Source organism: Roseateles sp. P2_H4 (assembly GCF_056403315.1).
Genome location: NZ_JBFUFR010000013.1, coordinates 57672 through 111085, shown reverse-complemented (window position 1 = coordinate 111085; position 53414 = coordinate 57672). Strand labels below are relative to the sequence as shown.

64 protein-coding genes, 2 tRNA genes and 1 riboswitch (2 of these 67 cut by a window edge) are annotated in these 53414 nt (G+C 66.7%); of the genes, 25 read left to right on the top strand and 41 right to left on the bottom strand.

The window, feature by feature from the left end; translation table 11 throughout:
- From AC1DW3_RS12100 to ygfZ, 3 genes are all read right to left on the bottom strand, one after another.
- Nucleotides 1–1169 carry the 5' portion of a CHAT domain-containing protein gene (locus tag AC1DW3_RS12100; protein WP_477931554.1) on the bottom strand. Its footprint begins 985 nt before the window's first position, so 1169 of the gene's 2154 nt are visible here — the first part of the coding sequence; it begins with the start codon at nt 1167–1169; the stop codon falls past the left edge of the window.
- Between the two features lie 95 nt (nt 1170–1264).
- Nucleotides 1265–1513 (bottom strand): DUF4936 family protein, encoded by a 249-nt coding sequence (locus AC1DW3_RS12095; protein WP_477931553.1) that lies wholly within the window; start codon nt 1511–1513, stop codon nt 1265–1267.
- 2 nt (nt 1514–1515) lie between these two features.
- Nucleotides 1516–2403, bottom strand: a complete 888-nt coding sequence (gene ygfZ / locus AC1DW3_RS12090) for a CAF17-like 4Fe-4S cluster assembly/insertion protein YgfZ (protein ID WP_477931552.1) — start codon at nt 2401–2403, stop codon at nt 1516–1518.
- 57 nt (nt 2404–2460) lie between these two features.
- Here ygfZ and mltG point away from each other — a divergent pair, with 57 nt between their 5' ends.
- From mltG to AC1DW3_RS12055, 7 genes are all read left to right on the top strand, one after another.
- On the top strand, nt 2461–3456 hold the full coding sequence (gene mltG, locus AC1DW3_RS12085; protein ID WP_477931551.1) for an endolytic transglycosylase MltG: 996 nt from the start codon (nt 2461–2463) through the stop codon (nt 3454–3456).
- Nucleotides 3457–3562: 106 nt separating this feature from the next.
- Nucleotides 3563–4180: a dTMP kinase gene (gene tmk, locus AC1DW3_RS12080; protein ID WP_477931550.1), complete on the top strand. Its 618-nt coding sequence runs from the start codon at nt 3563–3565 to the stop codon at nt 4178–4180.
- Nucleotides 4174–5181, top strand: a complete 1008-nt coding sequence (locus AC1DW3_RS12075; RefSeq protein WP_477931549.1) for a DNA polymerase III subunit delta' — start codon at nt 4174–4176, stop codon at nt 5179–5181. Before tmk ends, AC1DW3_RS12075 begins: the two co-directional genes overlap by 7 nt.
- Before the next feature lie 60 nt (nt 5182–5241).
- Entirely contained in the window at nt 5242–5634 is a 393-nt protein-coding gene (locus AC1DW3_RS12070) for a PilZ domain-containing protein (protein WP_477931578.1), read from the top strand.
- Nucleotides 5634–6419 (top strand): TatD family hydrolase, encoded by a 786-nt coding sequence (locus AC1DW3_RS12065; RefSeq protein WP_477931548.1) that lies wholly within the window; start codon nt 5634–5636, stop codon nt 6417–6419. Before AC1DW3_RS12070 ends, AC1DW3_RS12065 begins: the two co-directional genes overlap by 1 nt.
- Complete coding sequence (locus tag AC1DW3_RS12060; protein ID WP_477931547.1) at nt 6416–7117, top strand: ankyrin repeat domain-containing protein; 702 nt, start codon at nt 6416–6418, stop codon at nt 7115–7117. The genes AC1DW3_RS12065 and AC1DW3_RS12060 overlap by 4 nt, the downstream gene beginning before the upstream one ends.
- Nucleotides 7118–7233: 116 nt before the next feature.
- Nucleotides 7234–7458 (top strand): hypothetical protein, encoded by a 225-nt coding sequence (locus AC1DW3_RS12055; protein WP_477931546.1) that lies wholly within the window; start codon nt 7234–7236, stop codon nt 7456–7458.
- A 53-nt stretch (nt 7459–7511) separates the two neighbouring features.
- Here AC1DW3_RS12055 and efp read toward each other — a convergent pair whose 3' ends face one another.
- Together efp and earP are read right to left on the bottom strand one after the other, a co-directional pair.
- Nucleotides 7512–8066 (bottom strand): elongation factor P, encoded by a 555-nt coding sequence (gene efp, locus AC1DW3_RS12050; protein ID WP_477931545.1) that lies wholly within the window; start codon nt 8064–8066, stop codon nt 7512–7514.
- A 96-nt stretch (nt 8067–8162) separates the two neighbouring features.
- Nucleotides 8163–9194: an elongation factor P maturation arginine rhamnosyltransferase EarP gene (gene earP, locus AC1DW3_RS12045; RefSeq protein ID WP_477931544.1), complete on the bottom strand. Its 1032-nt coding sequence runs from the start codon at nt 9192–9194 to the stop codon at nt 8163–8165.
- Nucleotides 9195–9345: 151 nt separating this feature from the next.
- On the opposite strand from earP, the gene uvrC reads away from it, so the two are divergent.
- The 13 genes from uvrC (at nt 9346) to AC1DW3_RS11980 (ending at nt 20129) form a co-directional block, all read left to right on the top strand.
- The gene (gene uvrC, locus AC1DW3_RS12040) at nt 9346–11238 is read left to right on the top strand and encodes an excinuclease ABC subunit UvrC (protein ID WP_477931577.1); all 1893 of its coding nucleotides are present in this window, start codon (nt 9346–9348) and stop codon (nt 11236–11238) included.
- A gap of 117 nt (nt 11239–11355) precedes the next feature.
- Nucleotides 11356–11883 carry a hypothetical protein gene (locus tag AC1DW3_RS12035; protein ID WP_477931543.1) on the top strand — a complete coding sequence of 176 codons (528 nt, stop codon included), beginning with the start codon at nt 11356–11358 and terminating at the stop codon, nt 11881–11883.
- 67 nt (nt 11884–11950) lie between these two features.
- Nucleotides 11951–12517 carry a CDP-diacylglycerol--glycerol-3-phosphate 3-phosphatidyltransferase gene (gene pgsA, locus AC1DW3_RS12030; RefSeq protein WP_439462939.1) on the top strand — a complete coding sequence of 189 codons (567 nt, stop codon included), beginning with the start codon at nt 11951–11953 and terminating at the stop codon, nt 12515–12517.
- A 225-nt stretch (nt 12518–12742) separates the two neighbouring features.
- A complete protein-coding gene (locus AC1DW3_RS12025; protein WP_056201680.1) occupies nt 12743–13015 on the top strand; it encodes an HU family DNA-binding protein in 273 nt (90 codons plus the stop codon).
- Between the two features lie 36 nt (nt 13016–13051).
- Nucleotides 13052–13127: transfer RNA gene (locus AC1DW3_RS12020), tRNA-Val, on the top strand.
- Nucleotides 13128–13231: 104 nt separating this feature from the next.
- Nucleotides 13232–15145 (top strand): SurA N-terminal domain-containing protein, encoded by a 1914-nt coding sequence (locus tag AC1DW3_RS12015; protein ID WP_477931542.1) that lies wholly within the window; start codon nt 13232–13234, stop codon nt 15143–15145.
- A 28-nt stretch (nt 15146–15173) separates the two neighbouring features.
- Nucleotides 15174–15249: transfer RNA gene (locus AC1DW3_RS12010), tRNA-His, on the top strand.
- Between the two features lie 158 nt (nt 15250–15407).
- Entirely contained in the window at nt 15408–15806 is a 399-nt protein-coding gene (locus AC1DW3_RS12005; RefSeq protein WP_477931541.1) for a hypothetical protein, read from the top strand.
- Nucleotides 15807–15833: 27 nt separating this feature from the next.
- Nucleotides 15834–16397, top strand: coding sequence for a hypothetical protein (locus tag AC1DW3_RS12000; RefSeq protein ID WP_477931540.1), 564 nt, complete (start codon nt 15834–15836; stop codon nt 16395–16397).
- 94 nt (nt 16398–16491) lie between these two features.
- A complete protein-coding gene (locus tag AC1DW3_RS11995; RefSeq protein ID WP_477931539.1) occupies nt 16492–16698 on the top strand; it encodes a hypothetical protein in 207 nt (68 codons plus the stop codon).
- 275 nt (nt 16699–16973) lie between these two features.
- On the top strand, nt 16974–17189 hold the full coding sequence (locus AC1DW3_RS11990; RefSeq protein WP_477931538.1) for a hypothetical protein: 216 nt from the start codon (nt 16974–16976) through the stop codon (nt 17187–17189).
- Between the two features lie 235 nt (nt 17190–17424).
- On the top strand, nt 17425–18522 hold the full coding sequence (locus AC1DW3_RS11985; protein ID WP_477931537.1) for an IS110 family RNA-guided transposase: 1098 nt from the start codon (nt 17425–17427) through the stop codon (nt 18520–18522).
- An 881-nt stretch (nt 18523–19403) separates the two neighbouring features.
- Nucleotides 19404–20129 carry an SOS response-associated peptidase gene (locus tag AC1DW3_RS11980; protein WP_477931536.1) on the top strand — a complete coding sequence of 242 codons (726 nt, stop codon included), beginning with the start codon at nt 19404–19406 and terminating at the stop codon, nt 20127–20129.
- A 3-nt stretch (nt 20130–20132) separates the two neighbouring features.
- Here the strand turns inward: AC1DW3_RS11980 and AC1DW3_RS11975 are convergent, their stop codons facing one another.
- From AC1DW3_RS11975 to AC1DW3_RS11855, 25 genes are all read right to left on the bottom strand, one after another.
- Nucleotides 20133–20954 carry a hypothetical protein gene (locus AC1DW3_RS11975; protein WP_477931535.1) on the bottom strand — a complete coding sequence of 274 codons (822 nt, stop codon included), beginning with the start codon at nt 20952–20954 and terminating at the stop codon, nt 20133–20135.
- A gap of 94 nt (nt 20955–21048) precedes the next feature.
- Nucleotides 21049–21384: an HNH endonuclease signature motif containing protein gene (locus AC1DW3_RS11970; RefSeq protein WP_477931534.1), complete on the bottom strand. Its 336-nt coding sequence runs from the start codon at nt 21382–21384 to the stop codon at nt 21049–21051.
- Between the two features lie 1241 nt (nt 21385–22625).
- Entirely contained in the window at nt 22626–22820 is a 195-nt protein-coding gene (locus AC1DW3_RS11965; RefSeq protein WP_477931533.1) for a hypothetical protein, read from the bottom strand.
- Between the two features lie 25 nt (nt 22821–22845).
- Nucleotides 22846–23145 (bottom strand): hypothetical protein, encoded by a 300-nt coding sequence (locus AC1DW3_RS11960; RefSeq protein WP_477931532.1) that lies wholly within the window; start codon nt 23143–23145, stop codon nt 22846–22848.
- Between the two features lie 129 nt (nt 23146–23274).
- Nucleotides 23275–25041, bottom strand: a complete 1767-nt coding sequence (locus AC1DW3_RS11955) for a hypothetical protein (protein ID WP_477931531.1) — start codon at nt 25039–25041, stop codon at nt 23275–23277.
- Nucleotides 25042–25064: 23 nt separating this feature from the next.
- Nucleotides 25065–25292 carry a hypothetical protein gene (locus AC1DW3_RS11950; protein WP_477931530.1) on the bottom strand — a complete coding sequence of 76 codons (228 nt, stop codon included), beginning with the start codon at nt 25290–25292 and terminating at the stop codon, nt 25065–25067.
- Nucleotides 25289–25486, bottom strand: a complete 198-nt coding sequence (locus tag AC1DW3_RS11945; protein WP_477931529.1) for a hypothetical protein — start codon at nt 25484–25486, stop codon at nt 25289–25291. Before AC1DW3_RS11945 ends, AC1DW3_RS11950 begins: the two co-directional genes overlap by 4 nt.
- 446 nt (nt 25487–25932) lie before the next feature.
- Nucleotides 25933–26562, bottom strand: coding sequence for a hypothetical protein (locus AC1DW3_RS11940; RefSeq protein ID WP_477931528.1), 630 nt, complete (start codon nt 26560–26562; stop codon nt 25933–25935).
- A gap of 107 nt (nt 26563–26669) precedes the next feature.
- A complete protein-coding gene (locus AC1DW3_RS11935; protein WP_477931527.1) occupies nt 26670–27080 on the bottom strand; it encodes a hypothetical protein in 411 nt (136 codons plus the stop codon).
- Nucleotides 27081–27881: 801 nt separating this feature from the next.
- Nucleotides 27882–28283 (bottom strand): hypothetical protein, encoded by a 402-nt coding sequence (locus tag AC1DW3_RS11930; RefSeq protein WP_477931526.1) that lies wholly within the window; start codon nt 28281–28283, stop codon nt 27882–27884.
- Nucleotides 28280–28492: a DNA-binding protein gene (locus tag AC1DW3_RS11925; RefSeq protein ID WP_477931525.1), complete on the bottom strand. Its 213-nt coding sequence runs from the start codon at nt 28490–28492 to the stop codon at nt 28280–28282. Before AC1DW3_RS11925 ends, AC1DW3_RS11930 begins: the two co-directional genes overlap by 4 nt.
- Before the next feature lie 98 nt (nt 28493–28590).
- The gene (locus AC1DW3_RS11920) at nt 28591–30300 is read right to left on the bottom strand and encodes a hypothetical protein (RefSeq protein ID WP_477931524.1); all 1710 of its coding nucleotides are present in this window, start codon (nt 30298–30300) and stop codon (nt 28591–28593) included.
- 191 nt (nt 30301–30491) lie between these two features.
- Entirely contained in the window at nt 30492–31010 is a 519-nt protein-coding gene (locus AC1DW3_RS11915) for an HNH endonuclease (RefSeq protein WP_477931523.1), read from the bottom strand.
- Nucleotides 30997–31290: a hypothetical protein gene (locus tag AC1DW3_RS11910; protein ID WP_477931522.1), complete on the bottom strand. Its 294-nt coding sequence runs from the start codon at nt 31288–31290 to the stop codon at nt 30997–30999. Before AC1DW3_RS11910 ends, AC1DW3_RS11915 begins: the two co-directional genes overlap by 14 nt.
- Nucleotides 31291–31578: 288 nt before the next feature.
- Nucleotides 31579–32223: a hypothetical protein gene (locus tag AC1DW3_RS11905; protein WP_477931521.1), complete on the bottom strand. Its 645-nt coding sequence runs from the start codon at nt 32221–32223 to the stop codon at nt 31579–31581.
- Nucleotides 32220–32591, bottom strand: coding sequence for a hypothetical protein (locus AC1DW3_RS11900; protein WP_477931520.1), 372 nt, complete (start codon nt 32589–32591; stop codon nt 32220–32222). The genes AC1DW3_RS11905 and AC1DW3_RS11900 overlap by 4 nt, the downstream gene beginning before the upstream one ends.
- A gap of 118 nt (nt 32592–32709) precedes the next feature.
- A complete protein-coding gene (locus tag AC1DW3_RS11895; RefSeq protein ID WP_477931519.1) occupies nt 32710–33204 on the bottom strand; it encodes a hypothetical protein in 495 nt (164 codons plus the stop codon).
- Nucleotides 33201–34559, bottom strand: coding sequence for a tyrosine-type recombinase/integrase (locus tag AC1DW3_RS11890; protein WP_477931518.1), 1359 nt, complete (start codon nt 34557–34559; stop codon nt 33201–33203). Before AC1DW3_RS11890 ends, AC1DW3_RS11895 begins: the two co-directional genes overlap by 4 nt.
- 337 nt (nt 34560–34896) lie before the next feature.
- On the bottom strand, nt 34897–35115 hold the full coding sequence (locus AC1DW3_RS11885) for a hypothetical protein (protein WP_477931517.1): 219 nt from the start codon (nt 35113–35115) through the stop codon (nt 34897–34899).
- Between the two features lie 69 nt (nt 35116–35184).
- Nucleotides 35185–35364, bottom strand: a complete 180-nt coding sequence (locus tag AC1DW3_RS11880; protein WP_477931516.1) for a hypothetical protein — start codon at nt 35362–35364, stop codon at nt 35185–35187.
- A 41-nt stretch (nt 35365–35405) separates the two neighbouring features.
- Nucleotides 35406–35672 (bottom strand): hypothetical protein, encoded by a 267-nt coding sequence (locus AC1DW3_RS11875; protein ID WP_477931515.1) that lies wholly within the window; start codon nt 35670–35672, stop codon nt 35406–35408.
- Nucleotides 35659–35895 (bottom strand): hypothetical protein, encoded by a 237-nt coding sequence (locus AC1DW3_RS11870; RefSeq protein ID WP_477931514.1) that lies wholly within the window; start codon nt 35893–35895, stop codon nt 35659–35661. The genes AC1DW3_RS11875 and AC1DW3_RS11870 overlap by 14 nt, the downstream gene beginning before the upstream one ends.
- A complete protein-coding gene (locus AC1DW3_RS11865) occupies nt 35892–36074 on the bottom strand; it encodes a hypothetical protein (RefSeq protein WP_477931513.1) in 183 nt (60 codons plus the stop codon). Before AC1DW3_RS11865 ends, AC1DW3_RS11870 begins: the two co-directional genes overlap by 4 nt.
- A gap of 215 nt (nt 36075–36289) precedes the next feature.
- Nucleotides 36290–36727 (bottom strand): hypothetical protein, encoded by a 438-nt coding sequence (locus tag AC1DW3_RS11860; RefSeq protein ID WP_477931512.1) that lies wholly within the window; start codon nt 36725–36727, stop codon nt 36290–36292.
- Nucleotides 36728–36830: 103 nt separating this feature from the next.
- Nucleotides 36831–37298: an Lrp/AsnC family transcriptional regulator gene (locus tag AC1DW3_RS11855; protein ID WP_477931511.1), complete on the bottom strand. Its 468-nt coding sequence runs from the start codon at nt 37296–37298 to the stop codon at nt 36831–36833.
- A gap of 96 nt (nt 37299–37394) precedes the next feature.
- On the opposite strand from AC1DW3_RS11855, the gene AC1DW3_RS11850 reads away from it, so the two are divergent.
- Nucleotides 37395–39638, top strand: coding sequence for an aminotransferase class V-fold PLP-dependent enzyme (locus tag AC1DW3_RS11850; protein WP_477931510.1), 2244 nt, complete (start codon nt 37395–37397; stop codon nt 39636–39638).
- 168 nt (nt 39639–39806) lie between these two features.
- A complete protein-coding gene (xopAW, locus tag AC1DW3_RS11845) occupies nt 39807–40544 on the top strand; it encodes a XopAW family type III secretion system calcium-binding effector (RefSeq protein ID WP_477931509.1) in 738 nt (245 codons plus the stop codon).
- On the opposite strand, the gene AC1DW3_RS11840 is transcribed toward xopAW, so the two are convergent.
- Complete coding sequence (locus AC1DW3_RS11840; RefSeq protein WP_477931508.1) at nt 40541–41623, bottom strand: NAD(P)/FAD-dependent oxidoreductase; 1083 nt, start codon at nt 41621–41623, stop codon at nt 40541–40543. The two genes, xopAW and AC1DW3_RS11840, sit on opposite strands and share 4 nt — an antisense overlap.
- Nucleotides 41624–41682: 59 nt before the next feature.
- Nucleotides 41683–41763, top strand: a riboswitch (S-adenosyl-L-homocysteine riboswitch).
- Between the two features lie 15 nt (nt 41764–41778).
- On the opposite strand from AC1DW3_RS11840, the gene AC1DW3_RS11835 reads away from it, so the two are divergent.
- From AC1DW3_RS11835 to AC1DW3_RS11825, 3 genes are all read left to right on the top strand, one after another.
- Nucleotides 41779–42978: an MFS transporter gene (locus tag AC1DW3_RS11835; RefSeq protein ID WP_477931507.1), complete on the top strand. Its 1200-nt coding sequence runs from the start codon at nt 41779–41781 to the stop codon at nt 42976–42978.
- A 70-nt stretch (nt 42979–43048) separates the two neighbouring features.
- Complete coding sequence (locus tag AC1DW3_RS11830) at nt 43049–44776, top strand: hypothetical protein (RefSeq protein WP_477931506.1); 1728 nt, start codon at nt 43049–43051, stop codon at nt 44774–44776.
- A 139-nt stretch (nt 44777–44915) separates the two neighbouring features.
- On the top strand, nt 44916–45470 hold the full coding sequence (locus AC1DW3_RS11825) for a PEP-CTERM sorting domain-containing protein (protein WP_477931505.1): 555 nt from the start codon (nt 44916–44918) through the stop codon (nt 45468–45470).
- Here AC1DW3_RS11825 and AC1DW3_RS11820 read toward each other — a convergent pair.
- From AC1DW3_RS11820 to AC1DW3_RS11775, 10 genes are all read right to left on the bottom strand, one after another.
- Nucleotides 45460–46383, bottom strand: a complete 924-nt coding sequence (locus AC1DW3_RS11820; protein WP_477931504.1) for a DUF3616 domain-containing protein — start codon at nt 46381–46383, stop codon at nt 45460–45462. The genes AC1DW3_RS11825 and AC1DW3_RS11820 overlap by 11 nt on opposite strands.
- Nucleotides 46383–48200: an aminopeptidase P family protein gene (locus AC1DW3_RS11815; RefSeq protein WP_477931503.1), complete on the bottom strand. Its 1818-nt coding sequence runs from the start codon at nt 48198–48200 to the stop codon at nt 46383–46385. Before AC1DW3_RS11815 ends, AC1DW3_RS11820 begins: the two co-directional genes overlap by 1 nt.
- A 36-nt stretch (nt 48201–48236) precedes the next feature.
- A complete protein-coding gene (locus AC1DW3_RS11810) occupies nt 48237–48974 on the bottom strand; it encodes an anti-sigma factor (RefSeq protein ID WP_477931502.1) in 738 nt (245 codons plus the stop codon).
- Nucleotides 48971–49546, bottom strand: a complete 576-nt coding sequence (locus tag AC1DW3_RS11805) for a sigma-70 family RNA polymerase sigma factor (protein WP_477931501.1) — start codon at nt 49544–49546, stop codon at nt 48971–48973. Before AC1DW3_RS11805 ends, AC1DW3_RS11810 begins: the two co-directional genes overlap by 4 nt.
- Before the next feature lie 14 nt (nt 49547–49560).
- Nucleotides 49561–50202, bottom strand: a complete 642-nt coding sequence (locus AC1DW3_RS11800; RefSeq protein WP_477931500.1) for a PEP-CTERM sorting domain-containing protein — start codon at nt 50200–50202, stop codon at nt 49561–49563.
- A gap of 103 nt (nt 50203–50305) precedes the next feature.
- Nucleotides 50306–51133: a tryptophan 2,3-dioxygenase gene (kynA, locus tag AC1DW3_RS11795; RefSeq protein WP_477931499.1), complete on the bottom strand. Its 828-nt coding sequence runs from the start codon at nt 51131–51133 to the stop codon at nt 50306–50308.
- 2 nt (nt 51134–51135) lie between these two features.
- Nucleotides 51136–52389: a kynureninase gene (kynU, locus tag AC1DW3_RS11790; RefSeq protein WP_477931498.1), complete on the bottom strand. Its 1254-nt coding sequence runs from the start codon at nt 52387–52389 to the stop codon at nt 51136–51138.
- A complete protein-coding gene (gene kynB / locus AC1DW3_RS11785; protein WP_477931497.1) occupies nt 52386–53039 on the bottom strand; it encodes an arylformamidase in 654 nt (217 codons plus the stop codon). The genes kynU and kynB overlap by 4 nt, the downstream gene beginning before the upstream one ends.
- 59 nt (nt 53040–53098) lie before the next feature.
- Complete coding sequence (locus AC1DW3_RS11780) at nt 53099–53371, bottom strand: hypothetical protein (protein WP_477931496.1); 273 nt, start codon at nt 53369–53371, stop codon at nt 53099–53101.
- Nucleotides 53368–53414, bottom strand: the 3' end of a protein-coding gene (locus tag AC1DW3_RS11775; protein WP_477931495.1) for a LysR family transcriptional regulator. Its footprint extends 892 nt past the window's final position; the window shows 47 of its 939 coding nt (coding positions 893–939); the start codon falls outside the window, past its right edge; it ends in the stop codon at nt 53368–53370. Before AC1DW3_RS11775 ends, AC1DW3_RS11780 begins: the two co-directional genes overlap by 4 nt.

Here is a 53414-nt window from a genome sequence, read left to right as displayed (position 1 = left end):
CGCAGGCCCTGGGCGGTCTCGACGAGCAGCTCCAGCCGCCGCGGCAGCAGCACGGCATGGATCACCGCCGTGCCCGCCGGGATGACGGTGGCGCTGCCGCCCTTGACCGCGTCGACGGCGCAGCGGTCGCCGAGGAAGTCCTGCATCTCGGTCTGGCGCAGCAGCTCCACCGCGTCGCGTGCCCGGCGCAGCAGCGCGCCCGCGCGGTCGGGCGGCAGGCCCTCGGAGGCGTCCAGCAGGCTCTCGGCCAGGCCCAGGTAGATGGGCTCGAACCAGCGGCCGTAGGAGGAACTGCCGTCGTCCAGTTCGATGGGGATGTCGGCGCGCAGGGCCTCCAGCCGGTCGGCGGCGCGCTGGAAGGCAGCCAGCGCGGCGCCGCCCTGGCCCTGGGCCTTGTGGAGGCGCGCATTGCGCCATTCGAGCTCGATGGCCAGTTCACCCACGCTGGCGACGGGTTGGCCGGCCAGCGCCGCCAGGCCGGCGTCATCCAGGCTCAGCGCCTCGGCGAAGCGGCCCTGGGATTCATAGAGGCCGGCCAAGCCGTCCAGCGCGTCGAGCTGGGCGCGGCTGCCCGGCGCGGCGGCGCGGCGGGCCTGCTCCAGGCTGCGCCAGGCCAGCTCGGTGGCCCCGAGAGCCTGGGCCTGGCGACCGACGCCGACGAGCAGCGCGGCTTCGCCCTGGGCCGCGACCGCGGGGGCCAGGGCCTGCAGGGCCGGCAGGCGTTGGGCTTCGGGCGCGATGAGGGCCAGGTTCAGTGCCGCGGCCAGGCGCACGCGCGCGTCGCCCGAGCGTGCAGCCTCGGCCAGATAGCTTGTTGCGGCGGCGTCACGATCGCGGGCGGCCAGCCGGCCCAGTTCCAGCGCATAGGCCGCGCGGGGCTCGCCTTGCGCCAGTAGGTAGGCCTCGGTCAGGGCCGCCCGGGCTTCGTCGAAGCGGCGCTCCTGGGCCAGCGTCAGGCCCAGTTCCGCCGCGGCCCGCATGCGCTGCTGCGGGTTTGCGGCGGCCTTGGCGGCGGCYGTCAGCAGGGCCAGGGCTTGGTGGGTCTGCCCGGCGCGGCGCCACTGCGCGCCCTGGGCGATGCGGGCCTCGAAGTCATCCGCAGCGGCGCAGGCGCAGGCCGACGCAACGAGTGCGAGGAGGACCCACAACCCACGGAGCATCTCCCTCATGCCGCCCGACCCCCAGAAGTCCGGGCGAGGGTAGCCGTTTGCGGGACCTCAGGCCAGGGCCTGGTGGACCTGTGAAACCCCCGCAACGGGGGGCTTCAGCCCAGCATCTCGAAACGTTCGACCTTGCGCTCGCTGGCCAGCCAGGGCGTCATCGCCGCGGCGACCTGCGGCTCGCGGTGCCCCCAGCCCTCGGGATAGATCTCCATCCACGTCCATTGGCCGTCCGCGTTCGGCTCGGGCCGCTGCAGCAGTTCGATGGGCGCCTCGACGCGCGCCTTGCGGAAAGCGATCAGGGCCGACTCGACGTTGTCGTCGGCGACGCGGTAGTAGACGTAGAGCTGCACGGTCAGTCTTGGGGCGGAATCTCGTAGGGCAGGGTGCGTGGGCGCAACTGGGCTCCCGTGGCGCTGCCCAGATGCAGGCTGCCGCCCTCCAGTGCCGCCAGCTTGATCTCCGCGGCGATGGCCGTGCGGCCGTCCTTGGCACCACTGCTGGCGACGATGCCGGCCGGCTGCTCGGGGTCGGCGCTGTGGAAGATCTCCTGGCCGATGCTGGCCGCCGCATCGGTCTCGAAGACCTGCAGCCGGCGCTTCAGCGTGCCGCGGTACTGGCTGCGCGCGACGATTTCCTGGCCGGGGTAGCAGCCCTTCTTGAAGTTCACGCCGCCCAGCACCTCGAAATTGATCATCTGCGGCACAAAGGCCTCGACGGTGGCGCCGCGCACCCAGGCCACGCCGGCCTCGGCTTCGGCAAACGCCCAGTCATCGGCCGTCATCGCTGCACCCGCCGGCGCGGGCGCATCGGCCGGCTGCACACGAAGCGCGCGACCAAGCTCCGGTGCAGCGGGCAGGGCGATCTGCACCGCATCGCCATCGCGGGCCAGCGTCCAGGCCTCGGTGGCCGGCGTGCCGAGCAGCCCGTAGACCGCGAACTCGGCGCTGGCGTCGCTGAGCTTGCACTTGGCACGCATGACGAACATGGACAGGCGCTTCAGCGTGGCCGCCAGCGTCTCGGCCGGCAGGGCCAGCAGGATCTCTTCCTCGCCGCCACGCCAGCCCACCAGCGTCGCCAGCAGCCGGCCCTTGGCCGTGCAGAAGCCGGCCAGGCGGGCGTGCTCGCGGTCGAGCAGGGCGAAGTCCTGGGTCAGCTGGCTGTGCAGGAAGCTGGCGGCGTCGGCGCCCTGGGCGCGGATGACGCCCCAGTCAGCGAGGCGGAGTTGGGAGGCTTGGGACATGGCGGGAATTATCATCGGCCCCCTTTTCACCGGGCCATTCACAGGTCATCACAGGGCATGAAGTGGTTGTTGCGAGCGCTGCTCGTCTTGTTGTTGATCGCCGGCCTGGCCGCAGGCGCCGCCTGGCAGTGGCTGCGCAGCCCGCTGAGCCTGGCCACGCCGTCGGTGGAACTGTCCGTCGAGCCGGGCACCAACCCGGCCGAAGTGGCCCGCGCCTGGGTGGGCGCCGGTGTGCAGACCGATGCCCGTTTCCTCTACCAGTGGTTCAGATGGTCGGGCCAGGCCAAGCAGATCCGCGCCGGCAGCTATGAGGTCCACGCCGGCGTCACGCCGCGTGAGCTGCTGGACAAGATGGTGCGCGGTGACCAGATCCTGGAGCAGCTGCGCCTCATCGAAGGCTGGAACTGGCGCCAGGTGAGGGCGGCCCTGGCCGCCGCGCCGCAGCTGAGGCCCAAGACGGCGCAGATGAGCGATGCCGACATCATGGCGGCGCTGGGCGAGCCCGGCGTGGCGCCGGAGGGCCGCTTCTTCCCCGACACCTATGCCTACAGCCGCGGTGTCAGCGACCTGACCGTGCTCAGGCGCGCCCATGCGGCCATGCGGGGGCGCCTGGCGGCAGCCTGGAGCAAGCGATCGAGCGACCTGCCGCTGAAGTCGGCCGACGAGGCGCTGATCCTGGCTTCCATTGTCGAGAAGGAAACCGGTGTGTCCTCCGACCGCTCCAAGGTCGCGGCCGTCTTCGTGAACCGGCTGCGCGTCGGCATGCCGCTGCAGACCGACCCCACCGTCATCTACGGCCTGGGCGAGGCCTTCGACGGCAATCTGCGCAAGCGCGACCTGCTGGCCGACACCCCCTACAACAGCTACACCCGCGGCGGCCTGCCGCCCACGCCCATCGCCATGCCGGGCGCGGCCTCGCTGCAAGCGGCGCTGAACCCGGCGCCCATCAAGGCGGTCTACTTCGTTGCCCGCGGCGACGGCAGCAGCRAATTCAGCGATGACCTCGCCGCGCACAATCGCGCGGTCAACAAATACCAACGTGGCGGCAAGTGAAACAGATGCGATCAGCGTACCGGCGGGCCGAGCGCCGGGCCGCCCCTAGCCGGCCCGCCATCCCCTCGGGGGATCGGCCGGCGTACTCGACGGACGAGGGGTGGACATGACTGCTGGTCGGTTCATTTCATTCGAGGGCATCGACGGTGCCGGCAAATCCACCCACATCCAGGCGGTGGCCGACTGGTTCCGCACCCGCGGCGCCGATGTGCAACTGAGCCGCGAGCCGGGTGGCACGCCGCTGGCCGAGACGCTGCGCGACATCGTGCTGAAGGAGCCCATGGGCTCGCTGACCGAGCTGCTGCTGATGTTTGCCGGCCGGCGTGACCATGTCGAAACCGTCATCAAGCCGGCGCTGGCCGCCGGCAAGACGCTGCTCTGCGACCGCTTCACCGATGCCAGCTTTGCCTACCAGGGCGGCGGCCGCGGCCTGCCGCAGTCCGTGCTGGACCCGCTGGCCGATTGGGTGCAGGAAGGCACCGAGCCCGAGCTGACGCTGTGGTTCGACCTGCCGGCCGAACAGGCTGCGGCTCGTCGCGCCAGTGCCCGTGAGGCCGACCGCATCGAGCAGCAGGACCTGGCGTTTTTCGAGCGCGTGCGTGCCGGCTATGCGGCCCGCGCGGCCAAGGCGCCGGGCCGTATCGTGCGTATCGACGCCAGCGGCTCCGTCGAGCAGGTGGGCGCGAAGGTGCTCGCCGTGCTGGCCGAGCGCTATCCATGCTGAACGCCGATCTCCCCTGGCTGCAGGCCCCGCTGGCAGACGCCCTGGCGCGGGCGCGTTCGCACGCGCTGCTGGTGCAGGGGCCGGCCGGCGTCGGCCAGCTCGAACTGGCCGTCAAGCTGGCGCAAAGCTGGCTGTGCGAAGCCCGCGCCGAGGGCCAAGTGGCCTGCGGCCACTGCGCGAGCTGCAAGCTGTTTGCCAGCGGCACCCACCCGGACTTCCAGCTTTTGATGCCGGAAGCCCTGGATGCCGCGGCGCGCGAGTCTCTCGGCCTGCCTTTCGAGGAACCCGACGCGCCCAAGGCCGGCAAGGCCAAGCCCAGCAAGGAAATCAAGGTTGAGGCGGTGCGCAACCTGCTCGCCTTCGCGCAGGCGACGTCGGCGCGCGGCCGGGCCAAGGTGGTCGTGATCTTCCCGGCCGAAGCGCTGAACGGCATCGCGGCCAATGCCTTGCTGAAGACGCTGGAGGAGCCCTCCGGTCTGCTGCGCTTCGCGCTGGCCAGCCATGACAGCGCCGCGCTGCTGCCCACCATCCGCAGCCGCTGCCAGCCGCTGCCGTTGCCGCTGCCCGAGCGCGCAGCCGCGCTGGCCTGGCTGGCGTCCAAAGGTGTCGACGGCGCCGAGGGCCTGCTCGACGCCACCGGCGGCCGGCCGCAGCAGGCGCTGGCCTGGCACGAGGCCGGCCTGACCGACGCCGCCTGGCAGGCCCTGCCCAAGCGGGTCGCGCGGGGCGAAGTGGCCGCCCTGTCGGATTGGGCGCCGCCGCGCGCCATCGACGCGCTGCAGCGCCTGTGCCACGACCTGGTGCGCCGCAGTCATGGCCGGCCGGGCCAGTTTTTTGCCGCGACCTCCCTGCCATCGCCCAAGCGCCCGGCGCCGCTGCTGGCCTGGGATGCCGAACTGCGCCGCGCGTCCCGCCATGCCGAGCACCCGCTGAACGCCGGGCTGTGGATAGAGGCTCTCGTCGCACAAGCCCAGACTGCCATCTCGGCCGCGGCGCGCTGACTACACTCGGACCTCATGAGCGACGACACCTCCAAGCCCGCGCAGTTCCAGCCCAGCAAGATGAGCGGCAACCTGCCTTTGCCCACGGTGGGCGGCGTGGGGGCATCGTCCGGTGCGCGGCCCAGCGTCATCCAGCTCGTCTTCCGCGAGAAGTCGGCGCTGTATGCCGCCTACATCCCGGCCTTCGCCGAGGGCGGCCTGTTCGTGCCGACGACGCGCGACTACAAGCTCGGCGAGGACGTCTATCTGCTGCTGGCCCTGCCCGAGGACAACCAGCGCTACCCCGTCGCTGGCAAGGTGGCCTGGCTGACGCCGGCCAATGCTTCGGGCGGCCGCACCCAGGGCGTGGGTGTGCGCTTCCCCGGCGACGAGAAGACGCGGCTGATCCGCGTGCGCATCGAGGAAATCCTGGGCACGGCGATCTCGTCGAGCAAGCCCACGCAAACGCTCTGATGTTCATTGACTCGCATTGCCATCTCAGCTTCCCTGAGCTGAAGCAAAATCTCCCGGCCATCCTGGCCGACATGCAAACGGCCCAGGTCGAGCAGGCCATCTGCATCTGCACACAGATGGAGGAGTTCGAGGCCGTGCATGCGCTGGCCCTCGAACACGCTCAGCTCTGGGCGACCGTCGGCGTGCATCCCGACACCGAGGACATGCGTGAACCCGACGTGGCCGAGCTGGTGGGCCTGGCGGCGCTGCCACGTGTCGTCGCCATCGGCGAGACGGGGCTGGACTACTACCGCCTGAACGGCCGCAGCATCGACGACATGGAATGGCAGCGCGAGCGCTTCCGCACCCATATCCGCGCCGCGAAGCAGGCCGCCAAGCCCCTGGTCATCCATACCCGCTCCAGCGCGGCCGACACGCTGCGCGTGCTGGACGAGGAGGGCGGCGAACAGGCCGGGGGTGTCTTCCATTGCTTCACCGAGACGGCCGAGGTGGCCCTGGCGGCCGTCGAGCGCGGCTACTACATCTCGTTTTCGGGCATCGTCAGCTTCAAGAACGCCCAGGACCTGCGCGACCTGCTGAAGCTGCTGCCGCTGGACCGGCTGCTGATCGAGACCGACAGCCCCTATCTGGCCCCCGTGCCCTACCGTGGCAAGACCAATTCGCCAGCCTATGTGCCCCACGTCGCGAAGGCGGTGGCCGATGCGCTGGGCCTGCCGGTGGCGGAACTGGCGGCGCGCACGACGGCCAACACGCGGCGGCTGTTCGGTCTGCCGGAGGGCGCATGAACCGCATGAACCGCATGAAGCGGGGGCTGACCGCGCTGGCCTTGCTGGCCTCCATGGCCGTGCAGGCGGCGCCCATCGACGACTTCGTCACCGCTGCCGAGCTGAATGACCCGCGGACCGTGCTGGGCCTGCTGCTCAAGGGCGTGGACCCCAACCAGGCCGACTCGCGCGGCCGCAAGGCCATCTTCATTGCCGTGCGCGAGGAATCGCTGCGCGCGCTGGACAGCCTGCTGGCCTCGCCGTTGACGCAGGTGGACGAGGCCAATGCCCAGGGTGAGACGCCGTTGATGATTGCCGCCGTGCGCGGCTCGCTGCCGGCCGTGCAGGCCCTGGTGAAGCGCGGCGCGGCCGTCAACCGCAAGGGCTGGACGCCGCTGCATTACGCCTGCAGCGGGCCGGACAACGGCGTCGCGGCCTTCCTCATCGCCCAGGGCGCCGAACTCAATGCGCGCTCCGAGAACGGCACGACGCCGCTGATGATGGCGGCGCGCTACGGCAACAGCGATCTCGTGCCCCTGCTCATCAAGGCGGGCGCCGAACCGCGCGCGGCCAACGAACAGGAGCTGACGGTGGCCGACTTTGCCGAGCGCGGTGGCCGTGACGTGATGGCCAAGGAGCTGCGCCGCCTGATCAAGGAGCGCCAGCAGCGCGCGGCCGCAGCGGCCGCTTCGGCTCAAAGCGCCAGCAGCGCCAACTAGTTCTCGCCCTGAGGGCCGTGTAGGGAAAAGTCTTACAGCGCCTAGGGCGCTGAGCCGACTGTTGCGCCGAGGCGGCGCTGCCTACAGTGGAGTCATCGTCAAACACGAGGCCCACCATGCTGTCCACCACCCCGAATCTGGCTGACCCTTTCGCGATGCTGATCGCCCCCGAGGCGGTGATGAACGCCATCGAGCGCTCCGACCGCCTGGCCCGCCTGCAAAGCCGCGTCTATCGTCCGCTGGACCGGCCCTGGATTCCCGTCAAGGGCAGCGCCGCCGATTTCGACAGCGAGATCGACGCCGAATTGGAAGTTCCCGACCTTTCTGACGACGCCGAATAAAGCAAAACGCCCGCTTGAAGCGGGCGTTTTGTCGTGAGGCCGCGGCCGTCGCGTCAGACGCGCTTGCGGTACTCGTGGGTGCGGGTGTCGATTTCGATCTTGTCGCCGTTTTCGACGAAAGCCGGCACGGAGATTTCGAAACCAGTGCCCTTCAGGCGAGCAGGCTTCATGACCTTGCCCGAGGTGTCGCSCTTGGCGGCCGGCTCGGTCTCGATCTCGCGAACGACGCTGGTGGGCAGTTCGATGGAGATGGCCTTGCCGTCGTAGAAGGTCACTTCGACGGCCATGCTGTCTTCCAGGTAGGACAGCGCGTCGCCCATGTTCTCGGACTCGACTTCGTACTGGTTGTACTCGGTGTCCATGAAGACATACATCGGGTCGGCGAAGTAGGTGTAGGTGCAGTCCTTCTTGTCGAGGATGATCTGCTCCATCTTGTCATCGGCCTTGAAGACCAGCTCGGCGCCGGCGCCGTTCAGCAGGTTCTTCATCTTGATGCGCACGGTGGCGGCACCGCGACCACCACGGCTGTATTCGGTCTTCAGGACGACCATCGGGTCCTTGCCCTGCATGATCACATTGCCGGCGCGGATTTCTTGAGCGAGTTTCATGGTGAATTGCGGTGTGAGGCGCCGGATATTCCGGCTGGACGGCGCACCAGACTCCAGGAGAACCCGTCTCGGGTTGGCGCGGCAAAGCCCGACATTCTAGCTGGAAACCCCTAAGAAGCCCTGCAATTGCGCCAGCAGATCGGGCTGAGCCGCCAATTGCGCACGCCACTTCGGGGCGTGGCTGGCCGCCATTTCCAGCCCGCGGAGCGAGTCGGGCAGGGCGGCCAGGCCGTTCCAGCCGCGCCAGACCTCACGCCAGCCCGAAGGCAGTTCGGCGCGCGCCATGAAGGCCTCGAGTTTGGCGTGGTGGGCGTTGTCGTCTTGAGGGTAGATATGCCAGACGAAGGGCTTGCCGGCCCACTGCGCGCGGACGAATGAATCCTCGCCGCGCACGAAGTTCAGGTCGCAGGCCCACAGCAGACGGTCGTAGTCGTCCTGGGGCAGATACGGCAGGGCGATGGTGCGCAGGCCGGGGCGATCGCGGATCTGCGCCTGCAGCGGCCCGGGGCAGGCGAGCAGCAGCGTCGGCTGGGTAGCCAGCGTGTCCAGCAGCGCTGGCAGGGCCGGGTTGGCGTAGGCGAACAGGCTGACGACGCGCTCGCCCGGCCGAGCCGCCCAGCCGCGCTCGGCCAGCCAGGCGGGGCCGTCGAAAGCCGCCTGGCGATCGAGCAGGTCCGGCTCGCGCAACAAGCCGCCGGTGCGCGGCGTGAAGCCCGGGTAGAAGAAATGCTTGGTCAGCCCGACACCCGGGCCGCTGAACTGCGGCGAGGCGAGGCCGTGGCTGCGCTCCACATAGTCCTCGGCGCTGAGGTATTCGAGGTTGATCCAGCGCGGTGCCGGTTGGCGCGCGGCCATGCGGGCGACGAAGGCCGGTGGCAGCTCGCAGCCGAAGGCTTCGATGACGACGTCGCCGGATTGCGCGGCCACCTCGCCGTCGGGCCAGGCAAGCACTTCGACCGCTGCGAGGCGCTCGGGCGCCATCCAGGCCAGTGCCGAGGCATCGTCGACCCAAAGCCGCACCGCGTCGCCGCGCCCGGCCAGGTCGCGCGCGAGCCGCCAGCAGACGCCGAGGTCGCCATGGTTGTCGATGACGCGGCAGAAGATGTCCCAAAGCATCGGCGCTCTCATGGGCCAATTCTCCCAGGCCACAATTCCCTGCATGTCGAGCACGACCCCTTCCAACACCGAAGCCGTTGACCAGCAGCAGGCCTCGAACGAAAAAGATCTGGCCGCCGAGCGCGCGGTCATCGAAGCCGCCGAGAAGCAGCGCGGCGCCGAAATGGAGGCCGCCGCCCGCGAGGCCCGCGAGCGCCTGCAGGCCGAAGTCAATGCCCTGCCGCCCCTGCCGGGCGTCTATCGCTATTTCGATGCCCGGGATGAGGTGCTCTATGTCGGCAAGGCCAAGGACCTGAAGCGCCGCGTCAGCAGCTACTTCCAGAAGAACCACGGCGGCACCCGCATCGGCCTGATGGTCGCGCGCATCGCCCGCATGGAGACGACGGTCGTGCGCACCGAGGCCGAGGCCCTGCTGCTGGAAAACAACCTGATCAAGACGTTGAACCCGCGCTTCAACATCCTGTTCCGGGACGACAAGAGCTACCCCTATCTGAAGATCACMTCGCACGCCTGGCCGCGCATGGCCTATTACCGGGGGGCGGTCGACAAGCGGCATCACTATTTCGGGCCCTTCCCGAGCGCCTGGGCGGTGAAGGAGTCCATCCAGCTGATGCAGAAGGTGTTCAAGCTGCGAACCTGCGAGGACAGCGTCTTCAACAACCGCAGCCGCCCCTGCCTGCTGCACCAGATCAAGCGCTGCTCCGGGCCCTGCGTGCCGGCGGGGCAGACCGGCGAGTAYGCACGCGACGTGCAGAGCGCCGAAGCCTTCCTGCGCGGCGAGACCGACGAGGTGATGGCTTCGTTGCAGCAGCAGATGGGCGCCTACGCCGAGCGCTTCGAGTACGAGCTGGCGGCGGAGGTGCGCAACCAGATCCAGGCACTGTCCAAGGTGCTGCAGCAGCAGGTCATCGAGGAAAGCAGCGCGACGGGTCGCGACCGCGATGTGGACATCCTGGCCGTGAAGGTGCAGGGGGGGCGGGCCTGCGTCAACCTCGCGATGGTGCGCGGTGGCCGGCATCTGGGCGACCGCGCCTTCTTCCCCAAGCATGTCGACGATGCGACGGCGATCCGCCTCGACGACGAGGAAGTGGTGTCGGCCGAGCGCCAGGTGCTCGAGGCCTTCATGGCCCAGCACTATCTCGCGTCGCCGGTGCCCGGGCTCATCATCGTCAGCGAAGCGGTCGACGCCAGCCTGGCCGAGGCGCTGGCCCAGCAGCTCGGCAGCCGCGTCACCGTGCAGGCCCAGCCGCGCGGCCAGCGGCGCATCTGGCAGGAGATGTGCGTCAAGGGCGCCCAACTGGCGATCGCCCGCCTGCTGGCCGAGGAGGGCTCGCAACAGGCGCGCACGCGCGCACTGGTCGAGTCGCTGGACCTGTCGGTGGTCGAGATCAACAAGTTCCGCGTCGAATGTTTCGACATCAGCCACACGGCTGGCGAAGCGACGATGGCGAGTTGCGTCGTCTTCGAGAACCACCAGATGCAGAGCAGCCAGTACCGGCGCTACAACATCGAGGGCATCACCGGCGGCGACGACTACGCCGCCATGCGCCAGGTGCTGACGCGCCGCTACAGCAAGATGGCGGAGGCGGCCCAGCTCGGCACCGGCCGCCTGCCCGACCTGGTGCTGGTGGACGGGGGCCGCGGCCAGGTCAGCATGGCGCGCGAAGTCTTCGAGGAACTCGGGCTGGACCTGGGGCTGATCGCCGGCGTCGAGAAGGGCGAGGGCCGCAAGGTCGGGCTGGAGGAGCTGGTATTTGCCGACGGCCGTGAAAAGGTCTACCTTGGCCGTGATTCGGCCGCGCTGATGCTGATTGCGCAGATCCGTGACGAGGCCCACCGTTTCGCCATCACCGGCATGCGCGCCAAGCGCGCCGCCACGCGCACGGGGGGGTCGAGGCTGGAGGACGTGCCGGGCGTCGGCCCGAAGAAGCGCGCCCAGCTGCTGCAGCGCTTTGGCGGCGTGCGCGGCGTGGCGGGGGCGAGCGTGGACGAGTTGTGCGGCGTCAAGGGCATCTCACGGGAACTCGCCGAAGAAATCTACCGCGCGCTGCACTAGGTACAGAACGCTTACCCTGCGTTGCATTGCGCTACGGCTACGGCGGTTGCGGCGAGAAATCCGTCGCACCTCGTGCCGGGTACGAGGCAGAACAATTCGAGCCATGAGGAGAACGCCGTGCCCACCATCGCCCCTTTGAAGCGCGCCGCCCGCTGGCTGATCGGCCCGCTGCTGGCCGGCTGCGCGGCAGCGCCGCGTGCGCCGGCGCCTGCGGTGCCCACCGACGGCATTCCGCGCGCCGTGGTTCTCGAGCCTGCCCCGCAGCCTTCGCCCACCGTGGTGGCGGCCCCGAAGCCCGCCGGCTTGCCGCCGCCCAAGCCAGTACGCACGCAGGCGGAGCTGCGCCACCAGGCCGCCGAGCGCCTGGTCATGGCCAACCCTGAGGGCAGCTTCATGACGAAGGCGCCTTCGCATGTGCTGAGCGTCGTGGTGCTGGAAATCGAGGTCAAGGCCGACGRCAGCGTGCGCCGCGTCAACGTGGTCCGACCACCCCGGTTTGCGCCGGAAACCCTGCAGCTGGCCATCGACGCCATCCATCGCGCCGCTCCCTTTGGCGACGTGCGGCGCATGCCCGAGCCCTGGAAGTTCACCGAGACCTTTCTTTTCGAGGAAGACCGACGCTTCAAGCCGCTCAGCCTGAACTGAGGGCTGGCCGCCACAGTCGCGACTGCGGCGCCCCAGAGGTGGGCGTCGACATGGGCACAATGCCGGCATGTTCCTGACGCTGCCGACTCTGCTGACCTGGGCTCGCATCGTGGCGATCCCGCTGATCGTCGGCGTCTTCTATCTGGAAATGACGCCGGCGCACCAGAACCTGTTTGCGACGGTGCTGTTCGTTGTCGTGGCGCTGACCGACTGGCTGGACGGCTATCTGGCGCGCAAGCTCAACCAGACCTCCTCCTTCGGCGCCTTCCTCGACCCGGTGGCCGACAAATTCCTGGTCTGCTCGGCCTTGCTGATCCTGCTGGAACTCGGCCGCGTCAACGCCTTTGTCGCCCTCGTCATCGTCGGCCGCGAGATCGCCATCTCCGCGCTGCGCGAATGGATGGCCCAGATCGGCGCCTCGCGCAGCGTCGCCGTGCACATGGTCGGCAAGCTCAAGACGACCGTGCAGATGGTCGCCATCCCCTTCCTGCTCTATGACGGCCAGCTCTTCGGCCTCATCCCGACCCGGCTCTGGGGCACCTGGCTGATCTATGCCGCCGTGGTGCTGACCATCTGGTCCATGGTCTATTACCTGCAGAAGGCCCTGCCGGAAATCCGCGCCAAAGCCCGCTGAGACGCTGTTCCGACGCACGTCGGACACCGAGTTGTATCGGGACTTTTCCCGCCCTGCCCAGCGCCGGACGCGCGTCTAGAATCCGCTTCCCCGCGCGCGCCTTGGCCGTTTGTCGTCGGCCTGTCACAGGCTGCGCAGTGCGCGGGATCGACATCTGCAACGCAGTCCTGCGCCCCTCACGGTGCAGGGCTCAACAGTCCGCTGAATCGTCATGAGGGGGCACGAGTGAACAAGTCAGAATTGATCGAGCACATCGCCAAGCAGGCCGACATCTCCAAGGCCGCTGCAGGCCGCGCGCTCGAAGCCGTGATCGGCGGCGTCAAGACGACGCTGAAGAAGAATGGCACCGTTTCGCTGGTGGGCTTCGGCACCTTCAGCATCACCAAGCGCGCCGCGCGCGCCGGCCGCAACCCGCGCACCGGCGATACGATCAAGATCAAATCGGCCAAGGTGCCCAAGTTCAAACCCGGCAAGGCGCTCAAAGACGCCGTGAACTGAACCTTCAGCCGGTCCCGCGATTTCCCGGTTTCTCCCGGGCGCTTAGCTCAGTTGGTAGAGCACCTCCCTTACACGGAGATTGTCGGCGGTTCGAGCCCGTCAGCGCCCACCACCCGACCCCAGGGCGGCGTCCGCCGTCTCGCATTTAGAATGCGACTCCCTCGAAGGCGAACCTCGGTTCGCCTTCGTCGCGTTTGATCCTCAAGGCTCCTCGAGATGTTTGAATTCGTCCGCCAGCACAACCGCCTGCTCCAGTTCCTGTTGACGCTGCTGATCCTGCCGTCCTTCGCCTTCGTCGGCATGCAGGGCTATACCAGCATGATGGGTGGCGCCAATACCGCCGTGGCGAGCGTCGATGGCCGCAAGATCACCCAGGGTGAATGGGAAGTTGCACAACGCGACCAGGCCGAGCGCATCCGCCGCCAGAACCCGGGCGTGGACCCCAAGCTGCTGGACACGCCGGAAGTGAAGCGCCAGGCGCTTGAAGGCCTGGTTACCGAGCGCACGCTCAAGGCCGCTGCCGAACATCAGCATTTCAGCGTCAGTGATGAACGTCTCGACGCGCTGTTCAAGCGCGACCCGCAGTTCGCCTTCATGCGCAACCCCGACGGCTCGGTCAACAAGGCCATCCTGGCTGCCCAGGGCATGAATTCGGCCATCTTCCTGGAGAAGCTGCGCCAGGACATGTCGCTGCGCCAGGTCACGTCGGGTGTCGAGTCTTCCGCCGTCGCTGCGGCCGCCAACGCCAAGCTCGCTTTCGACTCGTTGCTGCAGCAGCGCGAAGTGCAAGTGCAGCGCTTCGACATCAAGGACTTCGCGGCCAAGATCAACCCGAGCGATGCCGACATCGAGGCCTTCTACAAGGAATCGGCCAACGCCAACAAGTTCCAGCTGCCCGAATCGGCCCAGATCCAGTACGTCGTGCTCGACCTGGAAGCGCTGAAGAAGGACGTCAAGTTCAGCGAAGACGACCTGCAGAACTACTACAAGGAAAACGCCGCGCGCTACGGCGTGCCCGAAGAGCGTCGCGCCAGCCACATCCTCATCAAGGTGGAGCGCAGCGCCTCGGCCGAGGAGCACGCCAAGGCCAAGGCCAAGGCGGAGGAGATCCTGGCCCAGGTTCGCAAGAACCCGGCCGAGTTCGCCGCGCTGGCCAAGAAGAATTCCCAGGACGAGGGTTCGGGCGCCAATGGCGGCGACCTCGACTTCTTCAGCCGCGGCGCCATGGTCAAGGAGTTCGACGCTGCCGTCTACGCGATGAAGCAGGGCGAGATCAGCAACCTCGTCGAGACCGATTTCGGTTATCACATCATCCAGCTGACGGGCACCCGCGGCGGCGACAAGAAGCCCTTCGAGGCCGTGCGCGCCGAGGTCGAGAACGAGGTGCGCAAGCAGCTCGCCCAGCGCCGCTATTCCGAGGCCGCCGAGCAGTTCGGCAACCTCGTCTACGAGCAGTCCGACAGCCTCCAACCCGCCGCCGACAAGCTCAAGCTGCAGCTCCAGACCGCCACCGTGCAGCGCCAGCCCCTGCCGGGTGCCGCCGGCCCGCTCGCGTCGCCCAAGCTGCTGGAAGCCGTCTTCGGCAACGACGCGCTGCGCAACAAGCGCAACACCGAAGCGGTCGAGACCGGTACGAGCCAGCTCGTGTCGGCCCGCATCGTCCAGCACAACCCGGCCCGCGTGCCGCCGCTGGCCGACGTGAAGGTCAAGGTGCGCGACCAGCTCGTCAGGAAGCTCGCCACCGAGCAGGCCAAGAAGGCCGGCGAAGCGCGCCTGGCGGCGCTCAAGGCCAACCCGGCCGACACCGCCGGCCTGGAAGCCGCGGTTTCCGTTTCGCGCGCCAAGCCGCAGAACCTGACGCGTGGCCAGCTCGAAGCCGTGCTCGGCGCCGATGCCGCCAAGCTGCCGGCCGTCGTCGGTGTGGCTGCCGAAGATGGTGGCTATGTCGTCGTGCGCATCAACCAGCTCCAGCCGCGCGACGCCGCCGTCATCGACGACAAGCGCGCCGCCCAGCAATATTCCGGCGCCTGGGCCCGTGCCGAAGGCCAGGCCTATCTGGCCGCGCTGAAGTCGCAGTACAAGGCCGCCATCAAGGTCGAGGCACCGGCCTCCGCGGCCAGCGCACCCTGATTTATCGGTTATACTTTTTGGCTCTGCGGTGGCTGTAGCTCAGTTGGTAGAGTCCAGGATTGTGATTCCTGTCGTCGTGGGTTCGAGTCCCATCAGCCACCCCAAATAAAATCAAGGACTTAGAAGCGAAAGCCTCTAAGTCCTTTTTCTTTTCCGGCTTTCATGTAACGCGCATGTACGGCGATTCGGAATGTCGTCCGCTGGAAAACGCTGCCCCATCGTTTGTCCAACGCTGCTTAGACTGCGTTGAAAAGGGGAGTGGATGGACGTACATAGCGTTGAGGCTGTGCAGTGCTATCTGCCGACGGGCCCGGGTGAGATCCTCGTATGGAGTCTGGTGCTTGGTGGCGTCTTTGTGTTGGCTATCGGTTTTGGCCTCGTTGCGCTAGACGAGGTAAAGCGGCGAGCGACAGTGCACACGCTGCATTTCACCGAGCACATGTTGCTCCATGGCTCCTTCTATGGGTCCATTTACGCGGGTTGGATAGGCCTCGAGAACTGCGGATTTAAGTCCATCCAGATCGCTTTCGGCATCGTGTTAGCGATCTCCTGTGCGTACTTCGCGTACGGAGTGGGGAAGTGGGCTGCAGAGCGCGAGGCAAGAGAGCACAATGAAGAGCAGGCTGATCTCTTGAATGCACTCATCGGCAAGACCGGCTAGCGCGAAGGAGTTACCGCCGTGGCACTAATGTTCTTCTCGATCTTGGTTGCGCTGTTTGGCGTCGGCTTAGCTGCGTCGATTGCTGGTCGTAAAGGTATGTCTGCTGACGCGGTGGCCAACGAGAGGCTAAGGGCCGAAATTAGAGAGGGCTTGGCGGCCCTAGCCCGCCAGCGAGCCGCTCAGAATCAGATTGCGCCCGAGCAGGCTCAGGAAACATCAACGGTGCAACTTGAAGTTGCCCGCGAGGTTCCGGTTGCGGCTCCGCCCGACGTAAGGGACGTATTTCTTGCCGGGGATACGTTGATTCCGAGCACCTATTCGCCCGGTGCCACCGCCGTTTTCCTCAGGGCCATAGGTGTCCAAGCGGCGGCGAGGGTATTTAGCACTGAAGCAGCTGCCGGTGCGCCCATTGTGCAAGTCGTTGTTGGAAAGTCGGCGCTGAAGAGGCGCTACTCGACCATGAACAGTGGCATTGCCTTCCGCGGGGGCAGGTGGATCCTGCTGCCTTCGAGCCCATCGCTAAAGATCGGTAAGTCCGCGGGGCTGACGGGATCTGTTGGCGCCGTCCCTCTCGAAGCACAAAGCACCTAGCCGAGCCAGTTCAGAGGTCCCGCGGAGCGTCCAGTTTCTAACGCCGCTGTTGGCCTAACACCAGCTTGGCATAGACGCATTCGCGGCGCGCTAGATGAAACGGATGTGGCGTCCCTCGAAGCTCTCGAAGATGTCGCGCCAAGGCTCCCCCGTCAACTTCATCGACCTCAACGGCGTGCAGGAACTGAACCTTCCTGAGTTCATCACGCATGGCTTGGAGCCACTGTTCGTTGTGGGTCCGGTCAGTGGTGCGGCGCTCGACGACGGGCATGGAGTTCTCCCCTTGGCTGGCTGGATTTGATGGTGACTGGAAGCAGCACGTCGCTGCGCTCGCTATGGCCGCCAAGTTGATCTAGGCACAACTCGAAGCGCTGGCCGCTGCCTGACGCTGACGGTACTTTGGCTGGCATCGCGGAGGCTCATTTGGCCGATCTCCGGCAGATGGGGTACGAGGTGCTCAATAGCCCCTGCATGAAAGAAATGGTCAGGCCGGGTTGACTGCTGCCGTGCCGCCTCGGCTGGCGCTGAGGGGATGGCGTGCTTGAAGGGGCGACAAACCATGGATGGAGATTGCAGATGGCAGACAGCTCCTCAGATCTCGATGCCGCGCGCCTCTTGATGGTCAACATCGAAGAGGAGCTAGAGTTGATTCGGCTGGCACTGCGTGAATCGCCGGGCAACGCTCGGCTGATTGATGCGTACAAGGCCAAAGCTCGCGAGGGGGCAGCAATGCTCATGCTGATCCAGGAAATCCGAGATCGGCTGGAGCAAGAGAGAAAACCTCTCAACTGAGGCCGGCGCCACGTCTGGCGGGCCGGCCTTGTTGCGACCGCCCACACCGCGCTTGCTCATCAATTGCGGGAACTTCCCGTATTTGCGGTTGAGCGCCAGCGGTTCCCTTGTCGCAGCGAGGCATGGGACGAAACCGGCTCTGCGGTTGAAATGCAAAGCAGTAGGTCAGGCAAATCGCCGAGCAGCAGGGTGAATTTATTCGGTCGTGGCACTAATGTCTCTGCGGAGAAGACACATGGCCCGCAATCACGCAGTCATTGTTCGTGTCGGCGCGGATCTGGCGAAGGACGTGATCCAAGTACACGCCGTTGACGCGTGTGAGCGTTTAGTGGTCGCGCGGCAAGTGCGCAGGGCGGACTTTAGGGCGTGGTGCGCAAAGCTGCCCACGGGTTGCATCGTCGCAATGGAGGCGTGCTCTTCTGCCCATCACTGGGGCAGGGTTCTGGGGGAAATGGGCCTTGAAGTGCGACTGATCTCGCCCTCTTTCGTGGCGCCTTACAGATTTGGCGGTAAGGCAGCGAAAAGTGACGCAAACGACGCCGAGGCTATCTGCGAAGCAGCGGGTCGGCCACGGATGCGCTTCGTTCCAGTCAAGTCACGGTTGCAGCAGAGCTGGTTAGCGCTTCACGCGCTCAGAGTGGGGTACATCAAGCAGCGCACCTCAAGCATCAACCGGGTTAGGGGGATCTTGTTCGAGTTCGGTATCGTGTTGCCGCGCCGCAGGGAAGTATTTCAAAAAGCGATGCCTGACATCCTGCGCGACGTCAACGATGCACTCACGCCGCTGGTCAAAGCATCACTCAGGCAAGCATTTGCCCAGTACCTGGATTTACAGCGTCGGGTGGCCTGGTGCGAGCAGCAAATCAAGCGTCATGTGAAATCAGACGCCAATGCCAAGCGCGCCATGAAAATCTGGGGTGTTGGCTACCTCGGGGCTTCAGCGATCTCGGCGACTGCCGGGAATCTCAAACAGTTCGAGAACGGCAGGCAGTTTGGTTCATGGCTGGGCCTAGCTCCCAGCCAACACTCCACTGGGGGCACCACGCGTCTAGGCCGAATCACGAAGCATGGAAACGAGTACCTGCGAACCTTGCTGGTCATTGGCGCCCAAAGCGCGCTCGCATCGGCCTCGAAACGCGACGACCAGCTATCACGGTGGGCAGCGCAACTCCGTGAACGCATAGGATGGGCCAAAGCCAGCGTTGCGCTGGCGAACAAGAATGCTCGTCTGCTCTGGATGACGCTATCGAAGGAACAAGATCTGAGAGGTCGCCGCGGCGGGCGGAAGTCGCCCATCTTGAAATCTAACCCAGCCGAACTCGCTTCCGGCTAAGGTCAGATCGCAGAGCGCGCCGAAGGGCCGGGGTGCTCGATTGGTCTCCTGTCGCACCGCGGTGCGACGACGAAGGAATTGGAGCCGGCCCAAGCGCAGAGCGCGCTCCTGCGAGCTGCACAACGAATAGCGAGAACCAGGCACAGCCATCGCTCGGGTACAACTCCGTCACGCTTCGCGATGACGCAAATCGAAGGGAGCCATGCTGTAAGCCCTTCGCGAGTCTCGACTCGCCATTTATTCAACCATCCACGCATCTCTCGCGGTGGCTCGCCCCGGCAGGTAAGCGTGGTCTCACGGCCCTCTAGGCCTGCGCCTGCTTCACATGGCCGGCAATTGCTGGGAGCGTCAAAAGCGTCGGCACAGCGCAATTGCTTGCTGAACTCGAAGAAGCTGCGATGGGTCGTCTCTACAAAGAAGCGCGTCAGCTCTGGGCTGATATGGGCTACAGCGACCGCTCGCCGGTCAAGCTTTAGGCACACCAGGCTCACCTGGTGAGCCGACTGGCGGGCAGCATGGCGGCATGACTGAAGCCCCAGAACACATCACTCCGCTCCCGTCCACTCGCGTCGATAACGGCATCCTGGGCCGTGTGCCTAGTGAGCACGTCGGAAAGGCCCAATGTTCGCTGCCCGATGCGGCCTTAGTTCCTGACAACGAGATTCGAGTTGAGGTGGACGCCGGCTGGCTCGGCCGAGTGCGGCTGACCTTCAGGAAGTACCGGTACACCCGCCCCAAGGGCAAGTTCTCTGCTGTGGCTTGGAGTTGCCGCCATGCGGAGCCGGTCATACCCGGAGCCCAGAGAGCGGCTGAGGAAAACTGAGGGCTCGCCGCACTTGGATGTAGGCTCGGCCATGTTGAGTTAGCCCGACCACGCTGCCATGTGCTCCAACTACGAGCCCGTCACTGACCAAGATCTGTTGATGCGGCACTTCGGTGTTGCGAGGCCCGACGACTCCAAACCTCTTGAGTCGCAAATCTGGCCAGGCGGCTACGCGCAATTCGTCATCCGGCCGGCCGACCGCGCCCAACTGGACCGCGAGGGCAAAGTAGGGCAGTACGGCTTGCTGCCGGACTGGGCTGACAACACGGCGTTCGGCCGGAAGACCTACAACTGCCGGTCTGAAACGGCGGCGTCCAAGCCAAGTTTTCGCGAGGCCTGGAAGAAGGGACGGCGCTGCATCATCCCGGCGCGCCGGTTGTTCGAGCCATGCTGGGAAACCGGCGAGGCTGTGCGCTGGGCGGTCAAGCGGGCAGACGATGTGCCGATGGGAGTGGCCGGCCTCTGGAACCTTTGGGCGGACCCGAAGACCGGCGAACTGGTCCCGACCTACACGATGCTCACCGTGAACGCCGACGACCATGCTCTGTATCGGCGCTTCCATCGCCCGGATGACGAGAAGCGTATGCCTGTGATCCTCGAAGAGTCGGACTACGACCGGTGGCTCGACTGCACGACGGCCGAGGCGATGAGCTTTATGAAGCAGTTTCCCACCGAGCGACTGCAGGCCGAGCCGGCGCCGCTGCCATCGAGGCCGAAGAAGGAGCCGAAGTCGAAGCCACTGCCGAAGGTCGATGACCTTGGGCAACAGGACCAGCTCTTTTGACGACTAGTTGATCTGCTTGCGCCGCCTGGAGCTGATGCCTAGTGCCGCGAGAGCGCCAGCAGCGAGGAGTGCGGCGTTTGGCTCGGGAAGCTCGGCCAGCGATTGAATTTGAAGGTTGTCTAGCGCAAGCACAGACGGGACGGTTCCCTCCGCCACCTCACCCATCGCGAAGCCGATGTAGTACCAACCCGCGTCCATGACCGCAAGGCTGTGCTTGTGCCAGCCAGTCTCGCCATTGAGATTGAAGGAGGTGCAGTACTCGGGTGTTCGCGAGCACAAGTCCACGCCGCTGTCGCCGAATGGCAAGTAGTAGGCAGGATTTGCCCAAAGCCAATCGTTGATCCTGAACCCGCTCGAATCGTCAGCCCACAAGCTGAAGTAGGCAGAGTCGTAATCCCGACCGATGCGGTTCCAGTCGAATGAGATAAGACTGGGCGAATCGACGTAGAACCTCAGCTTCATTGCGCCACTCTCGCCAACTTCCGGCGATGTATACGATCCCCCGCCAGGGAGAGCAAGGTGCAGGTCTGGCATGGCCGCCATGAACTCCCCTGGACCTATCGGTAGCCCGAGAAACTGCTGAGCCTGCCAACCGATAGGACTGGCGGTGCCTGAAAACGGGTTCTCATAGCTGCTCATCGTCGTCAGGAACGCAGAGCGCGTGCCCTCGGTGGGGTTCAGACCCGATGCAGCCGACTGCGCCGACACGTCGCCGATGGTCTGCCAGCCTGCCAAACCAGACTCAAAACCAGAAAGCAGGGCGGGCGCTGCTTCGGCGCCGCAGAAGCACGCCATCAATGCCGTCGCCCAAATCGCATTCTTCATTTCAGCCTCCCTCTGTTCATGTTTTCGAGCGAGAGAGGATAGGGGAGAAGTTATGGGACGCTAACCGCTTATTTGGGCGTGGTTTCTGTATTGACTAAGACGCTTGCTCCGCCTTGGAATGACCGCGCGAGGTGCGGCAGCTCTTCGCCTCGCGGGCGGTCTTGATCTTGTGCTGCTCGACGCTCAGCCATTGCATGTTGGTGGTCGTGTCAGGCCCGCCGCACTTCAGGGGCGTGATGTGGTCTACCTGCCAGCCAGGGCAGGCGCCACGGGTGTGACYGTTGGCAGGGCAGGGGTTCATGCGCATGAACTCGGCGCGCACGATTGGGGATCTTGTCGGCTTGGCGAGCGGGCACGTAGCCGATAGAGCCAGGATGAGCAGGAAAGTCCCGGCCCTCACGCGCGCGTACTGGTCGCGAAATGTCTTCATGGCCTCACCAGGATTACCGCTCGGTGACTTTGCAGACTTTGATGCCTCCATGCTGGGGATCTTCGCGACAGTTTAGCCCGCACTCATAGTCGCCTGGCGGCGTGAATGTGGTCGATAGGGCGCGCAGCGATGCAGAGCGACAGGCATCAATGGTGGGGTATGGGCCTATCTCTAGATGGCGGCTCAGGTCATCCTTGTTCGGATAGACGAACCCTGACCACTCATCCCGCAGCGCGGTCAGCAGCCAAGCGCCTATGAGCCAAGCGCAAAGCGCCGCGAGGGCGATCTTTGCAACGCCACGCATTGTCCTCATGGTCTGGCCTCTCCCTGATTTCGGCTGATTGTTTTTCAGACCGAGCCCGCTTGGCTAGGCTGTGTTTCTCTGTTGTTTGCAGGAGCTGCCGAAGGCGCAAGAATCCCCGAAGGCGCACGAAGATGCCGAAGGCGCAACGTTTCCAGAGTGACGCCTTGGGCTGCACCTTCGCTTCGCTGCTCGATTCAAGTTGCACCAAGCGCAGCGCGGTCAGAGGTTGGGGCGCCCGAGTCATTGAGGAACTGGGCGCCTGCGAGGCGGTGAGCCCGGAGGGTGTCGAACACTGCCTGCCAGGCCTCGTGGAGGCTAGCGATTCGCGTGGGGCTACGGCCGGCGCACTTCCATTCGTCCCCCAAGAATTTGTGGGCCACTATGTTCCTCGGCCGCATCCAGCCTGCTACTTGCTTGCAGCGCTGGCGGTGACAAGCGGTGCGGAGGCCCGGTTCGCGGGCGCTGGCGCATTCACTGCGTGGGCAGGCTCTGACGGTTGGCGATACACGCTTGCCGCCCCGAACAGTACCGCCGCAACTCCAGTTGCGAAGCACACTAGTGAGAGCGCAGCTAGGCCATAAGYCAGATTCGTCCAAACGTAGGCAGGGCTCTGCCGCACCCAGACCTCCCACAGATGCCGATGCCGGGAATGAAACGTCGCCACCGAACAAATGGCCCCTAGCGCAAACAACAACGCAGCCGAAATGCCGTACGGCAGGAACTGATGGCCCAGATCCTTGCCCGCAAGCGCTTGCAAGAATCCAAGCGTTGCAACTATGGCGCCGCTGTTCAGCAAAATTGAGGCTTTGGCGCCTTCCGTGAGGTAGCCGTCGAGTTGGTCGTTTACGCGAGCAGCTCGTTCCTCATTCAACTCTTGGACGTCAATCACTCGGTCGTCTCTGCTACCCATTGCCATGCCTTTGTCACTGCCGGTTCCTTAGGTCTTGCGGAAGCCTCGGACGACCCAGCGAATAGCAAGGCCAGCGAAAAACACAAAGGCGCCCATCGAAGCGCCGAGCTGAAGAGTCTCGACCGCTTGACTGGGACGCTGGATAAGCGCAACGAGCGTAACGAGGCCAATGATGATGAGGACGAGATACCAGACACGGTAGAGACCTCTGGACCAGTTCATGTGCCGCTCCTTATGGAATGGCGCGCTACGTGTCGAGCGCTGCGCCAGCCATCATTGAGGCCGCCCCAGCGACGAAAAGAGCCAGCGCAAGCGGCGTGCCGCTAAGTAGTTTGTGCACGCCGATCCATTGCTGTGGGTAGCCGAGCCAAGTATTCCAGCTCGCGTCCATTGCGTAGGCCAGCGCGTAGATGACGCTCACCTCCGGCCACAGGCCTACGCGGAGCCACTGCACGCACTGCCACCCTAGGAAACCGAGCGCCGCAAGGAAGCAAGCCACGGCCAAAAGCATGAGAGGTCCAGCCAGCGCGCGTGAATACATGCTCATGGACGCTCCACTGCCTTCATGACGGCGACGACGTTATCTCGATTGATGCGGCGCACATTGCCAGATCTCCCTTGGCTTCTCCTCCAATCAGACTACTGAGGTAGAGGCCACGGAATCCGTGAAAACGCGCTAGCCGATGAGGCCGCGGCCCTTGGCCATGAGCGCCTTCATGCGGTCGTCGTTGCCGAGCAAGCCACCTGGGCCGCCCGCTTGCATCGTGGGTTGTTGCTGCTGGAGCAAGCCGGCCGGCATCTGCGCCGGCTGCGTGCCCTGGCCGCCAAACAGTTGTTCGTAGCTGGGCGTCGTGCTCTGGCGCTGCATGGCTTGCTGGCTCCAGTTCAGGAGCCCAGGCATCGCAGAGCGGGCTTGGTCGAGGCCGCTGTATGCGTTTTGGTAGGCCTGCGTCTGTTGCGGAGTGAACGGGTTCGCGGCGAGGTTGGCGCGCATGCTGTCTGCGTCGCCCAGCACGTTGGTGAGGTAAGGCTGAGCGGCGGCCCATGGAGCCTGTGTCTTCGTTTCAGTGCCACCGCCGCTGGCAGCGCCCAGCCCCCCGCCTAGCAGCGCCATCAGGCCCGTGCCCATCGGGTTGGCCTTCGTTCCGCCCTTGCCGTCCGAGACTGGCGCAAAGGCACCCTTTACGACATCCCACCAGCCAGAGCCGACACCGCCGGTCATGCTGCCCAGTTCTGGCAACTCCGTAGGCGTCTGGCTCAGTATGTCGTTGATCCTGTTCCAGTCCAGGCCCGAGCTTGTTTCGGGAATGTCCGGCAGGTTCAGACCTGGCACGCTGCTGGAGCCGTCATAGCCGCCGAGGTCAACCGTTCCCCAGTCGAAGGTGCCAGGATCGCTGAAGCTTCCGAGGTCCGAAGGACTCCAGCCATTTGAAGAGCCAAAGCCCGAGAGCCAATCAGTCCAGCCCATATCGCCGCCCGTGTTGCCGACAGATTCACCGAAGCTGCCGAGGTTGTTGATGATTCCGTCTGTGGGCGACACAAGCTCGTCACCGAAGGCGCCGGGGATGATGTTCAAGCCGCCACCGGTCGAATCCAGAGACATGGCATTGCCGAGTGAGCCGTCACCGATGCTGGAGATGCCGCCGCCAATGGCCCCGCCAATCGCGCCAGTCAGTGCGCCGCTAAGGGGGTTTTTGCCTTGGACGGCCGAGGTAATGCCGCCCTTCGCGCCGCCCTTCAAAGCTCCGTTCTGCACCTTGTCCCAGAAGGTGTTGGCGTTGTTCTGGACAAGGCTGTTGCCGCCGCTTTCGAGTGCGCCGCTTGAGCTGCCACCTTCGAGCGCGCCAGTGCCCAGCCCAGCGCCAGCACCGGCCGAGACAGCGCCCGCGCCGCCGATGCCGGCCGAGCCGAGGCTGACGCCATCCGCCGCAATGCCGGCCATGTTGCCGCCCAGACCGGCACCAGCGCCCAGGCCGCCCGCTGCGGATGTGATGCCGCCCACTGCCGGGCCGAGGAAGGCGGCGAACATGGCGATTTGATCCATGAGCGTGTCGCTCTGGGTCATCGTCGGGTCACTCTGACCCAGGGCGTACTTGCCCGATGGGTCGAGCAGGCCGAAGTACTCCGCGCGCCCACCAGCCGATGTGCCGGGGTCATGAGCGACACCGAGGCTGTAGCCCTTGTCGGCCAGCCAGTTGCGGGCCTCATCGCTCCAGACCGGCTGGGCACCAAAGCCATAGTCCGAATCAGGCAGATAGCTCAGGCCCTGGCCGCCGTAGCCCAGAGATTGGAGTAGCGCGGCGTTCTGCGCGTTGGCTGCGAACTTGTTTTCAGAACCCTTGCCAGCATCCCCAAGCGATGACCGGGCGAGCTGGTAATCGGTTTGAGGGGCGAAGCCCTGCGCACCGTCCCATTGAAGCGCGGACCAGTCACGAATAGCCATGTTCTTGAATGCGCGTTGAAGCGTTATTGAAGTGGGGAGCAGATCGCCTCTGCCCCCTCGGGTACGGTGACGCCCGCAGCCTGGAAGGCATCTTGAAGCGCGACTCTCAAGCGCTCGGCCATCCCGTGCTCCTTCATGGCCCGCGCGATGCACATTGCCCGGAAAAGGTCACGCGGGGTGAAGGCGTCAGCACGGCCGCCGTCGAGCAACCATGCGCAGTCTTCCTGCTGGCGCGATTGCGTGTGGCTCATGCTGCTAGCGCCAGGCGTGCGAGTGAGTCCACGTCGGAAAGCCGGAACATGCGGCGGCCGTCCACGACGACGGGACGCAGGCCGGCTGCGCCACCGGTGCGAAGCGCGGTCTTTGTTGCTTCTTCGAGCAGCCGCTGAGCTGCCTCTTTGGGGGTGAGCAGTCGAGCCAGCTCGGGCGGTTCGGTGTGGTTCATGCTGTGCTTGAACTCCAAGTTTTCGACAGTAGACGGCGCCGGCAGGGCGATTGCCAGCGACCCCGGGAAATGAGGCCGCATACGCTCCTATGGGTCGTCTTTTCCCGGGGTGCGCCTCCCAGCGAGTTCAGCCGGCAGCCGCCACCGATGGCGGGCGCGGCCGGTCAGTGCGGGAGGCTCCCATGGCCGGGTCAGGTAGGCAGATAGGCCGGTGATGACGAGCCGGTCTATAACGGCTTGCCGTCCCATCCCCGGAAACAGGTCTTCTGCGATGGCCAAGGTTTCAAGCGCCGCCGGGCCTGGAACCCATTCAATGCGAGGTTTGGTGCAGTTGCTAGGCATCGGGGAAGGCCCTTTCCTTCAAGCCTTGGCGCACCTCGCTGAGCGCACGAGCGAGTGCGCGCAGCTCGGGTCGGTGGCCGCCTTTCCAAGCGTTGCGCGCCGTCTTAGCCTTGCCTTCGGCGGTCTTGGGGCCGGTTGACTGGTCCCACGGGCGCCAGCTCTGAATCGCTTCGGCCTGCTTGCGTCGTTGCTCGGTTGTCCAGTTGCGTGCTGCCATGGGAGGCGTCCTCTAAAAGTTGGTTCGGCGGGCTTTGTGTTTCCGGCGTGCGTATGTCCGGCGCAGCGCTCTGTGCAGGCTGGCTGTTGTTCACCTGCTGCGGCCCGTTGGCGACGTTCATCTGGCGGGCATAGACGATGGGCGGGTTCTTGATGGCCGCCAGCGTCTCAATCGTGGCGCGGCACTGGCTCTGAGCCTTCAAGGCCAGGCGCATGTACCGTTCACTGGCGTCGAGGTACTCGCCCATGTTGGCGTGCGACCGCCGTGCTAGCTCCCCGAAGATGACGTTTAGCGCAATGGCCTGGGCGTTGAGCAGCTTTTCAGGTCCAGAGAGGTCACCATCGCTGACGGCGGCGCAAGATGCTCGGAGCGAGGCGGCCATATCGGACAGGCCGACCTCGCCGAACTCGGGCTTGATGAATCGTGCCGCTGTGACCGCGTTCAATTCCACGCCGCGGATCACCATGTCTGAACGCAAGCGTGCGTGGGACTTTCCGTCTTCAGCGGGCAGCCCCATGGTCCGCTCTTCATCCCCCGGTCCCGGCTTTGGTATGGCGGTTCGCGATTTGCGTGCCGGCTTGGCCTTGGTAGCAGCCGACTTCTTGGGTGGGGTCCTGGCGGCGGTCACAGCAGCACCCCCTGTTCAGGCTCGGAGATCTTGCTGGGCAACATGTCGGCCATGAATTCGGCCGCGAGGTCTGCGGTTGCCTGCGCGTAGGCCTGCTCAAACTTCAGGTTGATGTACTCGGTGGCGCCGTAGGCCTGCAGATACTCGTTGAGTTGCTCGACGCGCGCGGCCATCGAACGAAGGCGGCGCGCCAGTCGTGTCGAAAGGCGCTCGGCCTCAGGATCGGCGTGCAGGATGCCGAGCCGCTGACAGACTTCGCGCAACTGCCAGGGGTGGACGACGATGACGTTCGCGTCCTCGATGCCCTCCTGCTGCTCAAGCCTGACCATCGGCCCGTCTTCATCTTCGAAGGCCTCAGCCTTCAGGTGGTAGTGAGTCAAAGAGTCCATGTTGGTGGGCTCGTTCATGGTGTGTTCCTTCAATGCGTTGCTGCCGGAATTGCTGCAACAGATGGCTTATCTAGAAAGGTGCCCCGTGGCGGGGTAACCCTTGAGGCTGAAATGGGCTGTATTGACCCCGTGGCGGGGTCATAAGGCGGTGGCCCCTGGGCTTGCTTGCCCCGTGGCGGGGTCATAACTGCCGGGGGTTGCCCCGTGGCGGGGCAAGGCAAAGTGTTTTTGCGAGGCGTTGCCCACGTTGCCGGCTTCTCCTCTGTGGGCCTGGATGCCGCCTCATCCTTTGGCCCGCGCCAGTCATTCACGCTGTAAAGGCCGGGGCCGTGGTCGAGCTTGGCGAAGTCGCACGCCATAGGCCACAACGTGACCGCGTAGAGCGAGCACTGCCGCCGCCCACCCTGGCGAGTGACGCAAACCAGCTTGGCCGCGGTCAGCTCGTCGAGCGCAGCCTGTCGAGTCGCATTGCTGCTCCAGCCCTTAGCCCGCATCACGGACGGCGCCGCCGACAGGTCACCATTGCCTCGGGCGTTGGGGCCGAGCTGACCGCAAAGGTCCATCAGCATCTTCAGCGCGACGGGGGACAGGCCCGCGCACGCGGCGGATGCAAGGAACTGCAGCGGCATCGCTACCCACGCACCGGTGACGCTGACACCGCCACCCTTGCGACGCTTTCCGCCGGCCGTCATGCTGACACCGTCCAGCCCATCCAGGCGCACAGAAAGGCGAGGGCGGGCCACAGGGGCGCGAGCGCGGGCGCGGCGAGGGTCAGGCACACCAGAGCGCGCCTGACGGCGTCTATTCGGTCCCATACCCTCATGCCTCAACCGTCGCGGGCTGCGACGCCTCCCAGGCCTGCACCTTGGCGGCGCCCTTGGGCGTCAGGTAGTACTCGCCGTATCGGACGTGGCGCCCATCGCGGTCAACGCACTTGATCCAATCCATCGCCAGCTCGGTGGCGTCGCAAAGGCCTTGGTCGCGGAGTCGGTCAATGACATCCGGGCCGTTCAGGCAACCTGCAATGCGGCGGACATCGTTGTTCGTCAGCCTGGCACCGGTCATGAGTGCATCGAGGACGCGGGCCTGTCGCGGGTTGCTCGGGCCGTAGAAGCGGCTTGCGGGGATGCTGGTGGTAGCGGGACAATCCGCTTCGGTCACGGGCTGCTGCTGCGTGTCCAAGGCCCCGCTGGCTTGGTCGTTAGTCGGGGCCTTCTTCATGCCGGCACCCCACAAAGCTTGCGCAGGTCGGCGACCGGCCAGGCCAACCGGCCATTGATGCGACGCGGGCGGATGGGTCCGGACTCATCGCAGGCCCAGAGCCTCAGCGTTTGCTCGGCGCGGTTGAGGTGGAATGCCGCCTCGCTGGTCGGCAGGTTGGAACGAGTCTCCTGCTCCAGCGGTACGGGTTGAACTGTCTTCTGAGCCATCGAGGACCTCTCGGGTCTGTTGCGATGGTTGAAGGTTCAGAGGCGAGGTGTTATCCCCCGCAAGCCGTTTGGCTACCCCACTTTGGGGGAGGAGACATTCAGGCCATATAGGCGATCTCGCCAGCCGTCATCAGGCGCTCCCAGGCTTTGTCAAAAACCCTGCTGCCGGCCCACATGCCCTTCGTTCCAAGCGCCTTCCTGACATCGCTCTTAGCACCCGGCGATTTAGGGCCATAGGGCGGCAGCGAAAGCGGGTTGAATCCGAGTTCCTGCAACTTGGCAATGATGGCGCGGTCCTGCGCGGCAGAGCGTGAGACTGCCTCAATTGCGAACGTAGTTGGTGATGTTGGCCAGCGAAAATGGAAGCCCGTCGCTTCCAACCACTTATCCAGGTTCTCAGGCGTTGCCCAGTCATCCATATCCCGGCATGGGCGTCCGACAACCGGGCCGCCGTCCTTGGGGTCAATGAGGATCAGCGCTCCGGATGCAAAGGCCGGGTGCATGCGGGCTTTCAAGAAATCTGCTGCGTCCAGACCGTTGGCTTCTGCCAGGATCTCTGCGGCCTCTTCCATGGTGAAGCGGCCCTTTATCTGGCGAGCCATGACGTCACCAATCATTTCGACCACATCGGCCGCGGGAACACCGTAGCTAGTGCGACGACCGGCCATGTGGCGGTGGGCTAAGACCTTCTCGGCGGGGTCCATTTGCGTCAGCGCAGCGGGAACAGATTCAGGCCTCGCCTCTAAGAAAAACTCTGCAAAGGATGTTGTGGGCGCATCTTCATCGGCGACGTGAACAGCGCCTGCGCCCTCCGGCTGCTGGTACTCATGCACGCCAAGGATGAACCCTGGGTGGACTACGAATTCCCGTTGCCGTGCCCATTCGAGCCAGCCGGCAGCGCTATCGCGATCCTTGCCCTCTCGTGCGGCGAGGCGCTCAAGCATGACCGCTTTCTTGCATGCTTCGTTGACGTTATTGGCCGGCACCGGGCGCGCGTTGATGTCCTCGTACAGGTCTGGGTCGAGGCCGGAAAGCAGCCGGCAAGCCTCCGCCGCCGAAAGCGACGGCATCTGACCGACCCAGTAGCGCCAAGAAATATCCCTGCCGTTGTTCGTCTGCTCGACGAAGCCAGCGAGGAACGCCGCGTCGCCACTCCGGTCTTGGTCTTCCACCACTTCGAAACGAAGACCAGCATCGGCCAGCGGTTTGCATGCATTGAGATCGTTCACGTAGAACACGTCCCGCTCGATGTCGAGCAGATACCAGGGCTGCGCCGCCAGCGTTTCGAAGTCGTGCCCGTCGATGGCTTGGTCGTTGGCAAGCTCGCGCAACTTCGATTCCCATTCGAATGCGGCGGCGGCTACGGCGGTGCTCTGTTCGCGTGGGTCCCGCTCATGTCCATTGACGCGCGCCACGGCCGTCGCAATGGCACTGACGAGGATTGCCAGGGACAGGTATGGTGCCGACATCGCCACTTCAATACGAGCACCCGGCTTGACTGCGCCCACTTGCTGACTGCGCTGCACCTTTTCCACCGGCATCCCCGGCAGCCAATACTTCAGCGGAGAATCCGCTGGAATCGGTGGGCAGTTGGGCCAGGCGGCGAGGTCCGAAAGAAAAACCCCTCCTTGCCCGAGTGGGAGCAAGCTAACCAAGTCGTTTGCTTCGCGTGCCGTCCGCAACGCCACTTCGAAAGTCTGGGCCCGGGTGCTGTCTGAGGGATAAAACAGAGCGGCGAGTTGTTGAAACCTGAAGGCAAGCGCGGTGGTTTCCTGGCCGCTGATGCGCTTGTCGATGCTCCTTGCCATCGTTATGCGCTCATTCGGCGCAGCTCCGCGGGCGAGGATCGGTAGGCAGCGGCGTAGCGCTTCGGCCTCAGCTTCTGGAACTGGCATCTATGCACCCCTGAATGCATCCCTAAAGAGGAGCCCCGGCAGGCGGGTAGGGTTCCCGCTCTTCGGTTCGCGGGCCTAGCCGGGGCGTCAAAAGGATACGCGCGTTAGGCGGCGATGAACTCCAGGGCCGACATCGGTCCCTTACGGAGATTGCAGGGCGTGCAGGCTGCCACCAAGTTGACCGCAGCGTCGTCGCCTCCAAGCGCCTTGCTTAGCATGTGCTCCACATGCCACTCCCCGTCGAGCCTCAACGGCTTGCCGCAGTAGTGGCAACAACCACCGGATTTGACGAAGATCCCCCTGCGTCGCCTGGAGACGGTGCGCGGCGGCGGTTCGCAGGAGACGAGGGAGAGTTCTGCATCAGGCCAAAGGCGCGGCTGCAACCACTGTGGTTCGTCGTTGGCGGCGACAGTTGACCGCAGCACACGCCTTGCGCCGGCCAACGCATCGGCCTTGTTCTCAGCAATCGCGAGCACGCGGCCCGAGCGCGGCTGTATCACGAGGACGCGGAGCGCATGGAGGCCATTGGAGACGGTCACCTGCGTTGCCAATTCGTACCCGTCTTCCCCGAAGACGCCGCCCAGCAGCGGCTTTCGCAGCATTGGCATGTCAATCGTCTTCACCGAAGATCCTTTTCATAGTGCCATGCATGAGGGTGGCGGAGAGTGCCGCCGCCCACGCCGGGGTCCTGTGCGCCTCGCCGCATGAGCTGTAGAAGAAGTCGCGGTTTCGAGCCATCACCGCGTAGCTGATGCCGATGATGTTTCCTGCCTCAGCGTCGGCGAGCAGCGTGCGAAGGCACCTCACCGTGTCCGCGCTGACGCTTGGTGTCTTGACCAGGCTCAATTGCACAACGTTGTTGCCGCGCTTGGTTGCCCGTCTGCCGTTGTTGCCGACATTCATGACTGGCCCCACGCCATTCGGGACAACTCGTCGTCGAGCGCCGCGACGGCGCCACGGGCAAACGTGGGGCTGCGCCTCAGTTCACCAACAGCGTCCACGACGTAGTTCCGACCCCGATACATCACGACGCACGCCACGCCGATAACTTCGCCCCGCCTGCCGGCTTCCGCAAGTTCTTCCAAGAAATCTAGGCAGTCGTTGTGCGGACGTTGTTGAATTCCAAGCCGACTGTTGCGGGCAGCCGAAAGTGGCACTATCTCTGCGCCGTGAACGACGAGATCTGTACTCTTAGCCATGGCGACGGTCCCCCTTCTGCTGCCGCTCCAGCGCCATGCCCTTGGCCTTCATGCCACGCGCCAGCCGAATAGCCGTCCCGGTGATGATGTTCAAGCCCGCCGAGGCCTCGTCACTCCATTGGCCGCTGCCCCACGGGATTTCGTGCGACTCCAGCGCCTTGCGGAGTCCGTCGTTGTAGCCAATTGCCGTGCTGAGCTTGCCGGACAGGTCACGGGCGTTCTCGATCCACTCGGCGAGCCATAGCAGGCTTTCCAGCCGGAATCCGTCGTCCTCGAAATCAACCGAGGCCGTATCGTCGGCGTCCTCGTCTGGCTCGCTCGGCATAGCGCGAAAGCCGCCATCCGTTAGCAGACCCTCCGCCGCACCTGCCTCCGTGGCCGGGATGTTCCCGCCCGCAACGGTCAGCAGATAGGACCCCAGCGCTGCCCGGAAGCCAGCGCTGTCGCCGTGCTGGTCAAGCGCCAAGGAAACCGCCTTGTCCAGGTCGGCATACTGGCCAGCGTAGGCCGCTTTTACGTCGGCGTCGGATTCGCTCGCTGGGCGGATGTCGAGATTGCTGAGGGCCTCGATTGAGGCCAGCATGACGCGGCACGCTTCAGCGCCGGCCAAGAGACTCGATGGGGCGGCGCGCTTCATGACAGCGCCTCATTGTTCTTTTGCGACAGCGCAAACAGCGCCAACGCGGCTGTCGATGTCACGTCGTTGCTGAGTTCGCGAGCGTTCTCTCCTAGCAACTCCAGCACGGCCCGCGCCTCGTCAGCATCAGTGTCGTTGGGCAGCACGCGGATGGCGGCCTCAATGCCGTCAGACGCACGGTTGGCACGGTCCTGCAGCCGCAGCAGTGTTCGTGAGAGTTGGAATTCAACGTCGCTGCCTTTAAGGCCGGCGACCTCGTCGATGAAGTCGGCGAATCGCTCCCGTGCTTCGCGCACCAGGATCGGCGGCAATGGTTCGGGCGTTGAATGCGCAGCTGATCCGGCGCTGGGTACAGTGGTGGAAGGCATGGATTCACCTCTAGTCAGGTGGGTTGATGCTTAGGCCGGTTTCAGGGCTCCACCCCTGATTCCGGCCGCCTTGCCTGAAAACGTCAGGCGGCGCACTGGCCATCAAGTGGCCTCGTCTTCAAATGGGGTTCCTTTCAGTCGCCGTCACATGCGCGCTGACCACTTCGCGCTCCTTGCGACAGAGCTTTAGAACGGCGTGCGATTTGGGCACCGTACCGGTCACAAGAAGTGGCGTGTCGTGGTCGCGGCGGTATCGGTTCAGTGTTGGAAATCTTTCTGCCGTCGGCTTGCACAGGGACCAGCAGAGCCCATCGGCGTTGACGTTGAAGCAGCCGCGATAGACGGTCAGCACGTCAGGCATCGAGGCCAATGCTCGTGCCTCGTGGCCGCGCATCATGGCCAAGAGATTGGTGGGGTTCGCCTTGAGGAAAAAGCCGTGCAGGCGATCTCGGTAAGCTCCGACGTTGTCGAAACCATCCCATTCGGCGCCGAGAAGTCGCCACCAGTCTGGCGTTGACATTGCCCTTCGCATTGCCAGCAACTCGGGCAGGCGCTCGAAAGAGTTGCACCACCTCAACCGTTCCTTGGCGGCATCAATAGCTAAGCGCTTCATTGCGCGACCACCTTCAGTGCTGGTTCGGGCGTTGCTGCAGCGGCGAACATGATGCCGGCCTGTTCAAGCACCCAGGCCTCGATTCGTTCGTGATGGACGCGCAGCAACTCCAGCGGGCGCACCTTGTAGTGCTTCTCGGCCGTGGCGCTGGGCTTGTGTCCTTGGATCTGGGCGACGACGCCGGCCGGGATTTCCAGCCACTCGGTCAGGCTGGCGAACGAGCGGCGCAGACCATGCAGGGTCAGTCCGTCCAGGCCCGCTGCAGTGCAGGCCTTGGTGTGGGGCGTGTTGGGCTCGGCAATCCGGCCGCTGGCGCTGGTGTTGACCCATTTGCCGGGCCGGGCGTCGATAGGCTTGACCCACCGGACGCTGGCGAACACCCATTCATTGGCCTTCGGTAGGCCGGCGATGAGCTTCGCGACGTAGGGCGTAAGCGGGATGACGCGGAGGCCATCTACCTTGTCTCGGATCGTCATGCCGCGCCACTGGATGTCCACGTCTTCCCACTTGAGGGCCTGGACCTCACCGGGGCGGGCGCCGGTCAGCAACATGATTTGCAGGCAGGCCGAAACCGTCGCATTCGAGATGCGCCCGACGTGGTCAAACCAAGTGGCCAACTGCTCGCGCTGCAGCACGTCGGTTTTGGTGGCCGGCGTGCCCAGAGCCTCGCGCGCCTTCTTTGTCGCGGCGGGGTTCTTCTCGGGCAACGAGCCGGCGTAGGCGGGTTGTTCGGCGCACCAGTTCAAGAAGACCTTCAGAAGGCGCCAGGCCAAGCGCGCCGAGGTTGGGCGAGTTGCGCCCTCGCGTGCCGCCCATGCTTCGACCGTTGCGGCATCGAGCCGGCTCAGGGGAAGGTGCATAAGCGAGTGCAGGGGGCCTGGACGGGTAGGGCGCTTCTTGTGGCCACGGGCGCCTGAGGGCAAGCCGCCGGCCTTGGCCTTGTCGAGGTGGTCGCGGTAGTGGAAGTCACCCCACAGCGGCCTGCGCTCTTCCAGATAAGCGGCCCAGGCTTCCGAGACAGTGATTTGGCTGCGCTGGGTGGCCTCTCGCTTTGACGCGTCGGCGGCGACGGCCTCCGCTTTCACGATTCGTGGGTCGCGGCCTTGGTCGATGAGACGCTGCAGCTCGCGGGCGCGCTCCTGAGCCTGTGGGATCGTCCAGGTCTCCGGCGAGCCGATGGTGATGCGGACGGTCGCGCCGTTGAACTGGCTTTGGAAGATATAGGACTTCGAACCGCCGACAGTCGCGCGCAGCCCCAGGCCCGGCGACGTGGAGTCCCACATGAATGCCTGCTGCTTGCCAGCCGGGCACTTGTGGTCGGCGATACGCCCGGCGGTGAAGTTGACCTTGGCCATCTGCTCCCGGTCTTACATCCAGCTCGATGTAAGCGCTCATGTAAGAGAATCGGAGGAAAACAGATCAACGGGCTTACACGGTCCTTCGGGTGGTGAGGCGCGTATGCTGTTGATTCGTGTAGGAGTCTAGGCGTTCTCCCCACCGAAGGCAAACACTAATCAACACACATTAAACAGGATTGTGATTCCTGTCGTCGTGGGTTCGAGTCCCATCAGCCACCCCAAATAAAGCAAGGACCTGGAAGCGAAAGCCTCCAGGTCCTTTTTCTTTGTCTGCGGTCATGTAGCGCCGAGCCTGAACCCACTTCGGTGTCATCTTGAGGCCTGCTCAAGGAGATCAAGCTCGAGGCAAAAGGCACGCCGCTTCTTGCATGGCCTTTCGATAGTCGGAGAACGCCGCTGCCAGGCGATTGCCAAACCCCGGGCCGGTGGCGACGCTCATGACCAGGTTCCCGTCGCCATCGCGGGCGCGGATCAGTCCTGGGGCCTGCTCAAAAGCCAGCTGGCCGACGCCTGGCACTGGGCCAAAGCTGCGATTGAAATCAAACAACGCCATGGTCTTCTCCCACTCTGGCATTGAACTCGGCTACGGTGTCCCGTAGGGCGCAACGACGGGACGGCGTCGTCAGATGAAACGGATGTGGCGCCCCTCGAAGCTCTCGAAGATGTCGCGCCATGACTCCCCGTTGAGTTCTTCGGTCTCAACGGTGTGCAAGAACTGAACCTTCCTGAACTCATCGCGCATGGCCTCTGGCCACTGTTCGTTGTGGGTCCGGTCGATAGTGCGACGCTCGGCGAGGTGCATGGCGTTCTCCTGGTGGCTTTCTGGATTTGTTGGCGGCTGGTTCATTGCGTCGCCAGTGTCTGAATGCGCTTCATGCCATCAAGCCGGTCAGCGCGTATGCCGACGGGCGCGGGTGCAGGCCATTGCTGCATGGCCGGCGCATTGAACGCCGCGGCGAGTCGTGGCCCGAAGAGCGGATCGATGGAAAACGCCATCACCAGATTTCCGTAGGTGTCGCGGCCGCTGATCCGCCCGATGGCGCTGTCAAAGGCCCATTGGCTGACGCCGGCGTCCGAGCCGCGGTCACGGTTTACTTCAAGCAATGCCATGGTCTTCTCCTGACTTGGTGTTGAACTGGGCAACGGTGTCCTGCCACTCGTCCCGGTCGCTGTCCTTGACCTCGGCGACGGCAGCGGGAAGTTCCTCGAAGCGCCTGGCGTGGGCCTCTCGCCTCAGCCTGGCGCGTTCTTCGACCCGCTTGGCCCGGGCCACGAAACGCTTGGGCAACTTTTCCAGCAGCGCCGCGAAACCCACCGGGGTGTTGGGCTTCACAGCACCGTTCGGAGCACGTCGAGCTCCGTGCCTTCCCAGGCTTTTTCGTCCGCCGGGAGGGTGATGCAATGCCGCGCGGCTTCCGTTTCCCAGGCGCGCAGCTGGCTGACGGTGATGCGCAGCACTTCGGCGCTTGCCCAACGAAAGTCGTCGGGAGCGGGTGGGGATTGAACTTGCATGACGGCTCCTGTTTCGATGGAGCCAGTCTCGGCGCCGGCCGCCGAGGGGCCTATCGCTCTTTGGGGGTGCCGAGGGGGGAGTGGGTGTGGGGGCACCCCCGCCGTCTCCCCCTTAAGAGGGATAGCAAGGGCCCAAAGAAACAAGGACCGGGAAGCGCGAGCCTCCAGGTCCTTGTGGTGTGTGCGGCGGCCGAAAAAGGCCGAATACGGTGTCTTCAGCGCATCGTGTAGCCGCGACCGTCCATGCAGGCTTCGACGGCGCGCTGGAACACGCCGGCGTCGGACATCGCAGCCTGCTGCGTCGTCGCCCAGCGGTTGCATTCACGGCTGTCGGCCTCCAGCTGGGCACTGCCCTGGCCGTTGCGCGGGTAGATGATGGGCACCGCCCGCGATGGCTGCGCATAGACGGGTTGCACCGGTTGCTGCACGTACACGGGCTGAGGCGGCGGCGGGGGCGGCTGCACATAGACCACCTCGCGGTCGGCGTGATTGGCCATGGCGATCAAGGGCACGGCCACTGCCAGGCCGAGGACCAGGCCGCCGAGACCGGGCCCGCGGTGATGATGGTGGTGGTAGTAGCGGGGGCCGGCGCTTGCCAGGCCTTGGGCGGCCAGCAGGGCGAGAACAACGGAGGCGCGGACAAAAGTCTTCATGGCGGGCTCGCTCGAGGTCGAATGCGGTGAACTTAACGCCGTAGCGCCTGGTCGGTGTACTGCGGCCGCCCGCAATTTGCAACACGCGGTAGCAAATGTCGTGTCAACCGACATAGCCCAGTGGCAACGCCGTCGTCAGCTTGAGCTCCTCCATCGCGAAGCTGGAGCTGACGTCATGGAGCTGGGTGCCGGCGATGAGGCGCTTGTAGACCCGGTCATAGGCGGCGATGTCGGGCACCACCACGCGCAGCAGATAGTCGACGTCGCCGCTCATGCGGTAGAACTCGACGACCTCGGGAATCGCCTGCACGGTGGCCTTGAAGGTCTCGAACCACTCCTGGGAGTGCGTGCTGGTGCGCACCGACACGAAGACGGTCACGCCGACATTCACCTTCTGTGCATCCAGCAGCGCCACCTGGCGCGTGATGACGCCCGACTCCTTGAGGCGCTGGATGCGCCGCCAGCAGGGCGTCGTCGACAGGCCGACCTGTTGCGCGATCTCGGCCGTCTGGAGTTCGGCGTTCTGCTGGAGGATGTCGAGAATGCGGATATCTATGGAATCCAGTTTCATGAATCCAATGATACGCAGCATGAAATGCTCTGCTGCGGGCGGCGGGAGGGTGCTTGCGCAACCCGTTTGTGCGCGATGGTGGCAACAATACCGCCCATGGAAATCTATCTCGACGCCAACGCCACGACGCCCGTCCTGCCCCTGGCCCGTGAGGCCGCGATGGCCGCGATGGCCGAGGACTTCGGCAACCCGAGCAGCATCCACAGCACCGGCCTGAAGGCGAGGGCGCTGATGGACGGCGTGCGGGCCCGCGCGCGCCGCGTGCTGGGGGCGAGCACCGGCAAGCTGCTCTTCCTCAGCGGCGCCACCGAGGGCATCCAGACCGCCGTGCTGTCGGCGCTGAGCGCGCTGCGTGACCGGCTCCATCGCCCCGAACTGCTGCTCTACGGCGCCACCGAACACAAGGCCGTGCCCGAGGCCATCAAGCACTGGAACGCGCTGCTCGGACTGAATCTGCAGGTGCTGGCCATCCCCGTCGGCCGCGATGGCCGCCACGACCTCGTCTGGCTGCGCGAGCATGCGCCGCGCGCCGGCCTGGTCTGCACGATGGCGGCCAACAACGAGACCGGGGTCATCAGCGACCTCGACGGCATCGAGGCCGCGCTGGCCGGCAGTTCGGCGCTGTGGATGGTCGATGGCGTGCAGGCCCTGGGCAAGCTGCCACTGCGTCTGGCCGAGCGCCGTATCGACTACGCGCCTTTCTCGGGCCACAAGCTTTATGCCCCCAAGGGCATCGGCCTGCTCTATGTGCGCGAGGACGCGCCTTTCACGCCGCTGCTGGCCGGCGGTGGCCAGGAGGGCGCGCTGCGCTCGGGCACCGAGAACATGTCGGGCATTGCTGCCCTGGGTGCCGTGCTGGCAGCGCTGGAAGACGGCAGGACCTTTCGCGACCACGCCACCCTCGTCGCCTTCCGCGACCGCCTCGCCGCCGCGCTGCAGCAGGCCTTCCCCGGCCTGGTCTTCAACGCGCCGCCCGAGGTCTGTCTGCCCACGACACTGAACTTCGCCGTGCCGGGCATCAGCTCCAAGCTGCTGCTGGACCTCTTCGACGCCGCCGAGCTGCGCGTCAGCGGCGGCTCGGCCTGCAGCGCGGCCAAGGCTGCACCGAGTTATGTCCTCGAAGCCATGGGCCTGCCGGCCTGGCAGACGGCCTCGGCCGTGCGCCTGTCCTTCGGCCCGGTGGCCGACGCGGCCTTCATCGACGAGGCCTGCGCGCGCATCCGCATCTGCGGCGAATCGCTGCGTGAAAGCTGCCTGGACCCGAGCGCCCCCGGCCAGGCCCTGCCTGCCGATGGCCTGACGCGCTTCATCGTCGACGGCGCCTGCTGCTATCTGCTGGCCGACGCCACCAGCCGCCGTGCTGTCGTCGTCGACCCGCTGCCCGAGCTGACCGAGCGCCTCGCGCAGTGGCTGCGGTGCCAGAACTACGAGTTGGCCGCCGTGCTGGACACCCACAGCCATGGCGATCACGCCTCGTCGGCGCCTGAGCTGCTCACCGCCGCGGGCCAGGCGCGTGGCGACGTCGATGGCCTGGGCTGGCCGCGTGGTGTCGACGTCCTTGAACTCGGCGCGCTGAAGCTGAGCCGCATGCCCATCCCGGGCCATACCCTGGACTCGACGGCCTATCTGCTCAACGACGCCGACGGCCTGCGCCTGGCCTTCGTTGGCGACACGGTCATGCCCGGCGCCCTGGGCCGCAGCGACTTCGAGCAGAGCGCGCCGCAGCACTACGGCAGCTCACTGCGCCGCCTGCAGCAAACCGTGGGCGCCAACACCTTGCTGCTGCCGGGCCACGACTACGACGACCGCTTTGCCAGCACGCTGGCCGTCGAGTCAGTCGCCCAGCCCTTGCTGGGCGACGTGCTCGGCGGCCGCGTCGACGACGCCGGCTTTGCGGCCGCCAAGGCCCAGCTGGAGCAGGGCCTGGCGCTGACCGAATACCAGACCGTCGCCTGCGGCGCCCGCGTCGGCAGCGCCTGCCCGCTGGCCTCCAGCGAGTTGAGCCTTGCCGCGCTGTCGCAACTGACGCGCGAGCATCCGGGCCTGGTGCTGGTGGATGTGCGCGAGCCCTATGAGCAACGCCTGGGCCAGGCGCCCGAGCTGGGCACAGTCGTGCGCCGCGAGGCGGTGGCCTTGTCGGGCCTGCCGAATGCGCTGGCGCGCTGGATGGCCCTGCCGGCCGGCACGCCCGTCGTCTTCTTCTGCCGCAGCGGCAACCGCAGCGCCCAGGCCGCGCAGGCGCTGCGCCGCCTGGGCCATGAGCAGGCCTGGAGCCTGAGCGGCGGCCTGGCCCTGTGGCCGCGAGCGCTTGCCGGCGCGGATGCGGCCTTGGCGATCTGATCGCCGCAACTGGGCCGGCATGACGGCCCAGTTCAGCGCACCAAAACCTGCTTTATGTCCGCCTCGACACAGAGCAGCTACAGAGCCTTGACCGGCCCTTTGAAGAATCGGATCACCCGTCGCCAACAGGTCGCGGGTGAACCTCAATCTCTTCCAAAGGAGTAGCCAATGAGCACGATCAGCGGCCTGGGCGGTGCAGACCGATCCTGGCAAAACGCTCAGAGCAGTTCGACCCGCCGGACCGAGCACGAAGCCCGCATGTTCGCCAAGGTGGACAGCGACGGCAGTGGCGGCGTCGACGCCACCGAACTGGCAGCCATGCTGGAAAAGGGGCCGCTCAGCGGCCAGTCCGGCGACAGCGCGGAGCTGTTGAAGAAGATGGACAGCGACGGCGACGGCAGCCTGAACAGCGAGGAGCTGAGCCAGGGCATGCGCGACCTGATGCCGCCGCCGGCGTCGACGCTGGAGTTCGCGCAGTCGCGCGGTGCGGCCAACGACGAGGGCGGTGAAGACAGCGATGCCTTCACCCAGCTCGACGCCGATGGCGACGGCCAGCTGTCGCGCGCCGAATTCGAGGCAGGCAAGCCGCAGCGGCCCGAAGGAGGCCCGCGCGGCCCCGGTGGCCCGGGTGGCCCACCACCGGCGGCAGCGTCAGGCAGCAGCGCAACCAGCTCGACCTCGACCAGCTACGACCCGCTGGACGTCAACCAGGACGGCACCGTGTCGCAGATCGAGAGGCTGGCCGGCCAGTTGAAGGAGCTCGCCCAGACCTCGGGTTCTGGCGACGCGTCCAACAGCGGCAGCAACAGCGAGATCGCCGCGCTGGCGCAGAAGCTCTACGACCAGCTCAGCAAGAACTGGTTGCAGCAATCCACCACCGAGTCCCAGCTCAGCGTCTCGGCTTAAAGCCGATTGGCGACCTCCGCGGCCAAGGCCAGGGAGGCCGTCAGCCCGGGTGACTCGATGCCGAAGAGCTGCACCAGGCCTGGCGTCGCGCTGTCGATCACAAAGTCCGCCGCCGCTTCGCCCGGCCCGCTGAGCTTGGGCCGTATGCCGCTGTAGGCCGGCTGCAGCGCACCGGCCGGCAGGCCTGGCCAGTAGCCGCGCACCTCGGCCTCGAAGGCCGGTGCCAGGGTGGGGTCGACGGCGTAGTCCAGCGCGGCCGGGTCGGTGTCGGTCAGCCATTGCACATCCGGCCCGAAGCGCGCCTGGCCGCCCAGGTCCAGCGTCAGGTGCACGCCCAGGCCGCCGTCCACCGGCAGCGGGTAGATCAGGCGCGAGAACGGCGCCCGGCCGGCCAGCGAGAAATAGTGGCCGCGCGCAAAGCGCAGGCGGGGTGCGGGCGTGCCGAGCGATTCGGCCAGCCGCGCGGCGAACAGGCCGGCCGCATTGATGACGCAGCGCGCCTTCAACTCGAAGTCCGAGCCGACGCGCAGCCGCCAGCCATCGCCTGCGCGCTCGCCTCCGCTGACCGGGCTCGCCAGGGCCAGCGTCGCGCCGGCGTTCTCGGCATCGGCCAGCAGCGCCGTCATCAAGCCATGGCTGTCGACGATGCCGCTCGATGGCGACGCCAGCGCGCCGGCGGCATTCAGTGCCGGCTCCAAGGCCAGGGTCTCGGCCCGGTTCAGCAGGCGCAGGTCATCGACGCCGTTGGCCGCGCCGGCGGCGGCGATCTTGTCCAGCCGCGGCAGATCCTCCATGCGCGTCGCCACGACGAGCTTGCCGCAGCGACTGTGCTCGATGCCGCGCGCCTCGCAGTAGGCGTAGAGCAGGGCCTTGCCGCRCACGCACAGGCGGGCCTTCAGGCTGGCTTGCGGGTAGTAGAGGCCGGCATGGATGACCTCGCTGTTGCGCGAGGAGATGCCCGTGCCGATGGCGCCCGCCGACTCGATGACGACGACCTCGCGCCCGCGCAGCGCCAGCTCGCGCGCGATCGCGAGCCCGACGACACCGGCCCCGATGACGGCAATATCCACCTCGTCCATCACCGCAGTTTGCCTTGCCTAGAATGGCTGCCGTGCTGCGGTGGTTGTCGCGGCATCGTCTCGCCGAGGGGTGCTGCGACGGAAGCAAGGATGCTTTCGCCACGCTCGGTGTTGACGTTGGACAAGGGCGCCCTCTGTGAAGAAGAGGCTCCCTCATGCATTCCCCTCCCGCTTCTGCGTCGATACGCACCATCCTGCCGCTGGCCTTCGTCACCGGCGTCAGCATGGCCGCCATGGATCTCTACCTGCCCGCCGTGCCCGCCCTGCAGGCCGGCATGGGCATCAGCGTGCCGCTGGCTCAGGCCACGGTGGCCGTCTACCTCGCCGGCCTGGCTGGCGCCCAGCTGCTGTGGGGCGAGCTGCTGAACCGGCTCGGCCCGCGCCTGTGCATCCAGGCCGGCCTGCTGCTGCTGGTGCTGACCAGCCTGGGCTGCGCACTGGCGCCCAATATCGAGACCCTGCTCGTGCTGCGCCTGTTGCAGGGCGTGTCAGCCGCCGCGGCCACCGTCGTGGCGCCGAGCGTCGTGCGGGCCACGCTGGGTGACGCCGACGTCGTGCGCGGCATCGCGGCCATCTCCATGGTTGAGGCCATCGTGCCCGCGGCCGGGCCGGTGATCGGCGCGGTGATGCTGCGCGTGGTGGACTGGCGCGGCACCTTCTGGGTGCTGGCGGGCCTGGCCCTGCTGGTGCTGCCCTGGGTCGTGAAGATCGCGCCGCGCCGCCTGCCCGGCCTAGACATGAAGCACGACGCCGGCTACGGCGCCATCTTTCGCAACCGCAGCTATCTGCGCCTGGCCGGCTCGCATGCGCTGTGCATCGGCGCCTTGCTGACCTTCCTGGCCAGTGCGCCGCAGCTGTTGCACAACACGCTGGGCCTGGGCTCGGCGGCGTTCGCGATGCTGCAGGTGCTGGGCGTCAGCGCCTTCATGCTGGGCGCCACGCAGTCGGGCCGGCTGGCGGCCAAGCTGGGCCACGCGCGCGTCGTGCAGTGGGGCAATGCGGTCCAGCTCGTGGCCTGCGGCCTCGCCCTCGTCGGCGCGCTGGTGGCGCAGCAACTGCCTTTTGCGGCCATCGCGGCCTACTGGGTCTGCTTCTGTGGCGGCCTGTCCATCCGCGGCCCGGCGACCTTTGGCGATGCGCTGGCCGTGCCGCCGGCGCAGATGGGCCGCGCCACCGCCATGCTCATCCTCGCGCTGCTGGCGGCGGGCGCCGTCGGCACCCAGCTCGTCGCACCCTTCATGGGGCATGCCGACGGCGCGGCGCCGCTGTTCGCCAGCGTGCTGCTGATGCTGATGGCCAGTGCGGCCCTGGTGTGGCCTTACCCCGGCGTGCAGCGCACCGAGGCAGTGACCTAAGGACTCCGCCCGATGGCGAGGCCGAGCGCCGGCGCCTAGGCTGCCTGCTTTGCCAGGGAGCCTCAAGAACATGCCTCAGCCTTCTTCCAGCCGTGCTCGTGTCTTGTCGTGGCGGCTGAGCCTCGTCTCGCTGTGCGTGCTGGCCTCCTGCTCGGGCATGCCCATGCAGGTGGACCGCAGCGCGCGTGCGCCTCGCCTGGACGGCTATGGCAGTGTCGAGCTTGCGGTGACGACACGCTCTGAGGAAGCCCGCCGCCTCTTCGGCCAGGGCATGGCCCAGGCCTATGCCTTCAACGAGAACGAGGCGGTGCGCATGTTCAAGGCCGCGCTGGCGGCCGACCCCGACTGCGCGCTGTGCGCCTGGGGCGTGGCCTGGCAGCTCGGCCCCAACATCAACGCACCGGACCGTGGCGACCTGGGCGAGGCCAGGCGTTATGTGGACCTGGCTGTGCGCCAGCGTGCCAATGCCAGCCCGCGTGAGCGCGAGCTGATCGACGCGATGGCGCTGCGCTATGGGCATGCCAGCCAGCGCGCCGAAGTGGCGGTGCTCAGCGCGCCGGTCTGCGGCCAGAAGTCGGGCAGCTCGGGCAAGCGTGCCGACCCGCTCGACATCGCCTATGCCGACCGCCTGCACGCGCTGGCCGACAGCGCGCCGAACGACCCCGACCTGCTGTCGCTGTGGGCCGAGGCCGAGCTGGTCGCCACCCGTGACGACTGGTGGGACGACGACAGCGGCAAGCCCCGTGGCCGCATCGGCGACCTGGCCACGCGGCTGGAGGCCGCCGCCGCCCGGCATCCGCAACACACCGGCATCAACCACTACCTCATCCATGCGGTGGACACGCCCACGCAGGCCCGCCGCGGCCTCGTGGCGGCCGAGCGCCTGGGCGGCCTCGCGCCGCAGTCGCCCCATCTGGTGCACATGCCCTCGCACACCTTCGGCCTGCTGGGGCGCTATGCCGACGCCGCGGCCGTCAACGAGCGTGCGCTGGCCCTGGACGACGCGCGCGAAGCCGAGCTCGAGCGCCAGGGCTTCACTGTCGGCAAGGACTGGCGCATGCACAACCGGTCCTACCTGTGGTTTGCCGCGCTGATGCAGGGCCGCGGCGACGTGGCGCTCGCCAATGCACGGCGCGGCGCCGAGCGTGCCGAGCACTGGACCTTCGCCTATGGCGAGTACCTGCGCAGCCTGCCCGTGCTGACGCTGATGCGGCTGGAGCGCTGGGACGCCGTGCTGGCCGAGCCGCTGCCCAGCGACAAGCTCGGGGTGGCCCTGGTGCTGGGCCAGCAGGCGCGCGGCGTGGCCCTGCTGCGAACGGGTCGCCTTGCCGAGGCGCAACAGGCCTATGCGCAGCTCGCGCCGGTGGCGGACCGGCTGGTCAGCGAGAACGCCCGTGATGACTACAGGGAGAAGGTCGTTCGCGGCCTGGCCCAGGTGGCCAAGGCCCGGCTGGCGGCCGAGATCGCGCTGGCCGAGGGGCGTACTGACATGGCATTCGAGCTGCAGGCGCAGGCCGTCGAGGCGGGCAAATTCATCGACCGCAGCGAGCCGCCGATGCTCGCGGCGGGCTCGCGAGTGGCGCTGGGCGACATGCAGCTCAAGGCCGCGCGCTGGGCGCAGGCCGAGGCCAGCTTCCGCGCCGATCTGGCGGAGCATCCCACCAGCGGCTGGGCGCTGCGCGGCCTGCTGCAGTCGCTGCAGGCCCAGGGCAAGCCAGCGGCCGAAGTGGCCGGCGTGAAGGCGCAACTGGCCACCAGCTTCGGGGGGGCGGATACCGCGCTGAGGCTGGCGCTCTGAGCGCTGCAAAACGTCAGCACTCGTGCATGTAGTGCCCGATCCGGCCCCGCAGTTCCCCTGCGGGCACCCAGCGCCTCGGGGGTAGAGAGGACGGGGAGGTGCTTCTAACTTGGACATGTCTTCAACCTGGGAGCGCAACATGTCCTTCACCACCTCCGTCCTTGCCCGTGCCGCTGCTGTCCTCGCCCTGGGCTTGGGCGGCACGGCCTTCGCCAGCCCCGTGACCTTGCAGCTCAAGGCCTCGGGCTTCCAGAACGCCGGCACGCAATATCCCGGCTTCAATGGCGAGGTCGACGCCCGCCTGACCTGGGACACGGCCAACAAGGCCGACCCCATCGCCAGCTTCCTCAGCATCGACATCGAGATCGCCGGCCACCAGTACACGCTGGCCGAAATCGGCATCGCCAACCAGGGCACGACGCAGACGGCGATCGGTGCCATCGTGCGCGGCGCCAATGCCGTCGTCGGTGACGGCGCGTTCAACGATTTCCTGATCGTCTTCGATCGCGTCAACCCCGCCATCAACGCCTTCGCCTATTCCATCCAGGGCAAGACCAACGCGATCTGGTGGACGCCTGCGAGCACCAGCGCGGCCTACATCACCAACAGCGTGCCCGAGCCGTCGACGCTGGCCCTGCTGCTGCCTGCGCTGGCGGGCTTGGTGCTGAGGCGGCAGCGCCGGGCTAAGGCTTGACGTCCAGCGCGCGAAAGGCGCGCTTGCCCTTGTCCGCGTCCTTGCAGGCCTTCTTGCCCACCATCACGCCGCCGTCGTCGCTGAGCAGGGTGATCTGCCCATCGGGCCAGGCGAACAGCGCCTCGGGCCGCAGCGTGCCGAGCTCGGCCTTGACGGGCACCGGCATGTCGGTCGGCTTGCCGCTCCAGCGGAACATCGCGAAGCTGCCTGCATCGGCCGGCGGGCCGGCGACGATGAGGTAGCCGGCGCCGATGCGGTCGATGGAGCGCACGCCGCGGCCGCCCAGGTCGAGGCGGATGGCGCTGCCGAAGCGGGCCGGCCCTTTGCCGCCCACCAGCTCGGTGGGGTTGAGCAGCGGGATGACGAGGGCGCGGCCCTGCGGGATGGGGTTGCGCAGGCCGATCAGCAGGCTGCCGTCCGCTGCGGCGGCCAGGCCTTCGATGTTGAAGCCCCCTTCGGCCTCGGCCGCGCGGCCGGCCGCGTCGGACAGCTTCAACGGCGCCAGGGCCGGCGCCGCGAGCAGGTCGGCCAGCAGCGCCGCGTAGGGCTTGCCGATGGGCTCCACCGTGGCACCGCGGATCTCGGTCGCGAAGAAGCGCTGCCGGTCCTCGCGTACCTTGCCCGCGCTGTTGCGGGCATGCGAGGCGATCCAGTAGATGCGGCTGCCGACCTGGGCCGCGCCTTCGAGGTCGGCTTCCTTGTCGGTCTTCAGGAACTTGTCCAGCTCGACCTGACCGACGGGCCTGGCCTCGCCGCGCCGGTAGATGACCAGGGTGTTGTGCTCGTCATCGGCGACGACGAAATGACGCGCATCCAGCGCCGTCGCCGCCGACGCGTCGCACAGGCCTTCGTAACGCGTCTGTGCGCCGGCCGCCGCCGCCAGCAACAACAGCAGGGCGGCGGCGCTGCGCATCAGGCAGCCAGGGGTTGGGTGCGTTCGACCAGCCAGGCCAGGGCCGCGCCGCTGACCTTGGGTGAAAGGCGCTCGCGCACCGTCGCGTGGTAGCGGTTCAGCCAGTCGACCTCGTCCGCGCGCAGCAGGCTCATGTCGATGCAGCGCGTGTCGATGGGGCAGAGCGTCAGCGTCTCGAACTCCAGCATCTCGCCGAAGGCGTTCTTCTCCGGCGTATCGATGGCGACGTTGAGCACCAGGTTCTCGATGCGCACGCCCCACTGCCCCGGCCGGTACAGGCCCGGCTCGATGGACGTGATCATGCCGGGCTCCATGGCCATGGCCGGCTCGGCAATCGCCTTGGAGATGCTCTGCGGGCCTTCATGCACATTCATGAAGTAGCCCACGCCGTGGCCGGTGCCGTGGCCGTAGTCCAGGCCGTGCTCCCACAGCGGCGCGCGGGCGATGGCGTCCAGCATGGGGCTCAGCGTGCCGCGCGGGAAGCGGGTGCGCGACAGCGCCAGCGTGCCCTTGAGCACCAGCGTGTAGTCGCGCTTCTGCGCGGCGCTGACCGTGCCGATGGGCCAGACGCGCGTGATGTCCGTCGTGCCGCCGAGGTACTGGCCGCCGGAGTCGATCAGCAGCAGGCCGTTGCCTTCGATCTGCGCGAAGGACTCGGGCGTGGCGCGGTAATGGGGCAGGGCGCCGTTGGCCATCCAACCGGCAATCGTCGAGAAGCTCAGGCCCACGAAGCCCGGGCGCTTCCTGCGTTGGGCGCTCAACTTGGTGTCGATGTCCAGCTCGCTCCAGCGCTCGCCGCGGGCCATCGAGGCCTCGAAGTCGGCATAGAACTCGCACATCGCCGCGCCGTCCTCGGCCATGGCCTCGCGGATGAAGGCGGCTTCGGCGGCGGTCTTGCGGCTCTTCAGCAGCGTGCTGGGGTTGATCTGCTCGACGACGGCCACGTTGGCCGGCACGGCTTCGCGCAAGCCCAGCGTCACGCGGCGCGGGTCGATCAGCAGCTTGGCGGTGGCGGGCAGGGCGGCCAGGGCCTTGGCGGCCTGGTCATAGGGCGCGAGCTGGATGCCGTCGGCGCCCAGGCGCGCGGCCACGTCAGCCGGCACCTTGCCGTCGGCGATGAAGAGGCGGCCGCCCTGGGCATCCATCAGCAGGTGGGCGATGAAGACGGGGTTGCACTCCACGTCCGAGCCGCGCAGGTTCAGCAGCCAGGCCACGTCGTCCACGGTGGAGACGAGATGGTGGGTGGCCTGCACCGTCGCCATCGCGGCGCGCACGCGGGTCAGCTTGTCGGCGCGGCTGACGGCGGCCTGCGGCGCGGCGTGCTCGTAGACGGCTTCGGTCGGCAGGCCGGGACGGTCGTCCCAGGCGTCCTGCACGAGGTCGAGGTCGGTGCGAACGGTGATGCCGGCACGCTGCATGGCCGCGCGCAGCGCATTGGCCAGCGACAGGCCCAGCACCTGGCCGTCCACGGCCAGCACCTGGCCGGGCTGCAGGGTCTTGGCGATCCAGTCGATGTAGATGGTCGACGCGCCGGTCGCCATCTTCTCGAGCGTGATGCCGCTGCCGGCGATCTGCGCCTCGGCCTGGGCCCAGTAGCGGCTGTCGGCAAACAGGGCGGCGCTGTCGCGCGTGACGACGAGGCTGCCGACCGAGCCGGTGAAGCCCGACAGGTACTCGCGGCCCTGCCAGCGGCCGGGCAGGTACTCGGACAGGTGGGGGTCGCTCGAGGGCACCAGCACGGCATGGGCGCCAGTGGCCTTCAGGGCATCGCGAACGCGCTCGATGCGCAGGCGGGTTTCGTGGGTGCGGGTGTCCATGGTGGCGGACCTTGTCGGTGAAGCGGTGGCGGGATTTTAGGAGCCGGTTGGCTTGGGTGCCGGAGGCAATGGCTCCCACACTTTGACGCAATGCCCGCTCAGCACGAAGGGCCCGCCCGGCTGGTCGCCGCCGCCGGGCGGCTCGAAGCTGACGGCCAGGCGGCCGACCTTGGCAAAAAGCGCCTCGCTGGTGTCGCTCAGTTCCAGCCTGGCCTTGTTGCCGGCGGGCACCACGCCCAGCGAAAACGGCGCTCGGCCGTCAGAGGGAATCGCCCACAGCCGGGCGACCTGGCCCTGGGGCGGCACCACGGGCTTGAGCATCTTCAGCGTCAGCAGCTTGCCATGGCGCAGCGACGAGGCCAGCACGACGGGCTCGTTGGCCGCGTTGGTCAGGATGCCGACGTAGGCGGGCGCCACCGCCTCGGTGGACTCGGGCGTGATGCCCACCCACTGCGGTTGCTGGCGCACGACGCCCACCGCCATCACCACGCCGAAGGCCGTGCCCAGCAGCGGCCACCACCAGGGCTGGCGGCGGCGCTGCGGCGTGGGGGCGATGCGCTGCTGGATGCCTTGCCAGACAGCCGGCCGCGGCTGCACGGCGGGCACGCTGATGGCCAGCTGGTTGAGGCGCTCCTGCCAGGCGATGACGGCCGCGCGGGCCTCGTGCGAGTCGCGCAGCACGGCCTCGAAGCGTCGCGCCGCGCGCGCGCTCAGCGTGCCCAGCGCCTGGGCGGCGGCCAGCCGGTCGAGCAGTTCAGGGCGCAGATAGTTCATGCGGCGTGCCCCCGTCCGTCCAGGCAGGCGCGCAGCCGCTCCAGGCCGCGGCGCAGCCAGGTCTTGACGGTGCCCAGCGGCGCGCGCAGATGCTTGGCCACCTCGTCATGCGTGCGGCCCTCGTAATAGGCCAGGGCCAGGCTCTGGCGCAGCGGCGCGTCCAGGCCGTCCAGGCAGGCGCGCAGGCCGAGCGTGCCGCTGGCCTGGGTCAAAAGGGCCAGCGGGTCGGGGCGTTCGCTGGCGAGAGCCTCGTGCTCGTCCAGCGTGTCGTGGGTGTCGGCGTGCTTGCTGCTGCGCAGATGGTCCAGCGCCTTGTTGCGCACGATGGTGATGAGCCAGCTCATCGGCGACGCGCCCGTCTGCGCATAGCCGCCGGCGTTGTGCCAGATGTTGACGAAGGCCTCCTGCAGCACCTCCTCGGCCCGCTCGCGCCGCCTGAGCACCAGCATCGCCACACCCAGCAGGTGGGCGCTGGTGGCCTGGTAGAGCTGCTCGAAGGCGGGCTGGTCGCCCAGCGCCACCTGGCCGAGCCAGAAGGCCAGGCGGTCGGTGGCGGCGGGCGCTGCGGGCATCGCGGCAGTGTCGATTACTTTCGCTGCGTGCGGCGGCGGCTCACCCAGCCCATCGCGGCCAGCCCGCCCAGCATCAGCGCATAGCTGCTGGGTTCCGGCACGGCGGCGACGAAGTTGCTCCCGGTGAAGCCGGCCAGGGCGCCCGGCGCGGCAGCGCCCTTGGGGCTTTCGATGCGGGCGAGGATGGACAGGTCGGCCGTGGCGACGTTGAGGTTGCTCGAATAGACCAGCCGGTTCACGCCCAGCGTGCTGTTGGAGTACATGAAGAAGCCGGCACCGTCCGTCGTCACCAGGCTGGCGATCAGGTTGGCGGCATTGCCCGCGCCGAAGGCCGTCGCCGGGTTGTTGTCGTCGTCGAACTCGTTCAACACGATGACGTTGCTGCCGGCGGCCGGCGGCGCGGCCAGCGTGGCACTGGCGAAGCTCAGCGACCCGCCCGCATTGAACTTGCTGAGGTCGAAGACGAAGCGGTCGGTCGTCGGGTCGAAGGTCGCGATGCTGCGCTGCTGGCCGGCAAACACGGTGCGCACGCCGTCGGCCGGATTGGCCGTGGAGCCGGCGAAGGGCGCGGTGTTGAACAGGGTTTCGGCGGCGGCGTGGGCTTGGGCCGTGGCGGCCACGCCGAGGGCCAGCAGGGTGCGGGCGATGAGCTTCATGGGATCTCCAGTTCGTTGCAGGCGAGGCACGACATGTGTCTCAGCCGGCAGGAACGGAGGTCCCCCGGTTCTGGATGTGGAATTCCCTAGGCTGCGTAGGGGATTACAACTCGGTGCGCAGCGCCCACAGCTCCGGGAACAGCACCACGTCCAGCATCTTGCGCAGATAGCTGACGCCGCCCGTGCCGCCCGTGCCGCGCTTGAAGCCGATGACGCGCTCCACCGTCGTCACATGGCGGAAGCGCCAGAGGCGGAAGGCGTCCTCCAGGTCCACCAGCTCCTCGCCCATCTGGTACAGGTCCCAGTTCTTCTCGGGGGCGCGGTAGACGGTCAGCCAGGCCTCCTTGACGCCCTCGTCGGCCACATGGGGCTGGGTCCAGTCGCGCTGCAGGTTGGCGGCCGGCACAGCGATGCCGCGACGGGCCATCAGCTTCAGCGCCTCGTCGTAGAGCGACGGCGCCTCGTAGGCCTCGCGCACCTGGGCCAGCAGGTCGGGCCGGTGCTCATGGGGCTTGAGCATGGCGGCGTTCTTGTTGCCCAGCATGAACTCGATGCGCCGGTACTGCGCGCTCTGGAAGCCGCTGCTCTTGGCGAGGTAGGGCCGCACGGCGCTGTACTCGGGCGGCGTCATCGTGGCCAGTACATCCCAGGCGTGGACGAGCTGCTCCATGATGCGCGACACCCGCGCCAGCATCTTGAAGGCCTCGGGCAGGCGATCCGCCGCCACGTTCGCGATGGACGCCTGCAGCTCGTGCAGCATCAGCTTCATCCACAGCTCCGAGGTCTGGTGCTGCACGATGAAGAGCATCTCGTTGTGGTCGGGCGAGAGCGGCTTCTGCGCGTTCAGGATGGCATCGAGCTGGAGATAGTCTCCATAGCTCATGTCCTTGGAGAAATCGAGCTGGGCGCCGTGGTGTTGGACGTCGGACATGCTCAGGTCACCTTGGATCGGCTGGTGAACTGGGGTGCATCCCAGGACTTGGTCTCCAGGATGTTGCCCAGCACGTCCACCGCGCGCGCCACATCGGCGTAACCGTTGTACAGCGGCGCGAAGCCGAAGCGCAGCAGCTCGGGGTCGCCGGCGCGGAAGTCGCCGATGACGCCCTGGGCAATCAGCGCCTGCATGACCGCATAGCCGTCCACCCCCTGGGGCAGCGAGAACGACACCTGCGAGCCGCGCATGGCCGAGTCGCGCGGCGTCGCGATGACGGCGCCGGGCACGCGCGCCTCCACGCTGCCGATGAAGGCCTCGGTCAGCGCCAGCGACTTGTTGCGCAGCGCCTTGATGCCGCCCAGCTTCTGCGCCGCGTCGAACACGTCCAGTGCCGTGTCCAGGCCGGTCATGGCCAGCACCGCGGGCGTGCCGCACTGGTACTGCTGGATGCCCGGGGCGGGCTGGTATTCGCTGTCGAAGTCGAAGGGGTTGGCGTGGCCGAGCCAGCCGGTCAGCGGCTGCCAGACCTGGCCCTCGTGGCGCGGGTGCATCCACACGAAGGCCGGCGCGCCGGGGCCGCCGTTCAGGTATTTGTAGCCGCAGCCGATGGCGAAGTCCGCCGCGCTGCCCAGCAGGTCGATGGGCACCGCGCCGGCGCTGTGCGCCAGGTCCCACACGGCCAGCGCGCCGGCCTGGTGGGCCCAGCGCGTCAGCAGGGCCATGTCGTGCATGCGGCCGCTGCGGTAGTTCACATGCGTCAGCATCAGCACGGCGCAGCGCTCGTCCAGCAGTGGCGGGATGTCCTCCGGCGACTCGGTCAGGATCAGCTCGCCGCCATGCGCCCGCACCACGCTTTGCGCGATGTAGTTGTCGGTCGGGAAGTTGCTGCGCTCGCTGATGACGACCTTGCGCTTGCCCTGCTGCAGTTGCAGCGCCGCATGCAGCACCTTGTAGAGGTTGACGGAGGTCGAGTCCGCCACGAGCACCTCGCCCGGCCGCGCGCCCAGCCACGGTGCCAACCGGTCACCGAGGCGGCGCGGCAGGTCGATCCAGCCGGCGGCGTTCCAGCTCTTGATCAGGCCCTGGCCCCACTCCTGCTCGACCGCGCGCTGGATGCGCTGCGGCGTCGCCTTGGGCAGGGCGCCCAGCGAGTTGCCGTCGAGATAGGTGACGCCCTCGGGCAACTGGAAAAGGTCGCGCAGGCTGCGCAGCGGGTCGGCGGCGTCGAGCCGCTTGGCGTCTTCGATGTTCATTTGAGTTCTCGCAGAACGGCGCGCACCGGGCTGGCACAGGCGCCTTGGAGTTTGAGTGGCAGGGCGATCAGTTCGTAGTCACCCTCGGGCACGTCGTCGAGCACGAGGTTTTCCAGCACGCGCAGGTCGTGGCGGCGCAGCTGCTGGTGGCTGTCCAGCACCTTGGAGTCGGCCGGGTCCACGCTCGGCGTGTCGATGCCGATGAGGCGCACACCGCGCGCGGCCAGCCATTCGACGGCTTCCGGTGCGTAGGCAGTGAAGGCGGGGTTCCATGCGGTGTCGGCCCGCTCGCAGCAGCGCACCAGCACGCGCGGCGGCAGGTCTTGTTCAGCGTGCTGGAGGTGCGCGACCGTGATCAGCGGCGCGGCGCCGATGGCGTGGATGACGCGGCAGCGGCCGAGGTAGGTGTCCAGCGGCACCTCCGCGATGGCGGGCGCGTCGTTGGCGTAGTGCAGCGGCGCATCCGCATGCGCGCCCACATGGGGGCTCATCGTGATGGCGCTGAGGTTGACCGGGCAGCCCGGCGACAGCTGCGCCGTCCAGCGCAGGCTGTAGGGCTCGTCACCCGGAAAGATGGGGGCGTCGGGGGCGACGGTGGGGGAGATGTCCCAGAGTCGCGGGGTGAGGGGAGGGGCGTTGGAACTGCTCATGGCGGCGGCACCATAGCGGCAGGCTGGAGAGCGTGGTGTCGGTTAATTCCAACTGCCTGTCAACCGAGCGTGGCCGGTGCCGGGGGAGGTTCCCCGTCGCGCAGCTCGCGCGCCAGCGCGTCCAGTTCCTCGTCCAGGCTGAGGCGGCGGCGCCAGTCTCGGCCGGCCTTGCCGTACCAGTACTCGGCGTCCTCCAGGTCGCCCTCCTGCACATGCACCAGCGCATGCAGCCAGGCGGCTTCGGGCGAGTCGTGGCGCTGCACCTGGTCGTGGGCCTGGGTCCAGTGGCCGTCGCGCAGCAGCGCCAGCACGTCCAGCAAGGGTTGGTTCACGGCGTCTCCTCGTGCTCAGCCTCGGGGGCGGCGGACAAGTCCT

Excerpts from the sequence above, each read along its gene's own strand:
- AC1DW3_RS11820 (WP_477931504.1), bottom strand. The coding sequence starts at position 46,383 with ATGCGCAGCGCCGCCGCCCTGCTGTTGTTGCTGGCGGCGGCGGCCGGC.
- AC1DW3_RS11860 (WP_477931512.1), bottom strand. The coding sequence starts at position 36,727 with ATGAAGACTTTTGTCCGCGCCTCCGTTGTTCTCGCCCTGCTGGCCGCC.
- AC1DW3_RS11825 (WP_477931505.1), top strand. The coding sequence starts at position 44,916 with ATGTCCTTCACCACCTCCGTCCTTGCCCGTGCCGCTGCTGTCCTCGCC.
- AC1DW3_RS11980 (WP_477931536.1), top strand. The coding sequence starts at position 19,404 with ATGTGCTCCAACTACGAGCCCGTCACTGACCAAGATCTGTTGATGCGG.
- AC1DW3_RS11990 (WP_477931538.1), top strand. The coding sequence starts at position 16,974 with ATGGCAGACAGCTCCTCAGATCTCGATGCCGCGCGCCTCTTGATGGTC.
- pgsA (WP_439462939.1), top strand. The coding sequence starts at position 11,951 with ATGTTCCTGACGCTGCCGACTCTGCTGACCTGGGCTCGCATCGTGGCG.
- AC1DW3_RS11905 (WP_477931521.1), bottom strand. The coding sequence starts at position 32,223 with ATGAAGCGCGCCGCCCCATCGAGTCTCTTGGCCGGCGCTGAAGCGTGC.
- AC1DW3_RS11890 (WP_477931518.1), bottom strand. The coding sequence starts at position 34,559 with ATGGCCAAGGTCAACTTCACCGCCGGGCGTATCGCCGACCACAAGTGC.
- AC1DW3_RS11985 (WP_477931537.1), top strand. The coding sequence starts at position 17,425 with ATGGCCCGCAATCACGCAGTCATTGTTCGTGTCGGCGCGGATCTGGCG.
- AC1DW3_RS11885 (WP_477931517.1), bottom strand. The coding sequence starts at position 35,115 with ATGGCGTTGTTTGATTTCAATCGCAGCTTTGGCCCAGTGCCAGGCGTC.
- AC1DW3_RS11930 (WP_477931526.1), bottom strand. The coding sequence starts at position 28,283 with ATGAAGAAGGCCCCGACTAACGACCAAGCCAGCGGGGCCTTGGACACG.
- AC1DW3_RS11995 (WP_477931539.1), top strand. The coding sequence starts at position 16,492 with ATGAAACGGATGTGGCGTCCCTCGAAGCTCTCGAAGATGTCGCGCCAA.
- kynB (WP_477931497.1), bottom strand. The coding sequence starts at position 53,039 with ATGAGCAGTTCCAACGCCCCTCCCCTCACCCCGCGACTCTGGGACATC.
- AC1DW3_RS12015 (WP_477931542.1), top strand. The coding sequence starts at position 13,232 with ATGTTTGAATTCGTCCGCCAGCACAACCGCCTGCTCCAGTTCCTGTTG.
- AC1DW3_RS11875 (WP_477931515.1), bottom strand. The coding sequence starts at position 35,672 with ATGGCATTGCTTGAAGTAAACCGTGACCGCGGCTCGGACGCCGGCGTC.
- AC1DW3_RS11950 (WP_477931530.1), bottom strand. The coding sequence starts at position 25,292 with ATGAGCCACACGCAATCGCGCCAGCAGGAAGACTGCGCATGGTTGCTC.
- AC1DW3_RS11830 (WP_477931506.1), top strand. The coding sequence starts at position 43,049 with ATGCCTCAGCCTTCTTCCAGCCGTGCTCGTGTCTTGTCGTGGCGGCTG.
- AC1DW3_RS12065 (WP_477931548.1), top strand. The coding sequence starts at position 5,634 with ATGTTCATTGACTCGCATTGCCATCTCAGCTTCCCTGAGCTGAAGCAA.
- AC1DW3_RS11895 (WP_477931519.1), bottom strand. The coding sequence starts at position 33,204 with ATGAAGCGCTTAGCTATTGATGCCGCCAAGGAACGGTTGAGGTGGTGC.
- AC1DW3_RS11800 (WP_477931500.1), bottom strand. The coding sequence starts at position 50,202 with ATGAAGCTCATCGCCCGCACCCTGCTGGCCCTCGGCGTGGCCGCCACG.
- earP (WP_477931544.1), bottom strand. The coding sequence starts at position 9,194 with ATGAGAGCGCCGATGCTTTGGGACATCTTCTGCCGCGTCATCGACAAC.
- xopAW (WP_477931509.1), top strand. The coding sequence starts at position 39,807 with ATGAGCACGATCAGCGGCCTGGGCGGTGCAGACCGATCCTGGCAAAAC.
- AC1DW3_RS11835 (WP_477931507.1), top strand. The coding sequence starts at position 41,779 with ATGCATTCCCCTCCCGCTTCTGCGTCGATACGCACCATCCTGCCGCTG.
- AC1DW3_RS12000 (WP_477931540.1), top strand. The coding sequence starts at position 15,834 with ATGTTCTTCTCGATCTTGGTTGCGCTGTTTGGCGTCGGCTTAGCTGCG.
- tmk (WP_477931550.1), top strand. The coding sequence starts at position 3,563 with ATGACTGCTGGTCGGTTCATTTCATTCGAGGGCATCGACGGTGCCGGC.
- AC1DW3_RS11935 (WP_477931527.1), bottom strand. The coding sequence starts at position 27,080 with ATGAACGAGCCCACCAACATGGACTCTTTGACTCACTACCACCTGAAG.
- AC1DW3_RS12075 (WP_477931549.1), top strand. The coding sequence starts at position 4,174 with ATGCTGAACGCCGATCTCCCCTGGCTGCAGGCCCCGCTGGCAGACGCC.
- AC1DW3_RS11805 (WP_477931501.1), bottom strand. The coding sequence starts at position 49,546 with ATGCCCGCAGCGCCCGCCGCCACCGACCGCCTGGCCTTCTGGCTCGGC.
- ygfZ (WP_477931552.1), bottom strand. The coding sequence starts at position 2,403 with ATGTCCCAAGCCTCCCAACTCCGCCTCGCTGACTGGGGCGTCATCCGC.
- AC1DW3_RS11865 (WP_477931513.1), bottom strand. The coding sequence starts at position 36,074 with ATGCAAGTTCAATCCCCACCCGCTCCCGACGACTTTCGTTGGGCAAGC.
- kynA (WP_477931499.1), bottom strand. The coding sequence starts at position 51,133 with ATGTCCGACGTCCAACACCACGGCGCCCAGCTCGATTTCTCCAAGGAC.
- AC1DW3_RS12055 (WP_477931546.1), top strand. The coding sequence starts at position 7,234 with ATGCTGTCCACCACCCCGAATCTGGCTGACCCTTTCGCGATGCTGATC.
- AC1DW3_RS11975 (WP_477931535.1), bottom strand. The coding sequence starts at position 20,954 with ATGAAGAATGCGATTTGGGCGACGGCATTGATGGCGTGCTTCTGCGGC.
- AC1DW3_RS11960 (WP_477931532.1), bottom strand. The coding sequence starts at position 23,145 with ATGAGCATGTATTCACGCGCGCTGGCTGGACCTCTCATGCTTTTGGCC.
- AC1DW3_RS11910 (WP_477931522.1), bottom strand. The coding sequence starts at position 31,290 with ATGAATGTCGGCAACAACGGCAGACGGGCAACCAAGCGCGGCAACAAC.
- kynU (WP_477931498.1), bottom strand. The coding sequence starts at position 52,389 with ATGAACATCGAAGACGCCAAGCGGCTCGACGCCGCCGACCCGCTGCGC.
- AC1DW3_RS11855 (WP_477931511.1), bottom strand. The coding sequence starts at position 37,298 with ATGAAACTGGATTCCATAGATATCCGCATTCTCGACATCCTCCAGCAG.
- AC1DW3_RS11850 (WP_477931510.1), top strand. The coding sequence starts at position 37,395 with ATGGAAATCTATCTCGACGCCAACGCCACGACGCCCGTCCTGCCCCTG.
- AC1DW3_RS11945 (WP_477931529.1), bottom strand. The coding sequence starts at position 25,486 with ATGAACCACACCGAACCGCCCGAGCTGGCTCGACTGCTCACCCCCAAA.
- AC1DW3_RS12070 (WP_477931578.1), top strand. The coding sequence starts at position 5,242 with ATGAGCGGCAACCTGCCTTTGCCCACGGTGGGCGGCGTGGGGGCATCG.
- AC1DW3_RS11900 (WP_477931520.1), bottom strand. The coding sequence starts at position 32,591 with ATGCCTTCCACCACTGTACCCAGCGCCGGATCAGCTGCGCATTCAACG.
- AC1DW3_RS11810 (WP_477931502.1), bottom strand. The coding sequence starts at position 48,974 with ATGAACTATCTGCGCCCTGAACTGCTCGACCGGCTGGCCGCCGCCCAG.
- AC1DW3_RS11815 (WP_477931503.1), bottom strand. The coding sequence starts at position 48,200 with ATGGACACCCGCACCCACGAAACCCGCCTGCGCATCGAGCGCGTTCGC.
- AC1DW3_RS12060 (WP_477931547.1), top strand. The coding sequence starts at position 6,416 with ATGAACCGCATGAACCGCATGAAGCGGGGGCTGACCGCGCTGGCCTTG.
- AC1DW3_RS11965 (WP_477931533.1), bottom strand. The coding sequence starts at position 22,820 with ATGAACTGGTCCAGAGGTCTCTACCGTGTCTGGTATCTCGTCCTCATC.
- AC1DW3_RS11925 (WP_477931525.1), bottom strand. The coding sequence starts at position 28,492 with ATGGCTCAGAAGACAGTTCAACCCGTACCGCTGGAGCAGGAGACTCGT.
- AC1DW3_RS12005 (WP_477931541.1), top strand. The coding sequence starts at position 15,408 with ATGGACGTACATAGCGTTGAGGCTGTGCAGTGCTATCTGCCGACGGGC.
- AC1DW3_RS11955 (WP_477931531.1), bottom strand. The coding sequence starts at position 25,041 with ATGGCTATTCGTGACTGGTCCGCGCTTCAATGGGACGGTGCGCAGGGC.
- AC1DW3_RS11940 (WP_477931528.1), bottom strand. The coding sequence starts at position 26,562 with ATGGGGCTGCCCGCTGAAGACGGAAAGTCCCACGCACGCTTGCGTTCA.
- AC1DW3_RS11880 (WP_477931516.1), bottom strand. The coding sequence starts at position 35,364 with ATGCACCTCGCCGAGCGTCGCACTATCGACCGGACCCACAACGAACAG.
- AC1DW3_RS11920 (WP_477931524.1), bottom strand. The coding sequence starts at position 30,300 with ATGGCAAGGAGCATCGACAAGCGCATCAGCGGCCAGGAAACCACCGCG.